Below are 57,671 nucleotides of genomic sequence, written 5' to 3' on the forward strand. Positions count from 1 at the left end.
AGAAAAGAGATAGCTTTCGCTATCTCTTAAGCCCCTCCACTATTGACACGGAGCCTTAAGACCTGCAAAAATTATTAATTATTTAAGCCTTGACCAACTTGTTGACCAACAATTGCACCATCATTGGTAGCTGTCACAACTTGGCGAAGTACTTTTTGACGAACATCACCAGCAGCATAAATACCTTTGACAGATGTTTCCATCAATTCATTTGTAATGATATAGCCACGCTCATCAGTAATTCCTAAGTCTTTAACAAAATCAGTAATTGGATCTAATCCTACAAATGGAAAGACACCCTTAACTGCTAATTCACTAACTTCACCAGTCTTACTATCTTCTAATGCAATCGCCGCAACCTTATTATCTTTTGCAATAAGATGATGAGGTTTTTTTAGAAAATGAATTTCAATTTTATCATTAGCTTGAACATGATCTTGAATTATTTTATCAGCTCTAAAAACATCCCGCCGAACAATTAAATGTACTTTTTTAGCAAATTTAGTTAAATAAATAGCTTCTTCTAATGCCGAATTACCCCCACCAACAACTGCTACTTCATCACCTTTAAAAAATGGTCCATCACAAACAGCACAATAAGAAACACCATGCCCGGTTAATTCTTCTTCCATCGGAATTCCCATTTTACGTTCCTTAGTTCCAGTAGCAATCAAGACATTTTTTGCTTCATATGACTGATCCGTTGTTATAACTTCTTTATAATCACCGTAATCAATTACTTTAGTTACTTCACCATATGCCTGTTCACCGCCAAATGATAATGCATGTTCATACATTTCATAAGCTAACTCAGGGCCAGTCTTCTTTTTTTGTCCAGGCCAGTTTTCGATTTCAGCACTGACATTCAACTTTCCTCCAGGTGCTCCAGCATCCAGCATCAACACCTCTGCCCCTGCCCTAGTTGCATATAAACATGCACTTAATCCAGCAGGACCAGCTCCAATAATAATTAAATCTTTCATCTTAACACGCTCCTTCTATATATGGAATGATTTCCTTCATCTCGTCGATCATTAAATCTGGTTCTAATTCTAATAAATGTTGATAACCTTTAGGTGACCATTTTACACCAATTGTTTTAATACCAGCATTTTTCCCAGCTTGAATATCAGTTATATTATCACCGATATATACAGCTTTTTTAACACCCAATAATTCCATTGCCTTGATTATTCCTTCTGGATCCGGCTTAGTGACCTTAACATCGTCTAATCCAATTACTACATCAAAATATTTTTTTAAATCAAAAGTGTTGAGTCCTACATCAGCAGCAACTTTTAATTTAGTCGTAACGATTCCTAAAGGATAACCTCTATTTTTTAAATATTCTAATGTTTCTACTACTGTCGGATAAACATAGACAAAATCCTCGTGATGACTATGGTTATAACTATGATAATAATTCAACAATTCATTAAACATTTCATCTGGAAAGTACTTCGAAAACGTTTCTTTTAAAGATGGTCCTAAAAAAGATAATAATTCATCTTCACTCAAAGTATACCCAGGCTGATACTTTTCAAATACTTTAATAAAAGTTCTTTTAATTAATTCATCTGTATATAAAACTGTTCCATCTAAATCAAATATTATTGCTGTATCCATAAAATCTCCTTTACACATCATAGTATATCACACGTAATTAAATGTGATAAAGATTATGCTTTATTATTTATGAATATAAGTCTATACTTATGACGAGGTGATTAAAATGAAAATTGCAATTGTATTTGATAGTCATACAGGTAATACCAAAAAAGTAGCTAATGTAATTAAAGAAGCTTGTATTAACGAAGAGGTTGTTTACTTCGGTGAACCTCAAACATTCAGTGACGCAGATCTGATTTTTATTGGAAGCTGGACCGATAAGGGTAACTGTAGTCAAAAGATTCAAAATTTTCTTACTACTCTTTCAAATGAAAAAATCGCTTTTTTTGCAACAGCTGGATTTGGTGGTTCTACTGAATACTATGATAAACTGGCAGAACGATTTGATAATGTTGTAAATACTAATAATAAGATATTAGGACACTTTTTCTGTCCCGGTAAGATGCCTTTATCAATACGTGATCGCTATGTTAAAATGATTCAAGAGCATCCTGAAGATAAACAGCTTCAAGTTAGTATTGATAACTTTGATGCAGCTCTATCACATCCAGATACAAATGATTTAGAAAATGCTAAAAAATATGCATTAGAGATGATAGCTAAGGTTTAAATATCTTAGCTATTTTATATATTAAAATAAATGAATTGGATTAATAAAATTAATTTTTTTATGTTATTATAATATAAAAGGAGTGGTAGGATGTTGAATGGAAAAGAATTATTAGATAATAATACGCATATAATTTATGAAAAAATTACTACTGATGAACTTCCGCTAAAAGTTATTGAGGTAACTTTAGCTAAAGATGATCCTAATTTAATCCCTCCAAAACATTGGCATCGTAGTTTAGAGTTTATTATTCCACTTACCGCATCAATTGAACTTTGGAGTAATGGGGAAACTTATTCAATTGCTCGTAATGGTTTAGCTATCATTAATTCACAAGCTATACATACGACTAAAATTATTGAATCAGAGGATTGTTTTAAAAGTATTGTTATTCAAATTAAGTATGATTTTCTAAAAAAATGCTATCCTGCATTTGATAATATCTATTTTTCTAATCATATAGTCCCAGAAATTGAACAAAAACTGGTCGTTCTTTTAACTAATTTGAGTTTAGAGTATCAACAAACTACTGAATTTAAATTACTTACTATTAATGGTTATTTATATTTAATTATTAGTATTTTATTAAAGTATCAAAAAAAGATTAGAAAAGTTGGTTACTTTCTTCAATCTGATCAAAAACTCCAAGAATTTATGAAAATTCTCTTTTATTTAGATGAACATTATTCTCAAGCACTAGATGTTTCCTCAATCGCGAACCAATTTAACTTCTCTTATGGTTATTTAGCAAGATTGTTCAAAAAACACTTAAATATTACGGTCAAACAATACTTAACTGCACAACGTTTAGAACACTGTACTAACGATTTGGTTCATACTAATTTAACCATTACTGAGATTGCGATGAAAAATGGCTTCTCTAGTACTAAATCTTTTAATCGTGAATTTAAACTCAAATATCATGAAACACCCCAAGTATATCGTAATAAAGTTAGAAAATGACCCTAATGTGGTCATTTTTTTCATATTTAAATTTTATAAATAAGCTTAAGATATAGGCAAGGTGAAAGGAGAAGAGAGAATGAAAAGATTATCAAAATTATTACTTGCCTTATTTATTGCTTGTAGCATTACCGGATGTTCTCAAAGCACAGAAGTTGTTGATGCAACTTATGAAATTTATATTGCCGGATATGATTGGGGATGTGGCGTCAATAAAACTATTTTGACATTAGACAAAGCTGTTGATGATGTTGACAAAAATGATTTTATGGTATCTGAAACAAAACAAGTAACTGATTGGGAAGATGAGGCACTCCCAGTTGTTGAAAAAACTTTGGAGCGTGTTGTTGATGATGCCTATTCTTGTGATAAAGATGGGCAAAAAATTGATGGAGAGTCTAAATATATTGCGATTGAGTTATATGTAAGCCCAAATGATGGTTCGCCATTATTATACTCTGCTACAACACATTATAATACATGGAGTGATCCGTATTATTTAAATATTTCATTAGCAAAAAACGGTGAAATAACGGTAGACGATAAAAAAGTTACTAAACTTGATGTTAGTACAGAATATACTAAAAAAATTACTGCTGCTGACGCTTTAGAATTAGAAAAATTTAAGGCTAGTGATGGAATTGAATTAAATTATGGTCATTTTAACCCTAAAGAACCTTCTAATACATTATTTGTGTGGTTACATGGTTCTGGTGAAGGGGGAACAGAGAATACTAATCCACAAGTAACCTCTTTATCAAATAAAGTAAGTGCTTATTTTAATGATGATTTCCAAAATGCTGTTGGCAATGCATATGTTTTAGTTCCTCAATGTCCAACTTTTTGGATGGATGCTGATGGTAATGGCGGTGAATGGAATGATGACTTATTAGTAACTCATGGTCCTTCTTATTATACTAATGCACTTATGGAATTAATTAAAGATTATCAGTCTCGATGCGGAGCTACTAAAGTCGTTCTTGCAGGATGTTCTGCAGGTGGATATATGACTATGCGTTTAATTTTAGATTATCCAGATTATTTTGCTGCAGCAATACCAATTTGTGAAGCCCTGCCTGATGATGTTATTAGTGACCAACAACTTTCTGAAATTAAAGATCTACCTCTATATTTTATTTATTCTAATGATGATCCTAGTATTATTCCAGAAAAATTTGAAATTCCTACTATTAACCGATTAAAAAATCTTGGTGCAACTAATCTACACGTTGCCACATTTGATTCGGTCATCGATACTTCTGGTAAATATAATGATTTAAATGATGGTGACCCATACCAATATAATGGTCACTGGTCATGGATCTATTTTGATAATAATGAAGCCGACTGTGATGAACATGGTGAAAAAGTTTGGCAATGGATTGGTGAACAAGTTAAATAAAATGAATATAAAAGATGTAACGGATAAATTTTTAAACGTTACATCTTTTAATTATAATTTTCAGTTAAGTTGACAATTATAGGGTTCCTCATTTAAATATTTTTATTGCTAAAAAGTCTTTCTAGTTCCCCTATTTTTTTAGTCTTTTGAAATATGAATATTAGATAAATCTAAATACTCCTGCTTATTGGAAAGAAATCCTGATTTAACTGAAACAAAACCTTTTAAAATATCATGGGCAAATTCCTCTCTGCCACTACTGATACCTGTTTTAAACATCTAATTAATATTCTAAAATCATTTTCTTATTCCAGTATTAATTAACCGATTGATGTCATTTAATTATTTAACACTTCCGCCATGGAATAAACACTCGTATACTTTAATATTATTATAGTATATTTCCTCTTTACCATTAAAAAATTCATAATCACCATCATAACTACAATGATATGTATAATTACCATTAGTATACAACGCCGGACCTCTAAAAGGAGAAATTCGATCAACTAATAATAGTGCTTCCTTCAAAAAATCACCACTAAAAGCCTCATCAAGCACTTTACCATAATAATTCATTACATAAAGTGGAATATTGTCTTTATAGACACATTCTTCACCACCAAAAAATTCACTGCCTACAAACGTATCAATATATAAATATTCATTTTCTTGATATTGATAATCATGGCTGTTAGGTCGACTGGAAACAGTTTTCCCCTCCTTTTTAGCATAGGTTGCTTTTTTTGCCTTTAACATAAAATCAATCCAGTTATAATTACTAATTTTACTTTCTATTTCCTGCTTAGCACAGTCATTATCCTTAACTAAGTTATCAATCGTTATCCCAAATATCACTGATAATCCCATGATATAATCGAGATTTGGCAGCACACTACCACTCTCCCATTTAGTTACTGTTTGGCGACTTACTTCAAGCAGATCAGCAAGCTCCTCTTGTGTTAATCCTTTACGTTTACGATATAAAATAATTTTATCTCCAATCATTTTCCATCCTCCTTTATTTTAGTATCATTTTACTATATATTTAAAAATTTTCGAGAAACTATAATTTACATTTTTAGCAACTATTATTGTCATCTTCAAAATATAAGGAAATAATAGTAATTATGTTGTACAATAAATTGGGGTGATAACATGAAAAAAATTAATATAACAGAAATTAAAGGCATTCAAATCGGCCAAGTCGAAAATCAAAAAGCTGGAACCGGCTGCACTGTAATCATCTGCAAAGATGGTGCTACAGCAGGTGTTGATGTAAGAGGTGGCGGCCCAGCAACTAGAGAAACAGACCTGCTAAATCCAATCAACATGGTCCAACAGATCAATGCTGTAATGCTAAGTGGCGGCAGTGCCTTTGGACTAGATGCGGCTAGTGGTGTAATGCAATATTTAGAAGAACATAACTGTGGTTTTGATATGAAGGTCGCCCATGTCCCTATTGTTTGTGGTGCATCTTTATTTGATTTAACAGTTGGTGATCCTAAAATTCGTCCAGATAAAGCAATGGGATATCAAGCTTGCCTTAATAGCGAAAAAAATGAACCGCTTAAAGAGGGTAACTATGGTGCCGGATGTGGTGCTAGTGTTGGTAAAATCATGGGTCCACAATATGCAATGAAAGGCGGCTTAGGTACTGCAGCCATCCAGATCGATAATCTTCAAGTTGGAGCAATTGTAGCAGTTAATGCCTGTGGAAATATTGTTGACTATAAAACTAATGAGCAGTTAGCTGGAATTTATGATTCAGAACACAATAGTATCATTCCTGCAGACGAGGTGATTTTTCAACAAATTGAAAAACTTCGCCAATTACCAAGTGGTAATACTACCATTGGTTGTATTATTACAAATGCCAAATTAGACAAAGCTCAATGTACAAAGATTGCAGGGATTGCCCACAACGGTTATGCCCGTGCTATTCAGCCTGTCCACACGATGAGTGATGGCGATACTATTTTTGTATTAAGTACTAATGAAGTTGAAGTAATGCCAGATGCCATTGGGATTCTTGCAACTGATTTAATGGCTAAAGCAGTCAATCGTGCGGTAAAAAAAGCCGACAGCGCCTACGGTTTAAAATCATACAAAGAATTACATAAATAATTATTATTACAGTTGGCAGCAATAATAAATTGTACTATAATCTTATCGTCAAACCGTATCAAGAAGATATTTTCAAGAGATCATCATGACTCTTAGAAAAATGGGAAGATATGGCGAGACACTCATAATAAACATCACATCTAAAAAGAGTGATAGTAGGAGGAAAAAATGAGATCTAAAAAAACACAGTACATGACTTTCATGGCAATGTTTCTTGCTATTGAAATCATCCTTGTCGTAACACCGCTTGGTTATATCCCAATCGGTCCTTTAAGTGCTACGACAATGCACATTCCTGTAATCATTGCTGGGATTACATTAGGAAAAAAGGCAGGAGCCCAACTTGGTTTGGTCTTTGGACTAACTAGTTTAATTCGTGCAACGATTCAGCCGGGAATTACATCATTTTGTTTTTCACCATTCGTTACAGTGGGAAACATTAGCGGGGATTGGCGAAGCGTTATAATTGCTCTTGTTCCAAGAATATTACTTGGCTATCTTGCTGGAGTAATCTTTGAATTTATAAAAAACAAGTTTAATAATGAAAATGCTGCAGCAGTGATTGGTGCTTTAATTGGAACGATTACAAATACTGTACTTGTCCTAGGCGGAATTTACTTTTTCTTTGGCACTGCTTATGCTGATGCAGTTAATATTGCCTATAGTTCATTGCTGGCAATGTTATTTGGTGTTGTGACTACTAATGGTATCGTTGAGGCACTTATTGGGGCGGTCGTTACCCTCCTGGCATATAAAGCAATTAAACCAATGGCAACAAATATAAAATAATTTAAGGTTAAGTTACCCTTTAAATTCATTACTATTAGTAAGAAGTGTGTTATTATCACTTCTTATTTTATTATAGTTTATTTATACTTTTGGTATTTATAAAAATTATTTTTACTTTTACAATTAAAATGATAGAAACTTATCTTTTCATTTAGCTAATTTCTATAATTTATAGATAAAATAGTTTCTTCTTCTCTTTGAGGAATTGTAAATATGACTATATCTTTTATAATAAAGATATAGTCATATCATATAGAAAAGAGGAAAATAAAAATGGCAGATTCAAAAATTATCTTTATTGATGTTGATGGAACTTTAGTTGATTATGAAAACAAATTGCCAGCTTCAGCAGACAAAGCAATTAAACAAGCACGTAAAAATGGACATCGTGTGTATATATGTACTGGACGAAGTAAAGCTGAGGTATACCCTTATTTATGGGATATTGGTCTTGATGGCATGATTGGTGGGAATGGCAGTTATGTAGAAGATGGGGATACGGTTGTTATGCATCAGTTAATTACTGCTGAGCAATGTAAACATATCGTAGACTGGTTAAAAAGTCGAGGACTTGAATTCTATCTTGAAAGTAATAATGGTTTATTTGCGAGTGAAAACTTTGAAACTCGGGGAGAACCAGTAATTCAAGAATATAGTAAACGTAAAGGTAAAGAACATAGTGATCAAATTAAAGTTCGAGATGTTTTTCCAGAAATGATTTTTGATGGTGAATTATATCGTGATGATTTGAATAAAGTTAGTTTTATTCTTGAAAGTTATCAAGATCATCTTGATTCAATTGAAGAATTTCCTGATTTAAAAGCTGGTACATGGGGCGGTGCAGGGGAAATTGCTCTATTTGGTGATTTAGGCGTTAAAGATATTACTAAAGCTCATGCTATTGATGCTTTATTAGAGTATCTAGGTGCAGATATTGAGGATACATATGCCTTTGGTGATGCTAAAATAGATATTCCAATGCTTGATTATTGCCATATTGGTGTTGCTATGGGAAGTGGTGGCGATGAAATCAAAGCTATGGCTGATTATATAACTGATGATGTCGACCAAGACGGTTTGTATAATGCTTTTGTTCGTTTTGGTTTAATTGAAGCAGAGTAAAAAAAAATATAATGAAAACGAAGGGAATTTTTCCTTCGTTTTCATTATATTTTTTATAATATTTCTATCAAATCATTCTATTATATAATTATTCTTAACACTAAATTTATAAGAAAATCAATAATTTATACAGCTTTATCAAACTGACTATTATAAAGCTCTGCATAGAAACCACCACGACTTAATAAATCTTCATGATTTCCACTTTCAATAATATCACCATCTTTCATTACTAGAATTAAATCTGCGTTTTTAATTGTTGAAAGACGATGCGCAATAACAAAGGAAGTTCGTCCCTCCATTAATTCATCCATGGCCTTTTGAATCTGTAACTCTGTTCTAGTATCTACTGAACTAGTAGCTTCATCAAGAATCAACATTGGTTTATCAGCAATCATCGCTCGAGCAATCGTCAACTGTTGTTTTTGTCCTTGTGATAAATTTACTTGATCATTAAGTACCGTATCATAACCATATGGAAGTGTTCTGATAAAATGATCTAAGCCTACTGCTTTACATGCTTCTTCAATTATCTGATTAGATATATTTTTAGTATTATAAACCAAATTCTCACGCACTGTTCCTTCAAAAAGCCACGTATCTTGAAGAACCATACAGAATTGTCCGTGGACATCTTCTCGACGTAAATCTTTAGTTGGAATATTATCAATTCTAATTTCGCCACGATCAACTTCGTAAAAACGCATCAATAAGTTGATTATCGTTGTTTTACCAGCTCCAGTTGGCCCAACAATAGCAATCTTTTGACCAGGTTCAGCACGAGCAGAAAAATCATTAATAATAATCTTATTGCTATCATAACCAAAATGAACATGTCTAAATTCTACTCCACCTTTGGCTTTGGACAAGCGTTTTACTTTATGACTCTCATCAGCCATTTCTTGAGCTTCTAAAAATTCAAATACACGCTCTCCTGCTGCAGCCGCTGACTGTAATGATTGAGCTGCTTGAGCTAACTGTGATAATGGCTGAGTAAAATATCTAATATACATCATAAATGCTACAATTACTCCAAATGATATATCTCCACTCATTGCTAATGCAGCGCCAATAATGCATACTGCTACGTATCCAAAGTTACCAATAAAACTCATGATTGGCATCATTAATCCAGATAAGCATTGGGCCTTAAAACCACTATTACGTAAATTATTATTCTGTCTTGTAAAAGCTTCTTTTGCCTTAACTTCACCATTATAAGCCTTAACAATCGTATGACCAGTATAAATTTCTTCAACATATCCATTGATTTCACCAAGATGTTTTTGCTGGCGAGCAAAATATTTTTGCGATTTAGACATAATTACCAGCATTAAAGCAAAACCTATAACCGTTGCTAGAACTGCAGTAAAAGTCATAATGAGATTAGTTTTTAACATCATTATAAGTGAACCAGCTAATAAAGTGACTGATGAAACTAATGTTCCAACACTCTGATTTAATGATTGTCCAATCATATCAATATCGTTGGTAACTCTCGATAATATATCACCAGTTGAAGTATGATTATAAAAACTAATTGGCAAGCGATTAATTTTACGCGAAATATCTCTTCTTAAATTTTTAGTAACCCACTGAGTTACTGTTGCCATGACAAATCCCTGAAATAAAGAAAAAAAAGCACTAGTAACATAAAATCCGACTAATGTAAGACCAATTTTACCAATCCTTGTCATATCAATTCCCGTCATTATTCCATTTGTAATTAAATCTGTTAATTCTGATAATCTGTCTGGACCTATCAAGGTTAATATTGTTCCAAATATGGCACTGATAATTGCCATAACCATTACAATCCAATACTTTCTACAATATTTTAACAATTTTAACCATGTTTCCTTAAAATCTTTAGATTTTTCTTTACTACCCATATTAACCCCAGGAGCTTTTAAATCATTTTTCTCTAAATACTTTCCTTCTGCCATTATTCTAATTCCTCCTTTGATAACTGTGAACGAGCTATTTGTTGGTAAACTTGACAATTCTTCATTAAGTCTTCATGTGTTCCCATCCCTACAATAACCCCTTCATCAAGAACAATAATTTTATCAGCATCTCGAATCGTACCAATTCGTTGAGCAACGATCAATTTGGTAGCATCGCAACAATCTTTCTTTAAAGCTTCTCGAAGTTTTTGATCTGTTTTATAGTCTAGTGCAGAAAACGAATCATCAAAAATCATAATTTCGGGTTGACGACATATTGCCCGGGCAATAGAAATCCGTTGCTTTTGCCCACCTGAGTAATTAGAACCGCCTTGGGCAACATAGCTATTATATCGGCGTGGTGAAGCCTCAACAAAATCAGAAGCTTGAGCTGTATAAATGGCATCAATGACATTGTTTTGAAGATTATTATTTCTACCATTATCACCATAGGCAACATTAGATTCAATAGTTCCACTAAAAAGAACTGCTTTTTGGGATACATAACCGATTTTGTTATGTAAGGCATATTGTGTATAAGCTTTAACATTAATCCCATCTACGAGTACTTCACCTTCTGTTACATCATAAAAACGTGGAACTAGATTAATCACTGTACTTTTACCGCATCCAGTTGAACCGATAAAAGCAACTGTTTCTCCTTGAGCAACAGTAAAAGTAATATTTTGTAAAACATAATCTTCAGCATCAGGATATTTAAAACTGACATTTTTAAATTCAATTTGTCCTTTAATACCCGGTTTAGCGACAGTTACTGTACCATCATTAATTATTGGTACTGTTTCTAATACTTCCATGATTCGCTTTGATGAAACCGATGCTCTTGGAAACATTATAAAAATCATAACAAGCATCATAAAAGCCATAACTACTTGCATTGCATATGTAGAAAATACCACCATATCTGAAAATAAGTTTAGTTTATCCATCATAGCAGCATTTTCAATCAGGATGGCTCCAATCCAATAAATGGCCAATGTCAGACCACTCATGATTCCTTGAATTCCTGGACTCATGATTGCCATAACTCGGTTTGCAAACAAGTTTGCTGAGGTTAACTCCTGATTGGCATTTTCAAATTTATTCTCTTGATAATTCTCAGCATTATAAGCCCGAACAACACTTATTCCCGTTAAATTTTCACGAGTAACCCGATTCAAATCATCTGTCAACTGTTGTAATTTTTTAAATTTTGGTAATGCAAAAATCATGCAACTTCCTACAATAACTAATAAAACGATTACAGCTACACCCGTTGAAGCTGTCCATTGCCAGCTTTTACCAGCAATCTTGAAAATTGCCCAAACAGCCATAATCGGTGCCTTAATAATAGCTTGTAATCCCATTACAACAAGTGTTTGAATTTGTGAAATATCATTAGTTGAACGTGTAATCAGACTTGCTGTTGAGAAACTACCAATTTCTTCCATTGAAAAAGCTTGTACTTTATCAAACAATCGCTCTCTTAAATTAGCAGCAAAATTTGTAGCTACCCTTGCTGCAAAGATTGCTACAACTACCGATGAAGCTAAACTTCCTAATGCACATCCTAACATCTTTACACCTGACTCAATTATTTCATCCATTGTACTTCCTGTTGTTTGGACTAGCATTGTTATTTTTGACATATAATCTGGGAGTTTAAGATCTAACCATACTTGTAAAATAATAAATGCTAGACAGATAATAATTAAGCTCCAATCTTTTTTAGTAAAGTTTTTAAATATTTTTATCATTCAAAATCTCCTTTCGCTTTATAAGTCCATCTTAAACAATAAAAATAAACCAAAACTAAACTAAAAGAACTAACTTTAATCTCGTTAGTTCTTTGCATATGTATTTGTATTACAAATTGAGAGGCAATGTTACAATAAAAGTTGTTTCATTTTTATTGCTATCAACATCGATAGTACCACTATGAAGACTAACAATTTTCTTAACGATAGCAAGCCCGATTCCTGTTCCCTCAGTAGCATGTGAAGTATCTCCTTGATAAAATTTATTATAAAGATATTTTTTCTCTTCATCAGTAATTTTAGGTCCATTATTGCTAATTAAGATTTGATAATCACTTTGATTATGAATAATTTTAATTCCTAATTTACCATCTCTTGGGGCAAACTTAATTGCATTATCAAGTAAATTAATCCATACTTGATACAATAACTCTTGATTCCCAGCTATTTGATGTTCATCAAAATCAATAATTAGATTCAAATTTTTATTAGACCATTTCTTTTCTAATAAAAGAAGACAATTACGAATTTGCTCCGATAAATTGAAACTAGTAATATTACTTAGTATTGTCTGTTTTTCAATCTTATTTAGATTTAATACATTAGTAGCCATATCTGCTAAACGACTAGATTCAGTTTCAATAATTTGTAAATATTTATCATGCGTTTTTTGATCAAGATTATCTTTTTGTAATAATTTGGCAAATCCTTTAATTGATACAATCGGTGTCTTAAATTCATGTGAAAAATCATTAATAAAATTAGTTCGTAACATTTCAGTATTTTCTAGTTCCTCAGCCATTGTATTAAAACTGTCTGTTAATTCCTGTGAAATACGGTGCTTCCCTAAATTAATGCGAATATCATATTTTCCATGAGCTAACTGATTCATTGCTTCAATTAATGTATTTAATGGTCTGAGTGGAAAGTGACTCCCAAGTGCTGCAACTATTGTCCCAATAACAATACTTGTCATTGCAAAGATAATAATTTGAAAATGAATTGGAGCCGATGCAGTTTGTGATATTCCTAATACACCGATTTGTGTTAAGAAAAATATTACACATCCAACGATTATCATAGTAACTACTAAAATTATAAATACTACAATCGTAAATATTAAAGTTAGTAATGCTCGTGGCGGTGCTTTTTTACGATTCATCATTTCTTACCGCCTTATAGCCAAGTCCTCTAACTGAGATAATTTCAAACTCTGGCCAATCTTCAAATCGTTTTCGCAATCGAGCGACATGAACCGTGACAGTTTCCCATCCAGTATCGCTATCAACACCCCATATTTCATCCATTAATTGTATTCGCGTGAAAATTTTACCCGGATATGAAAGCAGCTTATATAAAAGCATAAATTCTTTTTGGGGTAATTCCTGACAGGTATTTTTTCGCTTCACTGTTAGTGAATCATAATCTAAAATAACTTCACCAATTATAATTCGATGCTCATTTACAATCTTAGCCCGCCGTAATAATGCCTTAACACGTAAGAGTAATTCCTCTTCGTCAAACGGCTTGGTCATAAAATCATCTGTTCCAACTATAAATCCCTTATTTCGATCAGCAGGTAATTGTTTTGCTGAAACCATTAAAATAGGTAGTTCATTTTGTACTCTACGTAATATTTCAGTAAACTCATAACCATCCATTTTGGGCATCATTACATCTAAAATTACCAAATCAATATGACTTCTATCCAAAACCTTTAAAGCATCTTCGCCATCAGTTGCACCTATAACAATATAATTTTCTGTTTCTAAAACAGCCTTGATCAATTGGCGAGTATTTTTATCGTCATCAACAACAAGAATATGAAACATAGCCTATCACCTCACTACTATATAGTATATCAGTTTTATAAACTCTAACTAAACTAAATTATATTGTATAAAAAAGTAATCTTATTTTGCCATCTCTAATTACATTATTTAAAAGTAATTTGAATAAAAGAGCCAATCAACTAATTTTAGTTAACTGACTCTTTTTCTTATTGTCTAGATTTTTTTCTAAACAATGATTTCAACCCTCGCTTGATTACTTGAAAAAAACTAAGTGATCGAACTAAATTTTCTGAGGGAATATATTTATTAATAGCACGTAATAATGCTTTATTATCGCGTGATGAGAAAGTAAAATTCCCATTATTTTTGGTAACAACGGCAAAGCGAGGAATCCATTTTCCTTTAAACATAACTGAAGCCATTACACAATTAACTTCTTCCCATGGAATTTGAATATAATCTCTAATATTTTTTTCATTATAGAATTCAAATGCTTTATCGCCTACCATGACTTCTCCGTAATTAGCAAGACCAAGATAAGAAGTTGCTTTGACTGTTAAATCTACTTTAGTATTTAAAGATTGTACCATATATTTCCTCCTTTACAGCTGCCATGTATTTTCTTTATTATATTACATTATTCCACCAAGACGTGCAAGAATTCCGATAATGAATAAAGCAACGATAATAACGATTGGTGATACTTTCTTTTTCAATAGCCAACAGCATAATAATGTTAATAATAATGCTGATAAACCTGGAATAAGTTGATCTAAATTTTGTTGTAGGGTCGTAACTTTCTCAACATTTAAACCATTAGATCCTAATGATGCAAACTGTTCTAATGCTGATTTGATCCCGTCTACACCAGAAGGCAAACTATTCCAATCAATATATGCGCCCTTTGACTGCGTAACAGTTGATACAACCGGAGTAAAAGTAATACTTACCCAACGTTGTACTAATGATCCGATAATGAACATCCCAAGAATTGAAGCACCTTGAGTAATTTTACCTAATAATCCACCAGATAAGTCTTGTGCAATTGAAGTACCAACTTTATATCCAAATTCTTGTGTATACCACAAAAATGCGATACGAATGATATTCCATGCAAAGAAAAAGATTAATGGACCAATAATATTACCACTTAATGCTAGAGAAGCACCTAATGCTCCTAAAATTGGTCTAAGAGTAAACCAGAAGACAGGATCTCCAACCCCAGCTAAAGGACCCATCATCCCAACTTTTACACCTTGGATTGCAGTATCATTGATTTCTGCTCCATTAGCACGTTCCTCTTCTAATGCTAATGTAACACCCATGACTGGCGCTGATACATATGGATGAGTATTGTAAAATTCCATATGTCTTTTTAAAGCCGCTACTTTATCTTCCTTATTTGGATATAATTTTTTGATTGCTGGGATAATTGAATAACACCAACCACCATTTTGCATACGTTCATAGTTCCAAGAACCTTGAAGGAACTGATGACGCCAAGCAACAGACATACGATCTTTTTTTGATAATTTAATTTTTTCTGCCATAATTTCTTTCCTCCTTCAAGATTTTAATAGTCATTTAAGATATCGCCTAATGGATCTCCAGAACCTGTTGAACCGCCACCATTAGAGCCACTGTTTTCTTTTAATCCTAAATAGATGATTGCTAAAGCAACACCAATTGCTCCTAATGCGATCAATGTTAATTCACCGATTGCAGCAAGAACAAAACCTAATGCAAAGAATGGCCATGTTTCTTTAGTAGACATCATATTGATTACCATTGCATAACCAACTGCCGCTACCATTCCACCACCAACAGTCATTCCGCCAGATAGCCATGGTGGCATTTGATTTAATGCATCAGTTACAACTGCCGCAGGAACAACACAAAGTGCTGCAGCAGGAATTGCAATTCGAATTCCTTGTAATAAGATTGCTAAAATTTGCCACATGTCGATTGCACGCATATTTCCTTGTTCGGCTGCCCCATCCATAAAGTGAACAATTGGGATTGTAAGAGTACGACAGATCATTGTTAAGAATAAACCTGCTACTGATAAAGGGATTGCAACTGCGATTGCAGTAGAAATAGCTGTTTGCACATCAGTTGCTCCACCTTCTAAACCTAATACCATAATAATTGATGAAGCTACAGAAGCTAATGCTGCATCTGGTGCTACAGCAGCTCCTACATTGGCCCACCCTAATGCAATCATTTGAAGCGAACCACCTAGAATAATCCCTTCAGTTAAGTGACCACTTACTAAACCGATTAAAGTACATGCCACTAACGGTTGGTGAAATTGGAACTCATCCAGAATTCCTTCCATCCCCGCTAGTAAGGCAATTATAATAATTAAGATTATTGTAATTAAAGACATTATAATTCCTCCCTACATTTTATTTTTAAACATTTTTCAATTCTGCTTTTGCTTTCTTTAAAAGCGTATCAATATTTTCATTTGAATCACTTGGTACTTTACGAACATTAAAAGTAATTCCTTTAGCTTTAATTTTTTCAATTGTTTCAATATCTTCCGGCCCCATTGCAATAGCTTTATTTACTACCACTTTACCAATTGAATGAGCCATTGAACCAATATTTAATTCTTTAATATCTACACCGCCTTCGATTGCCCGTAATGCATCTTGAGGTGTTTCAAATAATAACATTGCTTTGGTATTACCAAAACGTGGATCTTTAGCCACTTGAATCATTTTATCAATTGGAACAACATTAGCCTTAACTCCTGGTGGCGCGGCTTGTTCAATCATCTGTTTCCGTAATTTATCTTTTGAAACAGCATCAGAAACAACGATGATTCGATTTGGTTGTGTTGTTTTAGTCCAAGTAGTTGCAACTTGACCATGCAATAAACGCGTGTCAATTCGTGCCAGAACATATTTAATATGTCCATCCCCTAATACAGTTCCCTCAGGAATAGCTCCTTGTGACTGTGTATTAATAGCTTGAGCCGCTACTTTCGTTTCTGGTTCTAATTCTTCAGGTTTTACTTTTACCCCTTCTCTAGCAACTTCAGTAACATGTTTAGCAATTTCATGCGCTGTTTCCATCGACATTCTAGAAGCATAAGTCTCAATCAGCATTGGTAAATTTAAACCCGTAACGATTGCCCACTTATCTTCATGACCAGCAATTAATCCATTAGCCTGATTAAATGGTGTACCACCCCATAAATCAACTAAAAATAGTACTTCGTCTTGATTTTCAAAAGTAGCTATTGCCGCTTCCATTTTTGCTTTAAGATCATCAGGTCCTTCACTTGGTTGCAAAGTAACTGCTTTTACATCGACTTGATCTCCAAAGATCATTGCCCCGGATTGTAGAATCCCGTTAGCAAACTCACCATGACTAGCAAGAATAATTCCTACCATTATAAATTCCTCCCTTTCTTTTAAATACTTTATAACGCAAAAAAACAGGCAAACTATTATTAAAAGATACAAAAATACCATCTTTGTTCTTTTTTTAAATAGTTAATGCCTGCTTTATCAGTTACACACTATAAAATATTCAATTTATGAAACAATATTATCATTGTAAGCCTTTTCTGTCAAGAAATCATTTAAAAATTATTATTTCAAAATAATATATTTTTAAATACTTGACAATATTCTTTCCAAATGTAATGCCAGATATCCTACTTCTGTCTCTGGTAATTTCTTTTTTAAAACCTTTGATAATGCTTCACACATGTTACTTGCCTGTTCATATGCAAAAGGAAACTTATCTTTAGTAAATTCACTTATATCCATCTGCAATTCTTCATTTTTATTTAATCTTAAAATTAAAAATTTAATATGATTCATTAATCGAGCATATGAAACTGATTGAATATCAATAACAATATTAAGATCATTTTCTAATTTAATAATACTTTCATGAATAATTCGTGTTGCCTCCATTGACTCAGCAACTTGATTAGAAGAAATTGCTGAATGAATATGTAGTGTAATAAAGCCAACTTCATCATCATTGATCATTCGTGATATAAACTTATTAATTACTTCCCGTCCTTCTAATGCAACCTCATATTCATCAGGAAACAGCAAACGAATATCATTGATAAATGGATTTAAAGGCATTATATTTTCATCCATTCGCTTTATTGCAAAATAGATATGATCCGCTAATGGTAATAAGATATCATTATCAATTTTTCCAAATTTCTCTATTATCAGTCTAATAATCTCTGATGCTATTTCTAAATAAACTGGATCAATATAATTGATTATATCATTTGAACCACTTTTAGCTTTATATCCCTTTTGCATAAGAAATTTTTTAGCATTCCGTGGTACTTCAAAATAATCATCCACTTTCTTTGAAAATCCAATTCCTTTATACATAATAATAACTTCTTCAGTCTCATTACAAGCTAAAATAGTATTATTATTTAATACTTTAATGATCTTATACATATTTATTTTCCCTCTCCTAGTTGCAAATCTTCATAATTGTACTCCCGCTCTTTATTTTACCATATTCTTTTTCAATCTTTAAATCATTTGATAGATTTGTAAATATTAACAAAATACTTTCATCTAAAGCATTTTCTTTAATATACTCTAAATCTGCATTCCAAATTAAATCACCTTTTTGCACTCTTTGATTTAATTTAACTAATATTTCAAAACCAGTTCCATTTAAATTAACTGTATCAGTTCCAAAATGAATCAACAATTCATATCCGTTATCTAATTTCATTCCAATTGCATGTTTTGTTGGATAGATCATTGTTATCTCACCATCACAAGGGGCAACGATCAAACCGTGAAATGGCTTGATCATAACCCCATCACCTAACAGCTTATGTGAAAAAATTTGATCTGGAGCCTGTTCAATTGGCAAAACCTCACCATCAACAATATTGCCTAATTCAAGATTAGTATGATCAGTCTCTTTTTCCAGTTGATAATCATCTAATTCATCAGGAATATTTATTAAATACTCGTCCAGCTTTGATTTGATCGATGATGCTTTAGGACCATAAATTATCTGAACTCCATTTCCTTGCATAACAACTGCCGCTGCCCCTGATTGTTTCAATAAACCTTCATTTACTAATTGATTATCACTAACTGTTGCTCGTAATCTGGTAATACAACAATCTAAGTCAGTAAAATTATCACGACCACCTAGCCCTCGAACAATCAATTGTGACTGTTTGTCAATTTCAATTCCTTTATTTAACAATTTTCGATGACTTGCTTTAGGGTTCTTAAAGATAGATAACTTCATATTATCTATCTCTCTACCTGGAGTCTTCAAATCAAATTTTTTAATTAGATATTTAAAACTAAAATAATAGAGCATGAAATAAATTATTCCAATAGGGATAAGCAATACCCAGCTAGTCTTACTATTACCTTGCAATACACCAAAAACAATAAAGTCAAATAAACCTCCAGAAAAGGTCAATCCCACGGCAATATTAAAAATATGAGCAACCATATAAGCACTTCCTGCTAAGATAACTTGTACCCCAAATAACAGTGGAGCAGCAAACAAAAAAGTAAATTCGATTGGTTCCGTTATTCCCGTTAAGATGCTTGTTAAAGCCGCTGAGAACAACAAACTTCCAATCGCTTTTTTATTTTCCGGCTTAGCAGTCTGATACATTGCCAATGCTGCTCCCGGTAAACCAAAAATCATAAAAATAAATTCACCAGTAAAATATTTTGTAGCCTCGCTACTAAAATGCACAATATTTGGATCAGCTAACTGTGCGAAGAAAATATTCTGACCACCATAAATTACCGCCCCATTGACGACCATTGAACCTCCAATTGCAGTTTGCCAAAATGGTAAATAAAATACATGATGTAAGCCAAAAGGAACCAGTAACCGTTTAATTACACCGTAAACAAAGGTTCCAAAATAGCCTGAGGTTGAGATAAGTTTACCTAATTCATATATACCATTTTGAAAGAATGGCCAAACATAAAACATTACGATTCCCACAAACAAAAAAGTTATTGTTGAAATTATCGGAATAAACCGTTCTCCTTCAAAAAAAGATAACGCTCTTGGTAATTCAATTTGATAAAAGCGATTATGTATATAACTAACGCCAAGACCGACGATTATTCCACCAAATACCCCCATTTCCAATGACATGATCCCACAAACCGCTGTAATCGTTCCATCTAAAACATCAGGATTAATTATTTGATTATCTAAAATACTTCCATTTAATGAAAGCATCCCGCTAATTGTTGTATGCATAACAAAAAAAGCAATAATTGAAGATAAAACGGCTACTTCTTTCGCCTTTTTCGCCATTCCCAACGCTACTGCAGCAGCAAAAATAAGTGGTAGATTGTTAAAAAGGCCACTCCCCACTTTAGTTAAGATTATTAAAAAGTCATGTAAAAAAGTCCCGTTTCCTAAAACTCCCTCTAAATGTAGTGAAGAAATAGTTGTTTCATTAGTCAATGAACTACCAATTCCCAGAAATAAACCCGCAATTGGCAATACTGCAATCGGCAGCATAAAACTGCGACCAATCCTTTGTAAAATCCCAAAAACTCTAGTCTTCATAATCCCTCCGTTATTCCAACATAATTTATTATAACTAAATCGTTCGATCAAAAATTCTTTTTATAATTAAGACCATGATACTTATAATAATCATGATAAAGACTATCTGTCAACAAGAATAATTACTTATTTATACGATATTTACTACTTTTTTTGTCAATTTAAAGAGAAATAATTAAAAAAATAGAATTCTATTTTAATATGCTCCGCTTAAGTAAACAAGGGACATATCATTTTGAATTCTATTTCTTTAATTAAATCAGTTTCTAACATATGCTTTTAATACTTTTATTTCATTTTTATCAAACGGTTCAATAGTAAACTCACCTACTTGAGCTGGTACAATAAAAGTTTCCGCATAATGCACTGTATATGGCTCAAACTTATTTTTAGGACTTTTAATTACTGCACTTTCCCCAGCAACTAAATTCATCATTACCACACTTTTATTAGTTTGTTGATAAATCTTTTGTTTAGTTGTAATAACTCGTGTTTCAATAAATTCTAATTCATGTAATCCGGTTTTAACTTCTGTATATTCATCACTCTTTTCAATTTCTGTAAAATTATTTACCAAATTGGATTCTACCCAAGTAGTTGTTCTTTGATAATCAATTACCTTCTTTCCATCTTCAACATGAATCGGGCGTGGTTTACCATCTAATCCTACACGATCCCAATCCCATAATTTAAAAGTAAAAATATATGGTGTAGCACTTACTTCCAAGACTACACAATTAGCCGAAGAACAATGAATTGTTCCTGCTGGAATTAAGAAATGATCATGCTTTTTTGCTGGAAAAAAATTAATATACTTATCGGCATCAAAACTTTGATTACCCTCATTAGCTCTTTCTAAATCGTTAATAAATTCGTCTGAATTAATATTCTCTTTTAAACCTAAATATACTCCACCTCCATCACAATCAAGGATATAGTAGCTTTCATCTTGCGTATAAGGCATTCCAAAATGGCTCTTGATATATTCAGTTGTTGGGTGTACTTGTAAGCTTAAATTTCCTCCACCCATTGTATCAAGAAGATCAAATCTAATTGGAAACTCTGCCCCAAAACGAGCATAATTTTTTGCTCCTAAAAGCTCTATAGCTTGATACATAACAACATTTAAAGCTGGGGTTGCAATAACAATATCGCCAAACTTCAAATTAATACTATTCTCCTCTGGAACCCCATCAAAACTCCAAGCATAATTAGATTTACTTTTATCTAAATTACAAACCTCTTTCATCCATTGTCCTCCCCAAACCCCTGGATCAAAATATGGTACTAGACGAAATGGTTGATTGCAAACACTTCTTAATGCATTTCGAAACGCAATACCAGTAATCATTTTAGGTTTATTACTGCAATTAGTGTCTAGATATAAATCAATATCTTCAAAAATCTCTCGTTTATGCTTATCGGCAATTCGCCACTCAATAAAATAACCACGCTTATTTTTTATTAGAGGATCTTCATCATAATTACTTTGTTTAAAATTAGGTAATCCAGCCCGATATCTTAATTGAATTTCCCATCGTGTTAGGTCTGCATATATTAATAAATCACCTTTAGTAATTAGACTTGCCCCAAAACCGTATACAAGAACTATTCCTTCTTTATTTTTAACAAACTTTTGTATCTTAGCCAGCTTAGCTTCATCAACATAATCTCTAATAGTTCCATAATACATTACTCCCCTGACACGATCTTCAGTTAGATTCACCTGCATCATTTCTGTCAATTTTTTACCATCATAAAAGATATCTTCACTTAAAATTACGTGTGCTGGAGTCAATTTTTTTATCAATACATTTAATAATTCATGATCATTAATTCCCAAATAACAATCTACAACAACTATCTTTTTATTTCCTAAAGATTCTTTAATTTTCTTATCAATCTGCGCATATCCAGAATATGCATCGTTGTCATAGCCATTTATTTTGATATAGGGGCTATTATCATAATTACTCATTTGCTTTTTGCCTCCTACTCAATCTTATTTATACTCAGGTTCTGTATCTTCAGCTTCAAAACATCGTGTTCTCATTAATTCTTTTACCCAATCGCCTGATTTTTTAATTCTCCGATTCCGATTATTTTCCATATCAATTTCCACAAACCCATAACGATTTCTAAATGCATTAACAGGTGAAAGATTATCTGTAAACGTCCAATTCAAAAAGCCCCGACAATCACAACCTTCGTCAATTGCTTTTAACATCCAAGCCATATGGTCACTTAAAAATTCAATTCGATAGCTGTCCTGAATTTGCCCGCTAGCATCCTTAAACTTATCTTCATCCATTACTCCCATACCATTTTCAGTAATCCAACATTCAATATTTCGATAATCATTTTGAATGATCTTCAGCATATCATAAATTCCTTTAGGATAAATTTCCCATCCTCTTGAAAAATTCATTTTAATTCCTCGTGGACTATATGTTTCATAATATGCAGTTGGAATAAATGGTTTATCTGGATTCCATGCCGTTTCTCTTTGTCGAACCCGTAACGGCTGATAATAGTTGATTCCAACAACTTCTATTTTATTATCATCAATCTTTTCAAAATCACCTTTAACATATTCAAACATACACTCATGTTTTTTTAATAATTCAAAATATGCTTCATCAAACTTTCCATTTATCAAAGGGTCAGTATATTGTTTATAATTAAACATATCACAAATTTTTGCTGCTTCAATATCTTTAGGATTATTCATACTTTTTGGATAAGATGGTGACGGATTTAAGATTATTCCTACTTTTCCCTGATAACCCATTTTTGCATGGTGCTCGACTAATAAAGAAGTTGCAAGAACACGATGATAATTCATTTGTACTGATTTTTTAGTATTCTCTTCATAAGGCCAAATATTTCCAAATAAATATGCTTCGTTAGGAACTACCGCAGGTTCATTAATAGTCCACCAATATTTAATCTTATCATGAAAAGCCGCCATTACTTTTTTACTATAACCTACAAACAATTCCATGACCTTACGATTATCCCATGTCCCATACTTATTAATAACATACTCAGGAATTTCCCAGTGTTCTAAACAAAGCATTGGCTCAATTCCATTTTCAATTAAACAATCAATTACCTTTTCATAAAATCTTAATGCATCTTGATCAACTTCATTAGTTTCATAATCTGTAATAAAGCGTGACCAATCTATTGAAGTCCGATATACTTGAATTCCTAATTCTTTCATTAATTTAATATCTTCTTCATAACGATTATAAAAGTCTGTAGACTTGATTGTTCCAACTCCATTAAACCATCTTTCTGGTTCAGCTAAATACATCATATCGACAAAATTACGTTGATGTTCTTTTTTCCCTGTCCATCCCTCTGTTTGCCAAGCGGAAGCAGAACTTCCAAATTTAAATCCTTCTGGTAATCTATATAACTTTTTCATTTTATTGCTCCTTCGTTTTAATTTCTTCTTGATGATACGTTTTGTCAATCATTTTAACAAATGGAATGAACATCAAAACTCCTATTGCTAGACAAATTATTTGTACAACTGCTCCCATGATCGAGTTAGTTGCTAAAAATCCTGATAAAACTGGTGGTGTTGTCCATGGTATTGCTACTCCCGTTGGATATGGACATAATCCAAATTTCATAAATAGCCAGGTTATCAGACCAAACACTGGTCTTGATAAAACCCATGGAATAAATAGCATTGCATTCATGACCACTGGTGCTCCAAATACTACGGGTTCTGAAATACAAAAAGTTGCTGGTAAAACTGCTACCTTTCCAACTCCTTTTAATCGGTTGCTTTTTGATACGATTAAGATTGCAATAACTAATGACATAAAAGCAATCATAACAAATAATGCTCTAAATTGATCAGTAATTATATATGGAACAGCATCACCAGCAGTATAAGCGCTCAAATTTTCCATTCCTGCTGTTTGAAGAATTGGATCCATTACGGAACCAACAATTTGATCTCCATGTAATCCAAAAAACCAAAGCAACTGAGCAAGACCTTGAGAAATCAATAACGCTGGTAATCCAGTACCAATTAATAAAAGTGGTTTTTGAATAATTTCATTGACTAGAGCATGAATATTGCCAAATGATGTTAAAGTAAAACAATAATTGATACTGCAAACTAAAACTAATGTAATAATTACAGGAATTAACGATTCAAAAGAACTTGATACCATTGGTGGTACACTATCCGGTAACTTTATTTTTAGTTTACTACTTAAAATCTTGCAATAAACTTTGGCCACCAAGTAACATAAAATCAATGCCACAAACATTCCTTGTGAACCCATATAAGTAGTTGGAATAACTCCTCCGATAACTTCTTCACCCACTGTTATTGATAATGGTGAAACAATCAAAAAAGCTACTAAAGTTGTAATTCCCGCGTATACTTCCTCACATTTTTGTTCTTCTGTTTTAGCATAGTTATACCCCATTAAAAATGCTAAAAACATTGCCACTAAACTTAAAGTTGTCCCTGATAATGGTGATAAAACATTTCCCAGCATTTCTAAAAAGCCCGCTGGTAAAACCTTATCAATAAATGGGAAATTTAATACAATTAATGTAAATGACCCGGCAATAATAAATGGTATTAACGGCATCATTGCCATTCTAATAACCTGAAGAAATCTAATGTTATTAATTTTCTGCCCAATTGGCATTAGCTTTTCTTCCAAAAACTTGCTGAACTTGTCCATTTCTCTTCCTCCTCTTCAACAAATGTTATAACTTTATACCATTATGATAATATACTTTATTATGTCAATATATTTAGCTAAAATAAAAAATGTGTCAAAATGACACATCCCTACTCACATAAATCAATAATTAATTCATATCCTTGTGAAAGATACATAGAATTAGTAAACTCAACTGGAAAGTCATGACAAAATCCTCGCCTTTGCCTATTAATCATTGCTTCATCACCTTTAATTTCAAATAGTTCTTTCTGTTTTTGATTCATTAAGCTAGCACTTATTTTTTCCTTTACATTACTAATTCCATACCCTGCACCCATAAGTTTTTCATACAGAGAACCACTATAATCTCCCTGTTCATCTAAAGGGACAATAGGATTTAAAAAAGTCTCGTGAATTGAAACAACCATATTATTAATACGGATTTCTCTAACTAATCGTAATACTTTATCTTTAGTTGTAATATTAAAAAAATCTGCAATTTCTTGACCAGCATTTACCATTTCAACATTTAAAACCCGACGATTCTTTATATCATTTTTTTCTAACACACCATTAAATGAAGATTTTAGAATAGTCTCTACTTTGTTTTCCTTTTCTAAAACAATCGTCCCTTTTCCTCTTCGTCGCTCTATATAGCCTTCATTAATCAATTTATTCATAGCTTGACGAACAGTCATTCGAGAAACATCAAATTCCTGCATTATTTCTAGATCTGTTGGCATTTTATCACCAGCATTATATTCTTTTGAAACAATTCTATCTAAAAGAATATCGAATAATTGAGCCCATAATGGTTTATCTCCAACATCATATTTTAATTTCATTTTGTTTTCCTCCCACCTATAATAAAATCTATTTAAATTACTAATTTCCCCTATATTATACTAGAGAAACAATTCAGTTTCTATAAATAGTAATAAAAACATAATATATCTATGTTATAACTAATAGAAATAGACACACTTTATTAAATTAAAAAAAAGGCAGCTCAGTGCTATTCACTTTAACTACCTAATTTAGATTACGCTTTTATCGCCGGTTTACCATATTTTTTACAATATATATATCCTGCAATTCCAACGATTACAAAAACAATGGAAACTAATTGTGCCGTCCGTAGACCCATTACATATAAGCTATCAGTACGAAGTCCTTCAATAAAGAATCTAAAGATTCCATACCAAATAAAATAACTAAAGAATTGTTCACCTTGTTTTGTTTGGATCTTCCTAATCACAAAATAGATTAATAAAAATCCTACGATATTAGCAATAGACTCATATAAAAAGGTTGGATGATAGTAATATCCATTGATATGCATTCCTTCAATAATAAAGTTTGGTAAATGCAATGATTTAAGGAAATCTAGACTAACCATTCCACCATATGCTTCCTGGTTGAAAAAGTTTCCCCACCGTCCCAGTGCCTGAGCAATTAAAACACCTGGCATAATTGCATCAGCTGCAACCATGAAATCAATTTTATGTTTCTTAAAATACCACCAGCTAAAAATCAAGCCAACAAAAATCCCACCTTGAATCGCTAAACCACCATGACGAAACATAATGATCTCAAGTGGATTTTCAGCATATAATTCGTTCCACATAAAGATTACATACCATAATCGAGCTCCTAAAACTCCAGTAATCATTAAACCAAAGAAATAGTCTGAAAGAATCTCTTTATTATAACCGATTTTTTTGAAATTATATTGTCCTAGTTTATATGCAATAAAAGCTCCGGTAATAATACAAATTGCATACCAAGCAATGGAAAAAGAACCGATTTGAACGAATGTCTTACCATCTGGAAAAAAAGTCATAACTTACCCCTTATTCTTATCGATATTCTTCAAAATACGATCAACGAATTCTTTGCTAGAATCAACACCGTATTCACGTAAACGCATATTCATTACGGCAGCTTCGATAATTACTGACATACTACGTCCACTTGATACAGGTACAACAATTTTAGGAATCTTAACACCTAAGATTTCTTCAGTTGAATCATTTTCTTCAACCCCTACTCGTGTATATTCACGAGATGGTACCCAACGATCTAATTGAATAATTAAATCAACTTTATCTTTATCGAGAATTGAGCTAATTCCAAACATCTTTGATACATCAATAACACCAATTCCACGAATTTCTAATAAATTAGTTAATACTTCTGGGGCTTTCCCCACAATACTTTGTCCTAAATGATATAATTCAACAGCATCATCGGCAACTAATAAATGTCCTCTTTTTACTAATTCTAGAGCAATCTCAGATTTACCGATACCACTATCACCTTTGATAATAACACCTTTACCGTAAATATTCAAAAAGACTCCATGAATCAGTGTTTCCGGTGCCAGTGCTTCGTCAAGAATATTTGTTAATTCAATTGAAACACGTCCTGTTGCTGATTCGGTAATAAAAATTGGAAAATCTTTTTTTCGAGCAATCTCAATTAAGATTGCTGGACATTCATTTCCTTTAGCAACAATGATACATGGTACTTCATCGTTAATTAAGAAAGGGAATATTTCACGTTGTCTTTCTTCCGACATCTCATTAATAAATGCAGACTCTTTATCTCCAAAAATTATAATTCGTCGAAAATCGCTGTGTTTAAAAAATCCTGCTAATTCAAATCCAGGTCGATTGATCTCAGCCACATAAATTGGCCGCTCTAAAGATTTCTCATCTCCAGTTACCTGAACATAATGCTCATTGTTTAATAATTCACCTACTGTAATTGACTTTGGCATCATTGTTTCCTCCCTATAACATCTTCTTTAAAAAACTTCCAGTATAACTTGCTTCACATTTAGCGACTTTTTCTGGTGTTCCAGCTACAACGATCGTACCACCACCATCGCCACCTTCAGGACCTAAATCAACAATATAATCAGCTACCTTAATAACGTCAAGATTATGTTCAATTATAATGACTGTATCCCCTTGATCAACAATTCTTTGTAATACCTCTATTAATTTAGCAACATCATTGCTATGTAGACCAGTTGTTGGTTCATCTAAAATATAAACTGTTTTCCCAGTTGCTTTTTTTTGTAATTCACTTGCTAGCTTAACCCGCTGAGCTTCCCCACCAGATAAAGTTGTTGCACTTTGACCAAGCTTAATATAGCCTAGTCCAACATCATTTAAAGTCTGTAATTTAGTTTTGATCTTTGGCAAGTTTCCAAAGAACTCCACTGCATCTTCAATAGTCATCTCTAAAACATCATAAATATTCTTATCTTTATAAGTAACTTGCAATGTTTCTTCATTATAGCGTTTACCGCCACATTGTTCACAAGGAACATAAACATCTGGTAAAAAGTGCATTGAAATACGTTTTAACCCATCACCTTGACAAGCTTCACACCGTCCACCTTTAACATTGAAACTAAAACGTCCTTTATCGTAGCCACGCATTTTAGCCTCATTTGTTTGGGCAAATAAATCACGGATATCATCAAACACTCCTGTATAAGTTACCGGATTGGAACGTGGTGTTCTCCCAATTGGATCTTGGCTCACCTCAATAACTTTATCAATATTTTCTAATCCTAAAATATCCTTATGTTTACCGGGCTTTTCTTTCGAGCGATAAATTCTTGCCATCATTGCTTTACCCATGATTTCATTTACAAGAGTACTTTTACCACTACCAGAAACCCCTGTAACCACAGACATACATCCTAATGGAAACTTAACATTGATATTCTTTAAGTTATTTGCAGCAGCACCTTTTACTTGAATAAAATTACCATTTCCTTTACGGCGTTTTTTAGGCACATCAATCTTTAAACGACCTGATAAATACTGCCCCGTAATTGACTTTTTACAATCCATTACTTCTTGTGGCGTTCCAGCTACAATTACTTCACCACCATGCACTCCTGCACCCGGTCCAATATCAACAATAAAATCACTTGCTCGCATCGTGTCTTCATCATGTTCAACAACTAGAACACTATTACCTAAATCACGAATATTTTGTAAAGTGGCAATTAACTTATCATTATCCCGCTGATGGAGTCCAATAGAGGGTTCATCTAGAACATATAAAACCCCAGTTAATCTTGAACCAATTTGTGTCGCTAAACGAATTCTTTGTGCTTCTCCACCAGATAATCCACCCGCTTTACGAGATAATGTTAAATATCCTAATCCAACATCATTTAAGAAACCTAAACGGTCTTTAATTTCTTTTAAAACAAGATTAGCAATCTTCGCTTCATATTCATTTAATTTTAATTCATCAACGAATTTTAAAGCTTTTTCAATTGACATATCGGTAAATTCACTGATATTTAAGCCACCTACTCGTACGCTTAAAACCTGATCATTTAATCTGCGTCCTCCACAAGTTGGACACGTATGTTCAGCCATAAATGAAGCATACCATTCTTTTGACCAAGAAGAAGTCGTTTCTTCAAAACGACGTTTAATCAATGTTTTAACACCTTCAATAGGACGATTAGTTTTAGAAACATTACCACTACTAGAAACAATCTCATAAGAAATTGGTTTATCTGAGCCTTCTAAGATAATTCTTAATTCTTTTTTAGTAAAGTCTTTCAATGGTTTATCTAAATCAATCTTATATGTTTTACATAGGATCAAAAAGCGCTGCCATTCAATTCGGTCAGTTCCTACTGAAGTTTTAAAATATCTAATTCCACCTTGATTTATGCTCAAATCCCAATTAGGAATCAATAAATCATCATCAACTTCATTTTTTATTCCCAAACCGCGACAATCAGGACAAGCTCCTAGTGGATTATTAAATGAGAATAATCTTGGTTCTAGTTTAGGAACACTAAAACCACACTCTGGACAAGCTAAATGCTCAGAAAATAAAGCTTCACTGCCATCACTTAAATTAGCTACAACTACTTCTCCACCTGTTAGTTTTAAACCTACTTCAAGTGAATCAATCAAACGACTACGATAACCTTCTTTTTTGATAATTCGGTCAATTACGACATCAATGTTATGTTTCTTATTTTTATCAAGTTCAATTCCTTCATCTAATAGTTTAACTTCACCATCAACTTGAACTCGAATATAACCATCTTTCAATAAATCCTCAAATAAATCCTTAAAAGTACCTTTTTGATTCTTTACTACTCGTGCTAATACTTGTAATTTACTACCATCTGGATATTTATCAATTGTATCAGCCATTTGTTTGATTGTCTGCGATTCAATCACGATTCCATGCTCTGGACAGTATGCCTTACCAATACGCGCATAAAGTAATCTTAAATAGTCAAAAATTTCAGTAACCGTCCCTACCGTTGAACGCGGATTATTTGATGTTGTTTTTTGATCAATTGCAATTGCCGGTGACAAACCTTCAATACTATCAACATCCGGTTTTTCCATGTTTCCTAAGAACTGGCGTGCATAAGCACTTAACGATTCCACATAACGCCGCTGTCCTTCGGCATAGATTGTATCAAATGCCAGCGATGTTTTTCCTGAACCAGATAATCCCGTCATAATAACTAATTTATTTTTTGGAATCTCGATATCAATATTTTTTAAGTTATTCTCTCTAGCCCCTTTAATGACTAGTTTATCATGTTCCATATTTTACCTACCTTCTACCATCTTTAAGATTGCTGCTTTACTGTGCCCCCGTAATTGAAGATCATAAGCCCAATCTAATAACTCGCTATACTTGGATGACGGTTCAATCCCTAACGCCTTTAAATCATATCCGTCAACTAATGGCAACTGAGCTTTGGTTGATAGCCGTGCCATCTTTTCTTTCATAACATAATCAAAGCGATTAATATTTTCATGTTCATCTTTGTATCTACCAAGTTTATCACATTTTGTGATTAAAATTAAGTCTTCAATCGTAACTATTCCATCAATTCCTTTAAGAATTTTAAAATAGCTATAATCCTTTGCTTCATTTCTGACCATATTCATTAAATGCATATGATAGAAAATCATTGTTTTAATATATTTTTGTAACTGTTTATCTGGGATAAATGCTTTTACTTCTTGATTAAAAATCTTTACCCCCGCTTCATTATGACCCGGAGCATGACCGTCTTTAGTTGTTACTGTAGCTTTACCAATATCATGTAATAAAGCACTCCACATAAAACCTAATGGATTACTTGTTTTATGGCAGCATAAAGCCGCTAAATCAGTTACTAATAAAGTATGCCGCCATACATCTCCTTCAGGGTGGTAATCAAGCCGTTGCATAGTTTTCGATAATACATCTAAACATGGCCACAAAGCCTTGATCTCCTTTAAAAAAGTTAACCCAATTGAAGGCTGCTGGCTTAAGAGGAGCTTACTATATTCTTGAAATACCCGCTCTTTACTTAGTTTATCCAAACTTTTATTTTGAACCATTTTTTTACACATTAATTTAGTCGCCGTCTCAATACAGAAATCAAGACGTGAAGCAAATTGTGCTGTTCTCAAGACTCTTAACGGATCTTCAATAAAAGTTGTTTCACTAACCATTCGTAATGTTCTTTTTTCAATATCTTCTTGACCATGAAAAAAATCATAGATTTTTCCTGTCTTTATTTCATACATCAACGCATTGATTGTTAGATCACGTCGTGATGCCGCAACTTTTAAATCTAAATTTTGATTTACTGTAACATCAAAATCCTGATGACTCTCACCTGTCTTTATTTCCGTTCTCGGCAAAGCAAAATCAAAATTTGGTAAAACATCTAATTTTAAAATTCCGAATGATTTACCAATACTATTGACATTGCCATAATTAGCTAATAATTCTTCCAATTCATCGACACTAAGCCCATATACCTCAACATCTACATCATGATAATCAACCCTATTGTAGATCAACATATCCCGAACGATTCCTCCAACTAGAAAAGCTCTACCATGGTGCTCGTCTATATCCTTAAAGATCTTTTTAGCAAGTGGACTGAAAGTATACCTATTTTTCACCTTGAAGCTCCATGATGATATCGCGAAGTTCCATCGCACGTTCAAAGTCAAGTACCTTCGCTGCATCTTTCATTTGTTTTTCTAATTCTTGAATCATAACTTGTTTATCTTTCTTGCTTGCTTTCTTACCTTTTTTAACTAGACTTGCAGCATCATCGATGACCTCTTGACCACGAATTGCATCACGAATTTCCTTATGAATAGTTGTTGGGGTAATATTATGTTCTTTATTATAAGCATCTTGGATCTTACGACGACGATTAGTTTCTTCAATCGCATAAGCCATTGAATCAGTAATCTTATCACCATACATGATTACTTCACCATTACTGTTACGGGCAGCCCGACCAATCGTTTGAATCAATGAACGGTTACTTCTTAAGAACCCTTCTTTATCAGCATCAAGAATACATACTAAACTTACTTCTGGTAAATCTAAACCTTCTCGTAATAAATTAATTCCGACTAAAACATCATACTTGCCAAGTCGTAGATCCCTTAGTATCTCGGTTCGTTCCAAAGTCTTTGTGTCACTATGTAGATAAGCTACCTTGATTCCAAGTTCTTTCAAATAAGCACTTAAATCCTCAGCCATTCGTTTAGTCAATGTTGTTATTAGAACTCTCTCATTACGATCTTGACGAATTTTGATTTCACTGATAATATCATCAATTTGATCCTTTGTTGGTCGTACTTCAATAACCGGATCAAGTAGTCCAGTTGGCCTAATAATTTGTTCAACTACTTTATTTTCAACATGTTCTAACTCATAATCCCCAGGTGTTGCTGATACATAAATGACTTGATTTATAATTTTTTCAAACTCTTCGAAGCGTAATGGGCGGTTATCAAGCGCGCTTGGTAATCTAAAACCATATTCAACTAATGTCTCTTTACGTGAACGATCCCCATTATACATTCCTCGAACCTGAGGCAACATAACGTGACTTTCATCGACGATCATTAAAAAATCTTTAGGAAAATAATCAATCAACGTATAAGGGCGTTGTCCTTCATCACGACCATCAATATGCCGTGAATAGTTTTCAATTCCAGGACACATCCCCACTTCCCGCAGCATCTCAACATCATGGCGCGTTCGTTGTTCCAAACGTTCATGTTCTAGTAATTTAGTTTCTGCTTTGAATGTTTCTAAACGATTCTCTAATTCTGCCGTAATCGTATCACAAGCCTTTAAAATTTGTTCTTTTTTCGTTACATATCCATAAGCTGGATAGATCGTATATGTATTGTATACGCCCAAGACATGCCCAGTCAGAGGATCCACTTCACTGATTCTTTCAACTGTATCACCAAATAATTCAATTCTAATTAACCAGCTTTCAGTATGTCCTGGAACTATTTCAATGACATCCCCACGAACTCTAAATGTTCCTTTAGTCTGTTCAATATCATTGCGTTGATATTGCCGATCAACTAAATATGTTAGTAACTCTTTACGATCAATGTCTTGATCGACCCGCAGTGAAAAGATCATTTCTTTGTACTGTTCAGGATTTCCTAATCCATAAATTGAAGCAACTGAAGCAACAACAATGACATCTTCCCGTTCTATTAACGAATTCATTGCCGCACTGCGCAGCATCTCAATTTCATAGTTTGTTTTAGCATTTTTATCAATATATAAATCTCGCCCAGGAATATAAGCTTCCGGTTGATAGAAATCGAAGTTTGAAATAAAATATTCAACTCTATTTTCAGGAAAAAATTCTTTTAATTCCGAATATAATTGTCCTGCCAATGTTTTATTGTGAGCCAAGACAAGTGTCGGTTTATTCACAGCAGCAATAACATTAGAAACAGTGAAGGTTTTCCCAGTACCGGTCCCTCCCAGTAAGACCTGTTCTTTTTTTCCTTCTTTAATTCCTGCAACTAATTGTTTAATTGCTTCCTCTTGATCTCCCATTGGAGAAAACGGAGAAACAAGCTTAAATTTTTGCATTGTAACACCTCCTATAAGTCCTTTCTATTATACCAAGAAAACAGCGAAGTTAAAAGAATTATGCCCATGATGAAAATAACTATGCCAGGCATAGTTATTTTATCAATTCCATTAATTTTTTATACTGATAATCATTATTTTCACTATTAGCATACATGATTACCGCAGCCTCTAATTTCTGCCGATCACTATTAGTATAAATACCATCAACAGTTAAATTATTAGCTTGTTCAAATTGTTTTAAGGCTTCCACTGACTGTTGTGAAAAATATCCATCATTACGTCCACAGTCATAACCTAAAATACTTAACATTTTTTGCATTGAGGCAATTGCTGTACCAACACTATCATATCCCATATCAGTTTCCAGTGCTTTGGTATAAATACCACTTGTATCCGTATTACTTACAGAATAATCAGGTGTCAATCCTTTTCCATTTATCCATGTACCACTTGGTAATAACCATTTTGCATAAGTATATTTTAAGACTGATCCGTCACTGAGCTGTTTTTGCGTCTGCGCCGTTCCCTTACCATAAGTTTGATCCCCGACTAATTTATAATTCATTTTTTCTTGTAATGCTCCTGCAACAACTTCTGATGCTGATGCAGTATTTCCATTTACAAGAATATATCCATTTATAAAATTATATTTTTGACAATCTTTAGCCTTATATTTCTCGATTGCACCGTTTTTAGTTTCCATTTGGAAAAGCAGTTTATCTTCTTTCATAAATAAACTTAATACATCAGTGGCAGCTGTAAGATATCCTCCGCCATTATCTCGCAGATCTAAGACCAAAGTATCAATTTTTTCAGCAGTAAAAGTCTGTAAAGCTGCTTCAATATCATCAGCTGTAGTACTTCCAAAAGTATTAATTTTTACATAACCAAATTTTTTACCATCATTATCTCTTATTTCACTAGTTACCGCACTATCTACATTGGCTCGCTCTACTTCAACTTCTTGTTGTTCAGTATTACGTATAATTGTCAACTTAACTTTAGTATTCGCTTCACCACGAATTAAATCAGAAATTTCATCAGCACTCTTACCAGCAACACTATTCCCGTCAACGCCTGTAATAATATCTCCAACTTGTAAACCACTTTTTTCTGCTGGCGAATTTTTATACACCTGCATTACCATTGTACCTTCACTAACAGTTCGCTGTGCTACACCAATACCTTCATAGTTCCCATCAACGCTTTGGTTATATGTCTTAGATTCTTCATATGTAAAATATGAAGAATGCATATCCCCCAGCGATTCTACTAAAGCGGTAATAGTATTCCCTTTGATGTCAACATCCTTATCATTAGGATTTAACCAAGCTTCATCTAATATTTCATAAGCTTCATCAATAATTGATTCTGCATTTTTGCTAGTACTGTTAGTCGGAACTGTTTTTTTTGCTACATAACCAGATACAAAACCAACTGCCAAACAAACAATCATACAAACAATGAATAGGGTTTCTCTAATATGTTTTGTTTTCTTTGGCTTCAACTTTGGCTCCGGATTATGATTTGGGCGAATAAAGTCTTCCATGTCTACACCTCACATTACTACATTTTAGCATAAAAAATTAATAACTTTTAGTAAAACTTAAAAAACATTATAAAATATTATGTGACAAATTTTAATCATCCCCTGCTGCTCAACAATATTATTAGCACTATCAAGCACGGAATTATTGTATAGGAAAAGCAAAATATCTAGTTCACTGCAAATGATTTGATACTGTTTAATTACATTTTGATATAAATAATCATAAGTTTTTTACATCCTTTAGAATTCTTAATAACTTTATCATACATTCTCCAATTAGTTCTATTTTAAACTATATTTTATTACTATATTAAAAAAATATTATACAAAAAAGCTGAAAGTTTCGGAACTTTCCTAATACTTTCAACTCTAGTTTTTAAAATATTCATTTATTCCTAAAACAATTCCCGTAACAATTTTATCTTGATAAGTACTGTCTCCTAATAACCTATCCTCATCTGGATTAGACATAAATCCCATTTCTACTATTGTTACAGGTACTTGACACCAGTTTATTCCACTCATCACATCAGTAATAATAACGCCACGATTTTTGCTGCCTGTTTGATTACAAATACTATTTACAACCGTTTTTGACAATCGTTGAGAAGCTGTAGCAATTTGACTACAATATGGATTAAATTCCGATGGTGCCATAGTTAAAGTTCCATGAATACTACTACTGTCATCACTATTACAGTGCAGTCGAATAAATGCTCCAGCATCATTTTTATTAGCAATCTCCGCACGCTGTTGATTAGAAATATTCACATCTTGACTTGTCCGAACCATAATTACTTGATAACCCGAATCTTCTAATTTTTTTTGTAACTTTAATGCAACTTCAAGATTAATTGCTGATTCTAAATTACCTGTACTTATTCCCGTTGCTCCTGTTGTTACTTTAGCTTTTGTTTGACTAGCTCCAGGTCCAATTGGCTCTTTGTTGCTATCGCCACGTCGTTGATGTCCTGCGTCAATCACAATTACACGACTATCACCAACGATTGGTAATTGAACTGTTCGCAAAGATTCCGGAACAAGTACTTCGCCTTCTTTTTCAACAAATGCCGTTTGTTGAGCTTCAACTGCTTCAGTTTTGATTAATTCAGAATCATTATTTTGTTTACAGCCACTAAAACATAACATAATTAGGAAAATACTGAGCAATTTCTTCATTATTTCACCCACTCTTCCTCATTATATCATAGATTAGCTATTAATAATTGCCTCTAATTCACCATCAATCATCTCTTTTAAAGTTTCACAGCTACGATCAAATTTATGTTGATCTACATTATTTAAATGCAGTGTCATGATCTTACTAATCCCTTGACGATTAATGATTGCAGGTACCCCGATATATAGCCCTTCTTGCTTATATTCACCTTGTTGATATGCAGAAACTGTTAATACGGCATTTTCATCACTTAAAATTGCTGTAATTAAACGATTTAAAGATAGACCTATACCATAATAAGTTGCATTTTTACGTTTAATTATCTCATATGCAGCTTGTTGTACTTCTTTATAAATTTTATGCATCTCGTTCATATCGATATTCATTTCCACAATATATTCCATCATACTCTTGCAGCCAATATAAGTATTCATCCATGGTACAAATGAAGAATCACCATGTTCACCTAATATATACGCATGAATATTTGTTGAGGAAATGTTCAAATATTCACTTAATAAATAACGTAATCTAGCTGTATCTAAAATAGTCCCACTACCAATTACACGGCTTGTTGGTAATCCTGATACTTTTTGGACTACATAACTCATCAAATCAACAGGATTACTTGCAACGATAATAATTCCATCAAATCCACTAGCCATAATTTGCTCAGTAATAGATTTCATAATTTTTGCATTAACACTAGCTAATTCCAATCTTGTTTGATTTGGTTTTTGAGCAGCTCCAGCAGTAATTACAACAATATCAGCATCTTTACATTCATCATAACCACCAGCTTTAACCTTTAAACTACTTTTACTATATGGTAGACCGTGGCTAATATCCATTGCCTCTCCAATTGCTTTTTCTTGATCCACATCTATTAATACAAGTTCATCAATACCACCAGTATTTAAAATAGAATATGCCATTGACATTCCTACAAAACCAGTCCCTACTAATACAACCTTTTTCAAATCATCATCTTGTCTCATTGTTAGTTCCTCCTTACAAAACCATAATAGTATTTATTACTAAAATTGTCATTTGATATGCTCTATTAATTTATTGTACTCATTTATTATAAAATTAAACCAGGATAACAATTCTTTAGTCATAAAATTTCTTACAAATTAATAAGTGGTAACGAATCTTTCTAAATCCATGATAGTATAATAAAAGGCTATAGTATTATTTAATAACATACTATAACCACTATCTTTTAAATAGATTCTTTTTCAACTATAAATAATTTATTTTGTAACCAAAAAGGGTTCTTATTAATTAAGAACCTCTTAATCTATAGCATTACTAATGAGGCTATATAACCAACCACTAAAGCAATAACATACGAAATAAATAATATTTTAAATGTGTCTTTTTTATTCTCATTATATTTTATTAAAGCTAATGTTCCTACACCGGCACTTGTCGTTAAACCTGTCAGTAATGCACCAAAACTTAAACCACCGGACACATATAATTGTGTCAGTATAACTGAACCAGCACAATTAGGGATAAAACCAATAACTCCCGCAATGATTGGCTGGAAGATCCAATTTGTTTTTAAAAGGTTGGTTACTGTTTCTTCACCAATTCCCGCAATAATTAATGTAAAGACGATATTTGTTAATAAAATAAAGATAAAAATATTGAGTGTATGTCGTAAAGCCGGTAACCAAATACCATTTTGACAACCACAATCACAAGGCTCTACTTGTAAATATTCATAATCATCATGACTTCGATGATTCAAACGATCTACTACATAACCGGTAACTGTACCTAAAACAATTTTTAAAACAATTAAAACAACTAACATTTCCCATAAATCAGGATGTACTACTAAAATAGCCAAAGCTTCATCACTTGTGGCAATAAAGATTGATAATAAAGTTCCCATTGTCAAGTAACGCATCGAATATAATCGGGCCGCAATAACTGAAAAACCACACTGAGGGATACTTCCTAAAATCGCTCCGATAAAAGGACCGACTTTTCCAAACTCCATTACCTTATTGACAACATCACGATTAGATATGTATTCTACTAATAAGCAGGCCAAAAATAATACTGGTACTGTCATCAGGGATTCTTGAATTGGTTCTAATAATATTTCCATTAAATCACTCCTATCTCAATTGTTAGACTAGCATAACTTTTATATAGACTTTGTTTAGTTTACCATATTCTTATATAATTTCAAACTTATTTCTCTATTATACGCTCAATTATACAAAAATAAAGCGCTGTTTTTGTCTTAACATAATATTTATAATCCTTATCTTGATGATTTAAGAAATATTAGCTAAAATGGAATCATTAAATAACAAAGGGATCGAGAATAATGAAAATAACAAAAAAGCAGTTAAATAAAATAAAAATGATTGTTTGTGATCTTGATGGCACACTGTTTAACCATAAAAAAGAAATATCATCAGCTACAATCACTTATTTAATTAAATTACAAGAAAATGGTTATACTCTTGTTCTTGCAACAGGTCGCTTCTTTTATGAATTAAAGCCATACATTGAACAATTACAGCTGGAAAAATATCATGGCTATGTGATTTGCTGTAATGGAATAGAGATTTATGATCTTACTCACAATAAGTGTAGATCTTTTTCTTTTTTAGAACAAATAGAAATTAACGAACTACTTCAATTAGCCCTTTATTACCGGTTAAATATACGTGCTAATTTTGATCATAAATATCAAATGATTTTAAATAATTGGCTATACTTTTTAATCCCCTTGATTCGAATATCTACTAAACGTTATCCCGACCTCACTTTTTATAAAAATACTGCTGTAGTACCTTGGAATAAACTTGGAAAAATTTGTTTACTTTCTTCACCTAGAAAATTAAAGCTTTTTGAAGCTGCTGCACAAACAAAATTTCCTGGACTATATCAATATTATTACACCAACCCTTACTGTGTTGAAGTTGTTAAAGCAGAAGTCAATAAATGTTATGCTGTAAAATATTTATGTCAGTTAAATAATTTAAATTTAGAAAATGTCTTAGCTTTTGGAGATAGTGGTAATGATGAAGAATTATTAAACAATGCCGGTATTGGGATTATTATGAAAAATGGTCTTTCCTCATTAAAGAAAAAAGCTACCTATCTTACTTTCAAAAACAATCGACATGAGGGTGTCTTAAATATGTTAGAATATTTATTTGATGATCTTATTAAAGATAAAAATTAGGCTAACAGCCTAATTTTTTATGACAACCGATTTTTAAAATCACAATAATTGAATTCTTTGATTATTTTAAGTTTTTCTTTTTGTTTTAAAACAATACTAGGTAAGTTCATCCCATTAAAAGTATTATTTTTTACCATTGAATAAATTGCCATATCTTTAAACCATAACTGTTGTCCTACCTGTAAAGGCTGGTCAAATGAATAATCACCAATAATATCTCCAGCTAAACAAGTTGGTCCTCCTAAGCGATATGTGTATGTTTTAACATTTGGTAGTGCACTATCGATAATTTCTGGTCGATACGGCATCTCTAATACATCTGGCATATGACAAGCTGCTGAAGTATCCATAATTGCGATAGCCATACCATTGTGGATAATATCTAGAACACTGGAAACTAGAAACCCAGCATTTAAAGCCACAGCTTCACCTGGCTCTAAATATACTTGTACTTGATATTTTTCTTTTATTTCATTAATAATTTTTATTAATTTTTCAAGATCATAGTCTTTACGAGTAATATGATGACCACCACCAAAATTCAACCATTTCATTTGTCCTAAATACTTACCAAATTTTTCTTCAACAGCCCTAATAGTAGTTATTAAATCATCGCTGTTTTGTTCACATAGAGTATGAAAATGCAGTCCCTCTATTCCCTCAAGCAGTTCTTCCTTAAAGTTTTCTAATGTTACCCCCATTCGTGAAAACTTTGCGCAAGGATCATAGATTTCATGACCTATTTGAGTTGAACATTCAGGATTGATTCTAATTCCACATGAAGTACTTGTTTGTTTTGCTAGATTTTGATATTTTTGCCACTGATTAAATGAATTAAAGACTACATGGTCACATATATTCATGATTTCTTCAATTTCATCATCACGATAGGCGGTACTAAAAACATGATTTTCTTTATGCATCTCTTCATAGCCAAGCTTAGCTTCATATAGTCCACTAGCAGTTGTCCCATCTAAATATTCAGCTATTAGAGGGTAAACACTGAACATTGAAAAACATTTTTGAGCCAATAGAATTTTACAACCAGTTCGTTCTTTAACCGTATAAAGTATTTTTAAATTTTTTTCTAATAATTGTTCATCAATTAAATAATATGGTGTCTTCATTAATCTACTAATACCGGATTATGATCTTCAATCCATGGCAATCCCCATTTATTTAATGCTTCCATAAATGGATCCGGGTCAAATTCTTCAACATTATAAACACCGGCTCTCTTCCATTGACCTTGTAATAACAGCATCGTTCCAATCATTGCCGGAACTCCTGTAGTATAACTAACGGCTTGAGACCCAACTTCCTTATAACATTCTTGATGGTCGCATACATTATATAAATAATATTTTTTTTCTTGACCGTCTTTTTTCCCTTGATAAATGCATCCAATATTTGTTTTGCCAACTGTTCGTGGTCCTAAGCTGGCAGGATCTGGTAGAACTGCTTTTAAAAATTGCAATGGAATAATCTGTTTACCTTCATATTCAATTGGTTCAATCGATGTCATTCCTACATTTTCTAAGCACTTTAGATGTGTTAAATAGCTTTCGCCAAAAGTCATAAAGAATCTAATTCGTTTGATTCCCGGAATATTTAAACCCAATGACTCCAGCTCTTCGTGATGCAACAAATACATATCTTTTTTACCAACTTGGGCAAAATCATATTCACGTTTAATTTCCATTGGTTTTGTCTCTACCCAATGTCCATCTTCCCAATAACTTCCGTTGGCAGATACTTCGCGAATATTAATTTCTGGATTAAAATTTGTTGCAAATGGATATCCATGATCCCCACCATTACAGTCTAAAATATCAATATAATTAATTTCATCAAATTCATGCTTTAAAGCGTAAGCACTAAATACACCAGTTACCCCAGGATCAAAACCACATCCAAGAATCGCTGTTAATCCCGCCTGTTCAAATTTTTCACGGTATGCCCATTGCCAGCTATACTCAAATTTTGCTGTATCTTCCGGCTCATAGTTAGCGGTGTCTACATAATGACAACCAGCTTCCAAACAAGCATCCATAATTTTTAAATCTTGGTATGGTAATGCAAGATTCAAAACTACCTCTGGTTGGAAATCTTTCATTAAAGCAACTAGCTCTTCAACATTATCAGCATCAACTTGTGCTGTATGAATAATTGTTTTTGTTTTCCCATCTAACTGCGCTTTTAGTTTATCACATTTACTTTTTGTTCTTGACGCAATCATAATTTCTTCAAATATCTCACTGTTTTGACAACATTTGTGAATCGCTACTGTTGCAACTCCACCACAACCAATAATTAACGTTCTTTTCATTTATTTTCTCCTTTATTCATTGCTAATAATAATTCCCTTAATACTTTGCAAGCGACTGCCGTTGATCCTCCACTTTGATCATAAACAGGTGATAATTCATTAATATCCATAGCTACTACATTTAGCTCACTTACAACAATCATCGCCTCTAATAGTTCCATAAAAGTCACGCCTCCTGCTTCGGGCGTTCCTGTTCCTGGAAATACACTGGGATCCAAGACATCTAGATCAATTGTAAAATACACCGGATACCCGCGGCATGCCTCAATTGCTTTTGATAGTCCTGTAAAATTAAATTTATTTAAATTAGTATGTTCTCTAGCAAAGCAAAACTCTTCTCGTTCACCACTACGAATTCCAAATTGATATATTTTATTATCACCAATTAAATCATATATTCGTCTAATCACAGAAGCATGGGAAAGTTTTTCACCTAAATACTCATCACGTAGATCGGTATGAGCATCGAAATGAATAACACGTATCTCTGGATATTTCTCAAATACTGCCTCAAAAGCTCCTAACGTAACAAGATGTTCGCCACCAATCATACATGGTAATTTATTTGCTTTAATAATTGTTTTTGTTGTTACTTTGATTATATCTAATGCTTTGCGGGGATTTCCAAATGGTAATTCAAGATCACCACCATCAAAAACTTTAATATCTTCTAAATCTTTATCCTGATAGGGACTGTATGTCTCTAGACCAAATGACTCTTGGCGCATTGAAGATGAAGCAAAACGAGTTCCCGGTCGATATGAGGTGGTACTATCCATTGGGGCTCCAAAGATTACACACTCAGCTTCATCAAACGATGCCTCTAGTCCAATAAACGTCTGTATATTTTTATTCCACATCTCTTAATAACTCCTCTACATAATTTGGTAATGCAAACGAACCTACATGAATGCCGGTATTATAATACTTTGTTTTCATCCCTCGAGCATTCCATTTTGTTTTTTGAAAATCTTTGATGGGATGATATTTTTTTGAAGCAAAACCAAATAACCAATGCCCTGAAGGATAGGTAGGAATATGCGCTTGATAGACTCGAGAAATCGGAAAACTTTCAACAATTCGTTTATGAGCCCGTTGCATTGCAACAGCATCTTCTTGATAAAAAGGACTTTCATGTTGATTAACCATAATTCCTGTATCATTTAATGCTTTATAACAGTTACCATAAAATTCCTTTGTAAACAGTCCTTCCCCCGGTCCAAAAGGATCTGTTGAATCAACAATGATCAAATCATATTCATTTTCTTTACCTCTAACAAACTTTAACCCATCTTGATAATAGATTTGTAATCGCGGATCATCAAAACAACATGCTGTCATCGGTAAATATTTTTTACTTACTTCAACAACTAACTCATCTATTTCAACCATATCAATCTTTTCAATCGTTTCATAACGGCATAATTCTCTAATTACACCCCCGTCTCCTGCTCCAATTACTAATACTTTTTTGACTTCAGGATGAACTGCCATAGGAACATGAACAATCATTTCATGATAAATGAACTCATCTTTTTCCGTTAGCATCATATAACCGTCTAGCGCTAAAAATCGTCCAAATTCTTTTGAGTCAAAAATATCAATTTTCTGGAATTCACTTTGACCACTAAATAACTGACAATCTACTTTAATCGAAAAATTCACACCATTTGTATGTCTCTCCGTAAACCATAATTCCATTTATTTCATCTCCCCTTTAAAACATTAAGTTTATTTATTGCCATATCTTCAGGACCAGTCATAAAGCACCCTTTTTCTTTAGCATATTGAATATAATCTAGAATTTCTTTCGTGATCCTTTCACCCGGTGCTAAAATTGGAATTCCCGGAGGATAACACATAACAAATTCACTGCAGACTCGATCAATACTTTGATAAAGCGGCAACGATTCTTTTTCTCCATAAAAAGCTGCTTGAGGAGAAATAACTACTTCAGGATTAATATATTCATGATCAAACATTCCTGTCCGATCCTTCTTAAACCGCCGGCGTATTTCCAAAAGTGCTCCGATTAAACGCTCAATATTTGCTTCACTATCACCGACTGAGATATAAGCAAGAATATTTCCAATATCACCAAATTCAATTTGAATCCCATACTCATCTCTTAATAAATCATATACTTCGATTCCAGCCAATCCGATATCAAGTGTAAATATTGATAATTTCGTTACATCAAAATCATAAACACTATCCCCATTGATCAATTCCTTACAATAAGCATAATAATCACCAATTTGATTGATTTCTGTGCGTGCGTATCCCGCAAGGCGACGAACCCTGTTAAAAATCTCATTACCATGTATAGCTAAATTTTTACGTGACATATCTAGACTTGCCATCAATAAATACGAACCGCTTGTTGTTTGTGTCAAATTAACAACCTGACGTACATAATCAGCATTTACATTTTCTCCTAACAGTAAGAAAGAGCTTTGCGTCAAGCTTCCACCTGATTTATGCATACTGACACTCGCCATGTCTGCTCCAGCCTCCATCGCTGACATCGGTAAATCATCATTGAAATAAAAGTGTGTTCCATGTGCTTCATCTACCAAAGCAAGCATATTATGCTTATGTGCCAATGCAACAATCGCTTTTAAATTTGAACATATCCCATAATACGTAGGATTATTTACTAAGATTGCTTTTGCATCGGGATTATCTTTGATTACTTGCTCTACTTGATCAAGTGACATACCTAGAGATATTCCTAATCGTTTATCAACATCAGGATTTACATAAATCGGAACCGCCCCAGTCAAGATCATCGCATTAATGGCACTACGATGGACATTACGTGGCATAATAATTTTTTCTCCTGCTTTTACACTTGCCATAATCATACTTTGAACTGCTGAAGTCGTTCCGCCTACCATAAAAAAAGCATGAGCGGCACTAAAAGCATCAGCTGCTAATTCTTCTGCTTCTTTGATTACCGAAACTGGATGACATAAATTATCCAATGGCTTCATTGAATTAACATCGATACTCATACACTTTTCACCTAAAAAATCTGTCAATTCTGGATTTCCTTTACCATGTTTATGGCCAGGAACATCAAAGGGAACTAAACGTTCTCTTTTCATTTGCTGTAAAGCTTCATAAATAGGCATTCTACTTTGATCTACTTTCATATTGCCTCCTAAAAAATATTACTTCCACTGTAAATCTCAATCATTTCTTGTCGTAAATTATTCGTTATCTCAAGTCTTACCTTTGGCGGCAATTCATAGATATCTGTTTTAAATAAGTAATTTTGTAAATCAATTTCTTTGATTAACATCTTCGTATGGTACAAATTAGCCTGATATACATTAATATCTGTAGCATCATAGTTAAGTAATGTTTTAACATCAATAAACTGTTGAATCGAAGTCATTGGGCTATCCATAAAAAGTTTCTTTCCCTTAATATCCCGAGTAAAACCGCGGACCCGATAATCCATTGTAATGATATCAGAGTCAAAGCTGCTAATTAAAAAATCTAACGTTGACAACGGTGATATTTCTCCACAAGTAGCCACATCAATATCTACCCTAAATGTCGCAATACTTGTTTCTGGATGATATTCAGGATACGTATGAACAGTAATATGACTCTTATCTAAATGCCCTAAAATAACTCGATCATCAACTTCTTCCATTTTTCCTTGACGACTTTCTAACATCTCTTCTTCCGCTAATAACATTGTTACACTGGCGCCTTGGGGATCATAATCTTGTTTTGAAACATTTAATACATGGGCTCCAATCATATTAGCTACTTCATAAAGAATATCAGTCAATCGCTTTGAATTATACTGCTCATCAATGTAAGCAATATAATCTTTTTGTTCCCTCTGACCTTTAGCATAGCAAACATCGTAAATATTAAAACTTAATGATTTAGTTAGGTTATTAAAACCATATAATTTTAATTTCTCATTCATACCAGTTTCCCCTTCTCCATAAAAAAAACTCAAGCAGGTACAATCCCACTTGAGTATCAATACGACATATTATTAGAACATCAAAAAATATCCTATATTATTAGCGTCAGAGTCTATATAGCAAGAATTACTTTTACTACTCTTATTGATTGTTTCACAAGTGTGATGTGCCTAAGCACACGGTTGTATAGTCACCAACTCAATGCTAAGGAATTTAGCATCAACTTATAAAATTCGAACTTTCGTTCTATCAATAAGGCAACAAAGTTGCCGGTCCGGCCTTTGACCTAGCTGTCCGTATGGCTTTAACTCCTAAGAGTGGTCAAAAGATTCCCGCAAAATAGATAACTCCTTTTGCAATATCTAAATTATAAATCATTAGTTTTTAAAAAGCAATCCTAATTTTATAAAATAAAATTTATTGTTTAATATACTAAATATTTTTGATAAAAATATAATTATAATAAATTTCTTTAAAAAGAATAATTAAATTAATAAAACTAGGATATTCAACATATTTATAAAAAAATCCAGGCTCTCACCTGAATCATTTTATAAACCTTTTGTATTATATTTTAAACAAAATAATATAAAATAAAATTGTTATAAGAACACTATAAAGTGTCCCAATCAGATAATATTCGGCAAAATCACTATCTTCTGCAATCTTATTATAACATGCAATCGACTTTGCTGTTAATACTAGTTCTTAGTATCCCCAATAATTACTGTATACATATTAATCACTTTCTTGATATTATTGTAACTTAATCAGTTTAATTTATCAATCAAATATAATTTATAATTAATTAAATACCGTTTATATTAAAAAGTCTAACCTAAGTCAGACTTTTATAATTATAATTCTTTAACATTTATTCTAGTAATTGCCTTTTTAAGTGCAATTTCAGCCCGCAATAAGTCAGTTTTTTCGGTTACTTCCTTAATTCTTTGTTCCGCCCGACGTTTAGCTTCTTTAGCACGGTTCAAATCAATTTCCTCTTTAGATTCAATTGAATTAGCAATTATTTTTGTTTCATCATCATTAACATATATAAATCCACCACCGATGGCAAATATATGACGTTGTTTATCAATGATATAACTCATCTCCGAGATTTCAATCCCGCTTGCTAAAGGCATATGATGAGCCAAGATTCCTACCTGTCCTGCTGTTGTGCGAAGATTTAACTGATTAACTTCCACTTCTTGGTAGATACCACTTGGTGTTACTATCTTAAGCTTAAATTTAGTCATTTGCTAATGTCTTCGCTTTTTCAATAGCTTCTTCAATTGTACCTACATTGTGGAATGCTTGCTCTGGTAAATCATCATGCTTACCTTCCAGGATTTCTTTAAATCCTTTGATTGTATCAGCAACACGGACATATTTACCATCCATACCAGTAAACTGACTAGCTACTGTAAATGGTTGTGATAAGTAGTTACGGACACGACGAGCCCGAGCTACTGTTAATTTATCTTCTTCACCTAACTCATCCATTCCTAAAATAGCAATAATATCTTGTAATTCTTGGAACCGTTGTAAGATTTGTTGAACCCCATGGGCTACCTCATAGTGTTCAGTCCCTACAACTAATGGATCAAGGGCTCTTGATGAAGAATTTAATGGATCTACGGCAGGATAAATTCCTAAAGCCGCAATTGAACGATCTAATACTACTTTAGCATCAAGATGAGCAAATGTTGTTGCTGGAGCAGGATCAGTTAAGTCATCAGCAGGTACATATACCGCTTGAACTGAAGTAATAGATCCTTTTTTAGTTGATGTAATCCGTTCTTGTAAAGCACCCATTTCGGTTGCTAAAGTTGGCTGATACCCAGCTTGTGATGGTACCCGTCCAAGTAAGGCAGATACTTCAGATCCAGCTTGAGTAAAACGGAAAATATTATCGATGAATAATAAGACATCCTGACCTTGTTCATCACGGAATTCTTCTGCCATAGTAAGACCCGTTAAAGCAACTCTTAAACGAGCTCCTGGGGGTTCATTCATCTGTCCAAATACTAGTGTTGTTTTAGATAAAACACCACTTTCCTTCATTTCATAATATAAATCATTACCTTCACGGCTACGTTCACCAACTCCAGCAAAAACTGATAAACCACCATGTTCTGTAGCAATGTTATTAATGAATTCTTGAATCAATACTGTTTTACCTACTCCGGCACCACCGAATAATCCAATCTTTCCACCTTTGATAAATGGGCAGATCAAATCAACTACTTTAATTCCCGTTTCAAGAATTTCAGTTTCTGTTCTTTGTTCGGCATATGTCGGTGCAGATCGGTGAATTGGCATTTTCTTAGTGCTATCACCTAATGCTTCTTTACCATCGATTGGTTGTCCTAAAACGTTGAACATTCTTCCTAGAGTTTCATTTCCGACAGGTACAGAAATTGGATTTCCCGTATTAAGAGCATCCATTCCTCGTTTTACCCCATCAGTTGGTCCCATTGCAACACAACGAACTACATCATCTCCGATATGTTGAGCGACTTCAACTACTAGAAGTTCATCACCATTTTGGATTTCAATCGCCGTATTTAATGCTGGTAAATTGTTATCACCATCAAATTGGATATCAATTACTGGCCCTTTGGCACTAATTATTTTACCAATATTTTGTGACATACGGCACCTCCTTATTGTGCATTAGCTCCTGCTACGATTTCACTAATTTCATTAGTAATCGCAGTTTGACGAGCTTGATTGTATTTTAATAATAATTGTTCTGTAAGTTCATCGGCATTATCATTAGCATTTTCCATTGATGTTCTTCGTGCGGCATTTTCACTTGTAGCTGATTCAATGATATAACCATAAATCACTGCTTGAAGATACATTGGAATCAAACTGTCTAATACTTCCTCTGGACTTGGTTCAAATAATGTTGATTTCTTTGAGATTTCAATATGATCAAAATCACTTGGATCAACAGGTAATAACGTAACAATTCTTGGTCTAAATGTTAAGTTATTAACAAACTCCGTATAAACAATCTTAATTTTACTAATTTCTTTTTCACGATACATTTTAGTTAATTCAGCAACTAACTTAGTTACATCTTTAAAATCAAAAGTTGTATTTAAATCATCAAACTTATGATCCGTTACCCCTTGATGATTTTTTAATAAATAACTAGTTGCCTTTGAACCAATACTATAAACATAATCACCTGGTTTGATTGCACCTTTAATTTCTTTAAAGATATTGGCATTATATCCACCACATAGTCCTAGACTTGAAGCAATAACAATAAATACTTCTTTTTCAATATCTTTATTTTCAACTAAATAGATACTATCATTATTACCCTTACAATTAGCTAAGATCTCCGCTACAGTTTGAGCAACATTAGTATAATAAGGTTTCGACTGTTCTAATTGATTTCTTGTTTTACGAAGTTTAGAAGTTGCGACTAATTCCATTGCTTTAGTAATTTTTTTAGTCGATTCAACTGATTTAATTCTCCGCTTAATTTCTTGCATTCCTCCATGCATAGTTAACTACCCCTTTGTTTGAGTTTTTTCGAATTGTGTTACAAAAGCACTCATAACATCTTTCATGCGTTTTTCTAAATCAGCAGAAATTGCTTTTTGTTCATTGATTTCATCAATAATATCTCTTTGCGTCATATTGATATGTTCAACTAACTGATCCATAAAAGCAGACACCTGTTCCACTTCTAATGTCTTAGTAAATCCATATTTTAAAGCAAATAATGTAATTACTTGCGTTGATACAGTTCGTGGTGAATATTGTGCTTGTTTTAAAACCTCACGCACTTTTGCACCATGATCTAAAGTTGCTTTCGTAGCAGCATCTAAGTCTGAACCAAATTGAGCAAATGCTTGCATTTCAGCATACTGCGCTAATTCAAGTTTTAGTGAACCTGATACTTGCTTCATTGCTTTGATTTGTGCAGCTGAACCAACCCGACTTACCGAAAGTCCAGTATCAATTGCTGGTCTAAATCCAGCATTGAATAATTCTTGTTGTAAGAAAATTTGTCCATCTGTAATTGAAATTACGTTAGTTGGAATATATGCTGAGATATCACCTGCTTGTGTTTCAATAATTGGTAAGGCTGTGATTGAACCCCCACCATTCTCTTCATTTAAGCGGCATGCTCTTTCTAATAATCTCGAATGTAAATAGAAGACATCTCCAGGATAAGCTTCACGCCCTGGTGGTCTTTTTAATAATAATGATACCGTACGATAAGCAACGGCATGCTTAGATAGATCATCATAAACAATTAAAACATCTTTACCTTGATCTAACCATTCTTCAGCAATTGCACATCCTGCATACGGTGCAATATATTGCACTGGTGCAAGTTCACTAGCAGATGCTGACACAACTGTTGTATATTCCATTGCGCCACCTTTACGTAACTTTTCAACAATTTGGGCAACAGTTGAATTCTTTTGTCCAATTGCTACGTAAACACAATAAATATCTTGATCTTTTTGATTTAAAATAGTATCGATTGCAATCGCAGTCTTTCCTGTTTGACGATCTCCAATAATCAACTCACGTTGACCCCGACCGATTGGAATAATTGCATCAATCGAAGTAATTCCTGTTTGTAACGGTTGGTCAACTGACTTTCTTGTCATAACCCCGCTGGCAACTCTTTCAATTGGGCGAGTATGTGCTGTAATGATTTCTCCATTACCATCAATTGCTTGTCCTAAAGGATTTACAACTCGACCTAACATCTCATCCCCAACTGGTATTTCCATAATCTTTCCAGTACGTTTAACTTCGTCTCCTTCTTTAATCGTACTTTCAGATCCAAGTAGTACGGCTCCGACGCAATCTTCATCTAAGTTCATTACCATTCCATAAACATCATTAGGGAAGGCAAGTAATTCACCTAGCATGGCATTATCTAAACCATGAATTAAACTAACACCATCGCCAACAGTCATGACTGTTCCAACGTCTTTAAGTTCGATTACATCATCAAAGTGCTTAATTTGTTCTTTAATTAAAGCACTAATTTCATCTGGTCTAAGCCCCACTATTTTCACCTACTTTCTTAATAGTTCTTTTTTCAATAATGCAACTTTGTTTTTGATAGAGCCATCAAAAACACGGTTATTTATTTCGACTTTAATTCCACCAATCAGTGATGGATCATTAACTACTCTTAAACGAATCGTTTTATTTTCCTTTTTACTTAAAGCATCTTCCACTTCTTTAACTTCTTGTACACTGATATCATAGTTAGCATATAAAATACCTTCTAAGATTCCAAAATGCTCATTCGTTAACGCTTTAAATGCTTCAATTATTTCCATAACGTAACGCATTCTTCTTTTTCTAACTAAAAGTTTTAGAAAATTAACGACATAATCATTAACCTGTCCTTTAAAACTCTTATCTAATAATGCACATTTAGCTTCATCTTCTATTAAAACATGACTAAAGAACGGAACAAAACTTGGATCACTTTCAAAAACAGTTCTAATTAAATCAATATCTTTAGAATATGCTTCAACTTGATTCATCTCTTTAGCTAAATCAAATAGTGATTCTGCATATCTTACTGCTACTGCATCCATTAGTTAACCACTTCTTCAACAAAGTCTTCAACCAAAGCTTTGTTAGTCTTTGTATCCATTTCTTTGTTCATAACTTTAGTCGCTACATCAATCGCAACCTCAACAATTTCTTGTTTCATCGCTGCTTTTGCCTGCGCTTTTTCAGCCTCAATCTCACGACGTGCTTGATCTAGTTTAGCTTTATATTCCTGATTAGCTTGTTCTTGAATCGTTGCCTTTGTTTTTAAAGCATCTTCTTTAGCTAAATTAACAATTTCACGATATTGAACTGCCGCTTGGCGTGCTTGTTCTTCACTTTCTTCCATCAGTGCTCTAGCTTTTTCATTCATATCTTTAGCTTCGTTTACAGTTCCTTCAATAAATTCTGCCCGTTTAGCAAAATAATTTTGAACGGGAACCCATAAATACTTTTTAAAGACAAGAAGTAAAACTCCTGTTGAAAGTAATTGAATAATAATTGTAGTTACATTAGGGAATAATTTCGATGCTATATCTGGCATACGTATTCCTCCTTAGCTAATATTAGTATACAAATAATAAAATTAATGAAATTAATAAACCATAGATAGCTGCAGTTTCAGTTAATGCAATCCCTAGAATCATTAACGTTCTAATTTTACCTTCCATTTCAGGATTTCTACCTAAAGCTTCTACCGCCTTACTCGCACAAATTCCTTCTCCGATACCTGTTCCTAAACCAGCACATACTGCAATACCTGCACCAATTGCAATTAAACCTACATCTGTCATAATTTAAATTTCCTCCAATATTTTCTATATATTTTTTTGTAATTTATATCTAACTAGGATACCTAGATTAGAGCTTACTCGTCGTCTTCGTTTTCCATCATAATTAAGATTGATGATAAAGTTACGAAAACTAATGTTTGGATACACCCTGCAAAAATATCAAAATAACAATGGAATACAGGGGCAATAATTGGACCTAAAAAGTTAAAGTTGATTACATGGAATGAAATCCATGCTGTAAATTGATAAATCAACGTCATTAAAATAGATCCACTCAAAATATTTCCAAATAAACGCATTGAAATTGAAATTAATGGTGATAAGACACTTAAAATATTAGTTGGGGGCCACACAATATCCCACACATATTTAAAAAATCCCTTTTTCTTCAATGCATTATATTGAATCAATATAAAAGTAATAAATGTCATCGCAAAGGTAATAGAGTAGTTTGAGGTTGGTGATTCAAACCCAATCAAACTTGATAAGTTACTGACCAATATGTAACAAAATACCATTGCAAAATATGGATAATAGTTCTTGGCAAATTTCTTAGGCATGATTGATTTCATATAATCATCAATAGCTTTAACTCCCGTTTCAACAACCAATACAATTCCTTTTGGTTTGACAGTTGGATCCGCCAATGCTACTTTTTTTCCAGCATAGACAAAGAACACGCCTAAACAAACCATAATGACTAGTGAATAAATTAATTCTACTTGAATTGTCACTCATTTCACCTCCTTAAAATATTTAGCGTTTTATATATCCTAAAATATTGATCGTAATCTTGGTCACAAAATATCCAAAGAAAACACTGATCAAATTAAAGATATCATTAAATTTGATTGCTAGCATGAAACCTGCAATATACAATAACATCTTAGCTATAAACATCATTACAACAAATCGAATCGCCTGACCCATTTTTAAGATCACATCACTCATTACAATGATAATATAGAATGATAAAACGCTGACCGCATATCCTAAGATAAATCCTAGTGGAAAACTAATTTGTTTTAGGACAAATCCTACGATAGAAAAGATAATTAATCCGCCAATAAATACTTTTACGGATTGTTTTAAAACATCTTTTTCGTTCATTCTTTACCTGCTCCTAAAAGTATTTTAATAACGTAGCCAAAGGCTAAAAACAATAAAATTAGTAGAATCGTGGGATGGGTATTAAAATACTTATCTAAGCGCAGCCCAACAATTACAGCTAATAGAAATGCTCCAATTACCTGAAAACCCAATTGTAGGCAAAAGAATAAATCTTTTAACATTTTCTTCTTATCTTGATCCATAATCCCTCTTGTATTCTACTATAGTCTTTTGGTTATGTAAACTTCTTATAAAAATTTGTAATAATTATTTAACACTATGATAATTTATTTATAGAACAAGTATTTCAGTACTAAACACTATAATTAATTTCATAATTAGACGTTTTAACCACTTTTGAAGTATCTCAAATATTAATCAGTACCAAATAAACGATCACCGGCATCACCTAAACCAGGCACAATATAGCCTTTTTCATTAAGTTTTTCATCAAGCGTCGCTAAAATCAATTCAACATCAGGATGATCTTCTTCAATTACTTTAACACCTTCAGGGGCACCTACTAAACAGACTAAACGAATATCTTTAGCACCACGGGCTTTAATATTTGTAATCGCTGCACTAGCACTACCACCAGTTGCTAACATCGGATCAACAATGATTACGATAGAATCTTCTAAACCACTAGGAAATTTAGCATAATACTCTTCGGGAATTAAAGTTTCCTCGTTCCGAGCCATTCCTATATGACCAATCTTAGCAGTCGGTATAATTCTTCTAAAACCATCGACTAAACCAATCCCCGCTCTTAAGATTGGAACAAGAATAATTTGTTTTTTCAATTCTTTTCCAATCATTGGACAAATTGGTGTGACGATTTCCTTATCAACTAATGGTAATTCTTTAGTTACCTCATAAGCCATTAACATTGCAATTTCGTCTAGGTTATCTTTAAATACGATTGTTTTCGTATCTTTATCACGCATAATTGTTAATTTATGATCAATTAATGCATGATTGAGGATGGTCGTTGCCATATAAATTCACTCCTTAAATGTATTTTATATCATGATACATTTCTACTTTATCAGTTAATGCTCTAACTCTCTTTAAGCATTCTTCTTTGATTTCATCAGTTTCTTCATTTTTTAAGCGATAAGCAATAATCTTACCTACTTCTCTAAAATCTTCTTCTGTAAATCCTTTAGTAGTCATTGCAGGGGTCCCAACCCGAATACCACTTGCTTTAAATGGTTTTTCTGTATCAAATGGGATAGCATTTTTATTTGCAGTAATATTAATTTCATCTAATAAACGTTCTGCTTTTTTACCTGAAATACCGCAACTTGCTTTTACATCAATTAAAATCAGATGATTATCAGTTCCGTCAGCAACTAATCTGAATCCCTCTTCTTTTAATGCTGTTTCTAATGCTTTAGCATTTTTAATTACTTGAGCTGCATATTCTTTAAATTCTGGTTGCATTGCTTCATAAAAACAAGCGGCTTTAGCAGCAATAATATGCATCAATGGACCACCTTGCATTCCCGGGAACACCGCACGATCAATATCAGCTGCATATTTTTCCTTACACATAATTACCCCACCACGAGGTCCACGTAAAGTTTTGTGAGTCGTTGTTGTTACAATATCAGCATGAGGAAATGGTGATGGATGCAGTCCCGCTGCCACTAACCCTGCGATATGTGCCATATCAACCATAAACATCGCCCCAACTTCATGCGCGCATTTTGCCATGTATTCAAAATCAATCGTTCTAGAATATGCACTAGCACCAGCTACTACTAATTTTGGTTTGACCTCTTGGCATTTTTTCTTAAAATCTTCATAATCAATAGTTTCAGTTTCTTTAGTTACCCCGTAACTGTGGAATTCATAATTGATTCCTGAATAATTTAATGGATGTCCATGTGTTAAATGTCCACCATCAGCAAGAGACATTCCTAATACCTTATCACCATGATTTAATAACGCCATATATACCGCTGTGTTTGCTTGCGCTCCACTATGAGGCTGAACATTAGCATACTCAGCACCATAAATCTTACATAGTCTTTCTTTAGCTAGTGTTTCCACTTCATCAACAAATTTACATCCACCATAATATCTTTTTCCTGGATAACCTTCTGCATATTTATTAGTTAATACAGTTCCTGCCAATTCTAAGATTTCTGGTGAAACAAAGTTTTCAGAAGCAATTAACTCAATATTGTTTCTTTGACGATTTAATTCTCTCTCTACACTTTCGAATACTGCGATGTCTTTCATTTTACTCTTCCCCCTCGTAAGCCATCATTTTTGCAATCCGCTGGTCATGTCGACCACCTTCATATTCGCCTTCTAACCAGGCTGTTAAAATTTCTAAAGCTAAACCTTCACCAATAACTCGTTGCCCCATAGCAATCATGTTAGTATCATTATGTGCTCGAGTTGCTTTGGCGCTAAATACATCGTGGCATAACGCACAGCGAATTCCTTTCACTTTATTAGCAGTAATACTTACACCGATACCAGTTCCACATACGACAACCCCTCTATCGCACGATCCACTAGCAACCGCTTTAGCTGCTTTTCCTGCATAATCAGGATAATCACAACTATCTTCGCTGTATGTTCCGAAATCTTCTACTATGTAACCATTAGCTTCTAAATAATCTTTTAAAACATTTTTTAGTCTTAAGCCACCATGGTCACAAGCCATTGCAATTTTCATTCAATTACCTCCGCTATTTGTTCCTTAGAAATATCACCTAATCTTAATATTTCCACTTTACCCTTACTTAAGTCAACAATTGTACTTGCCTTCTTACTGATGCTTTCACCTTTAACAATTAAAGGAATCTTTCCATGAAATACTTTCATTACTGCTTTGTCGTCAACAAGACTATTTTCTCCAGAAAGATTGGCGCTAGTTACTAACATTGGTCCTGTTTTATCTAATAATGATAAAACAAATGGATCATCTGGTATCCTGATTCCAATAGTATCTAGTGAAGCCGTAAAATAATCATCAATATGTGGGCGTTTCTTTAAAATGATAGTGATCATTCCCGGCATAAAAGCCGCAATAAGTTTTTTTGCAGTTTCATCAACATAAGCATATTTTTCAATATCCTCTGCCTTACTAATCATCATAGAAATTGCTTTTCCTTTATCGCGGTGCTTTAATTCATATAGTGCATCCAATGCCTGATGTGAGCCAAACTTAACTCCTAACCCAAAAACAGTCTCAGTTGGAAAAGCCACAACTCGACTATCGCTAACTAACTTAGCGACTTCTTCAATGGCATTTTTTTCGACTGAAACTGTATTCATGGAATCACCTCATTTGCCCCATTATACAATAAATAATTGAAAATTTGTAGATATTTCGTAGATATTTTCACGACAAAAAAAGTTTTTTAAAAAAAACATCTTTACATTATCTTAACATTGCTAATTTCCTTCATTTTTATAGTTTGATAAGGCAATTTCTTACAAAAAAACAATTAGATTTAATCTAACTGCCATTTACATTTTTTCATATCAACATTGCCATTATCTTTAAAACATACATCTTCTTCTAAAAGTAAATCACGTTGTTCGTACCATTCAGGTACAAGTCTTCCTGCGCTATTTACAACTCGATGACATGGATAATCTCCATA

Annotated in this window: 55 protein-coding genes (1 of these 55 running past the window's edge); 7 read left to right on the forward strand and 48 right to left on the reverse strand. The window is 33.0% G+C overall.

The features are described from left to right. Positions 1 to 74 precede the first annotated feature (74 nt). Both trxB and ppaX read right to left on the reverse strand, forming a co-directional pair. Positions 75 to 983, reverse strand: a complete 909-nt coding sequence (trxB, locus tag KSU54_RS05880; RefSeq protein WP_003535221.1) for a thioredoxin-disulfide reductase — start codon at positions 981 to 983, stop codon at positions 75 to 77. Between the two features lies 1 nt (position 984). After that, positions 985 to 1,626, reverse strand: coding sequence for a pyrophosphatase PpaX (gene ppaX / locus KSU54_RS05885; protein WP_008792452.1), 642 nt, complete (start codon positions 1,624 to 1,626; stop codon positions 985 to 987). Positions 1,627 to 1,732: 106 nt separating this feature from the next. Between ppaX and bilS the strand changes: the two genes are divergently transcribed. The 3 genes from bilS (at position 1,733) to KSU54_RS05900 (ending at position 4,604) form a co-directional block, all read left to right on the forward strand. Continuing rightward, on the forward strand, positions 1,733 to 2,239 hold the full coding sequence (gene bilS / locus KSU54_RS05890; protein WP_003535225.1) for a flavodoxin family protein BilS: 507 nt from the start codon (positions 1,733 to 1,735) through the stop codon (positions 2,237 to 2,239). Positions 2,240 to 2,329: 90 nt separating this feature from the next. Then, positions 2,330 to 3,202, forward strand: coding sequence for an AraC family transcriptional regulator (locus KSU54_RS05895; protein ID WP_003535226.1), 873 nt, complete (start codon positions 2,330 to 2,332; stop codon positions 3,200 to 3,202). Positions 3,203 to 3,281: 79 nt separating this feature from the next. Then, positions 3,282 to 4,604, forward strand: a complete 1,323-nt coding sequence (locus KSU54_RS05900) for a hypothetical protein (RefSeq protein WP_117792055.1) — start codon at positions 3,282 to 3,284, stop codon at positions 4,602 to 4,604. Positions 4,605 to 4,742: 138 nt separating this feature from the next. Here the strand turns inward: KSU54_RS05900 and KSU54_RS05905 are convergent, their stop codons facing one another. Then, entirely contained in the window at positions 4,743 to 4,883 is a 141-nt protein-coding gene (locus tag KSU54_RS05905) for a hypothetical protein (RefSeq protein WP_003535231.1), read from the reverse strand. 63 nt (positions 4,884 to 4,946) lie between these two features. Then, positions 4,947 to 5,612, reverse strand: a complete 666-nt coding sequence (locus tag KSU54_RS05910; protein WP_008792455.1) for a DUF5680 domain-containing protein — start codon at positions 5,610 to 5,612, stop codon at positions 4,947 to 4,949. A 150-nt stretch (positions 5,613 to 5,762) separates the two neighbouring features. Here KSU54_RS05910 and KSU54_RS05915 point away from each other — a divergent pair, with 150 nt between their 5' ends. From KSU54_RS05915 to KSU54_RS05925, 3 genes are all read left to right on the forward strand, one after another. After that, entirely contained in the window at positions 5,763 to 6,731 is a 969-nt protein-coding gene (locus KSU54_RS05915; protein ID WP_003535233.1) for a P1 family peptidase, read from the forward strand. 168 nt (positions 6,732 to 6,899) lie between these two features. Further along, complete coding sequence (locus KSU54_RS05920; protein ID WP_003535234.1) at positions 6,900 to 7,520, forward strand: ECF transporter S component; 621 nt, start codon at positions 6,900 to 6,902, stop codon at positions 7,518 to 7,520. Between the two features lie 273 nt (positions 7,521 to 7,793). Then, a complete protein-coding gene (locus KSU54_RS05925; RefSeq protein WP_003535235.1) occupies positions 7,794 to 8,642 on the forward strand; it encodes a Cof-type HAD-IIB family hydrolase in 849 nt (282 codons plus the stop codon). Positions 8,643 to 8,767: 125 nt separating this feature from the next. Here the strand turns inward: KSU54_RS05925 and KSU54_RS05930 are convergent, their stop codons facing one another. The 23 genes from KSU54_RS05930 to KSU54_RS06040 form a co-directional block, all read right to left on the reverse strand. Continuing rightward, positions 8,768 to 10,588 (reverse strand): ABC transporter ATP-binding protein, encoded by a 1,821-nt coding sequence (locus KSU54_RS05930; protein ID WP_008792457.1) that lies wholly within the window; start codon positions 10,586 to 10,588, stop codon positions 8,768 to 8,770. After that, on the reverse strand, positions 10,588 to 12,345 hold the full coding sequence (locus tag KSU54_RS05935) for an ABC transporter ATP-binding protein (protein WP_003535237.1): 1,758 nt from the start codon (positions 12,343 to 12,345) through the stop codon (positions 10,588 to 10,590). Before KSU54_RS05935 ends, KSU54_RS05930 begins: the two co-directional genes overlap by 1 nt. A 109-nt stretch (positions 12,346 to 12,454) precedes the next feature. After that, a complete protein-coding gene (locus KSU54_RS05940) occupies positions 12,455 to 13,510 on the reverse strand; it encodes a sensor histidine kinase (protein ID WP_003535238.1) in 1,056 nt (351 codons plus the stop codon). After that, positions 13,497 to 14,177 (reverse strand): response regulator transcription factor, encoded by a 681-nt coding sequence (locus KSU54_RS05945; RefSeq protein ID WP_003535239.1) that lies wholly within the window; start codon positions 14,175 to 14,177, stop codon positions 13,497 to 13,499. Before KSU54_RS05945 ends, KSU54_RS05940 begins: the two co-directional genes overlap by 14 nt. 167 nt (positions 14,178 to 14,344) lie before the next feature. After that, on the reverse strand, positions 14,345 to 14,728 hold the full coding sequence (locus KSU54_RS05950) for a DUF956 family protein (protein ID WP_003535240.1): 384 nt from the start codon (positions 14,726 to 14,728) through the stop codon (positions 14,345 to 14,347). A 42-nt stretch (positions 14,729 to 14,770) separates the two neighbouring features. Next, positions 14,771 to 15,688, reverse strand: a complete 918-nt coding sequence (locus tag KSU54_RS05955; RefSeq protein WP_003535241.1) for a PTS system mannose/fructose/sorbose family transporter subunit IID — start codon at positions 15,686 to 15,688, stop codon at positions 14,771 to 14,773. A 23-nt stretch (positions 15,689 to 15,711) separates the two neighbouring features. Next, positions 15,712 to 16,527 (reverse strand): PTS mannose/fructose/sorbose transporter subunit IIC, encoded by an 816-nt coding sequence (locus KSU54_RS05960; RefSeq protein WP_003535242.1) that lies wholly within the window; start codon positions 16,525 to 16,527, stop codon positions 15,712 to 15,714. A 25-nt stretch (positions 16,528 to 16,552) separates the two neighbouring features. Then, positions 16,553 to 17,542, reverse strand: a complete 990-nt coding sequence (locus KSU54_RS05965; protein WP_008792459.1) for a mannose/fructose/sorbose PTS transporter subunit IIA — start codon at positions 17,540 to 17,542, stop codon at positions 16,553 to 16,555. Positions 17,543 to 17,764: 222 nt separating this feature from the next. Then, a complete protein-coding gene (locus tag KSU54_RS05970) occupies positions 17,765 to 18,589 on the reverse strand; it encodes a PRD domain-containing protein (protein WP_003535245.1) in 825 nt (274 codons plus the stop codon). A gap of 16 nt (positions 18,590 to 18,605) precedes the next feature. Then, positions 18,606 to 20,711 (reverse strand): PTS transporter subunit IIABC, encoded by a 2,106-nt coding sequence (locus tag KSU54_RS05975; RefSeq protein WP_003535247.1) that lies wholly within the window; start codon positions 20,709 to 20,711, stop codon positions 18,606 to 18,608. A gap of 259 nt (positions 20,712 to 20,970) precedes the next feature. Beyond that, positions 20,971 to 22,689 (reverse strand): class I mannose-6-phosphate isomerase, encoded by a 1,719-nt coding sequence (locus tag KSU54_RS05980; RefSeq protein WP_117792054.1) that lies wholly within the window; start codon positions 22,687 to 22,689, stop codon positions 20,971 to 20,973. Between the two features lie 24 nt (positions 22,690 to 22,713). After that, entirely contained in the window at positions 22,714 to 24,144 is a 1,431-nt protein-coding gene (locus KSU54_RS05985) for a glycoside hydrolase family 1 protein (RefSeq protein WP_003535252.1), read from the reverse strand. A gap of 1 nt (position 24,145) precedes the next feature. Beyond that, complete coding sequence (locus KSU54_RS05990) at positions 24,146 to 25,432, reverse strand: PTS sugar transporter subunit IIC (RefSeq protein WP_009008479.1); 1,287 nt, start codon at positions 25,430 to 25,432, stop codon at positions 24,146 to 24,148. 110 nt (positions 25,433 to 25,542) lie between these two features. Next, a complete protein-coding gene (locus KSU54_RS05995; RefSeq protein ID WP_003535256.1) occupies positions 25,543 to 26,259 on the reverse strand; it encodes a GntR family transcriptional regulator in 717 nt (238 codons plus the stop codon). 197 nt (positions 26,260 to 26,456) lie between these two features. Next, complete coding sequence (lgt, locus tag KSU54_RS06000) at positions 26,457 to 27,257, reverse strand: prolipoprotein diacylglyceryl transferase (RefSeq protein WP_003535258.1); 801 nt, start codon at positions 27,255 to 27,257, stop codon at positions 26,457 to 26,459. Positions 27,258 to 27,260: 3 nt separating this feature from the next. Further along, on the reverse strand, positions 27,261 to 28,196 hold the full coding sequence (gene hprK, locus KSU54_RS06005) for an HPr(Ser) kinase/phosphatase (RefSeq protein WP_008792461.1): 936 nt from the start codon (positions 28,194 to 28,196) through the stop codon (positions 27,261 to 27,263). A gap of 13 nt (positions 28,197 to 28,209) precedes the next feature. Next, entirely contained in the window at positions 28,210 to 31,032 is a 2,823-nt protein-coding gene (gene uvrA / locus KSU54_RS06010; protein ID WP_003535262.1) for an excinuclease ABC subunit UvrA, read from the reverse strand. Between the two features lie 3 nt (positions 31,033 to 31,035). Continuing rightward, positions 31,036 to 32,391 (reverse strand): CCA tRNA nucleotidyltransferase, encoded by a 1,356-nt coding sequence (locus KSU54_RS06015; protein ID WP_003535263.1) that lies wholly within the window; start codon positions 32,389 to 32,391, stop codon positions 31,036 to 31,038. After that, on the reverse strand, positions 32,381 to 34,354 hold the full coding sequence (uvrB, locus tag KSU54_RS06020) for an excinuclease ABC subunit UvrB (protein ID WP_003535266.1): 1,974 nt from the start codon (positions 34,352 to 34,354) through the stop codon (positions 32,381 to 32,383). The genes KSU54_RS06015 and uvrB overlap by 11 nt, the downstream gene beginning before the upstream one ends. Positions 34,355 to 34,448: 94 nt before the next feature. Next, a complete protein-coding gene (locus KSU54_RS06025; protein ID WP_003535268.1) occupies positions 34,449 to 35,906 on the reverse strand; it encodes a S41 family peptidase in 1,458 nt (485 codons plus the stop codon). A 369-nt stretch (positions 35,907 to 36,275) separates the two neighbouring features. After that, entirely contained in the window at positions 36,276 to 37,085 is an 810-nt protein-coding gene (locus KSU54_RS06030) for an N-acetylmuramoyl-L-alanine amidase family protein (protein ID WP_117792053.1), read from the reverse strand. Positions 37,086 to 37,118: 33 nt separating this feature from the next. Continuing rightward, positions 37,119 to 38,084, reverse strand: a complete 966-nt coding sequence (locus tag KSU54_RS06035) for an L-lactate dehydrogenase (protein WP_003535272.1) — start codon at positions 38,082 to 38,084, stop codon at positions 37,119 to 37,121. Positions 38,085 to 38,389: 305 nt separating this feature from the next. Further along, the gene (locus KSU54_RS06040) at positions 38,390 to 39,211 is read right to left on the reverse strand and encodes a putative manganese transporter (RefSeq protein ID WP_003535275.1); all 822 of its coding nucleotides are present in this window, start codon (positions 39,209 to 39,211) and stop codon (positions 38,390 to 38,392) included. A gap of 225 nt (positions 39,212 to 39,436) precedes the next feature. On the opposite strand from KSU54_RS06040, the gene KSU54_RS06045 reads away from it, so the two are divergent. After that, positions 39,437 to 40,303, forward strand: a complete 867-nt coding sequence (locus KSU54_RS06045) for a Cof-type HAD-IIB family hydrolase (RefSeq protein ID WP_117792052.1) — start codon at positions 39,437 to 39,439, stop codon at positions 40,301 to 40,303. Between the two features lie 17 nt (positions 40,304 to 40,320). On the opposite strand, the gene nspC is transcribed toward KSU54_RS06045, so the two are convergent. From nspC to KSU54_RS06150, 21 genes are all read right to left on the reverse strand, one after another. After that, complete coding sequence (gene nspC / locus KSU54_RS06050) at positions 40,321 to 41,430, reverse strand: carboxynorspermidine decarboxylase (RefSeq protein ID WP_003535279.1); 1,110 nt, start codon at positions 41,428 to 41,430, stop codon at positions 40,321 to 40,323. After that, on the reverse strand, positions 41,430 to 42,632 hold the full coding sequence (locus tag KSU54_RS06055) for a saccharopine dehydrogenase family protein (RefSeq protein ID WP_003535281.1): 1,203 nt from the start codon (positions 42,630 to 42,632) through the stop codon (positions 41,430 to 41,432). The genes nspC and KSU54_RS06055 overlap by 1 nt, the downstream gene beginning before the upstream one ends. Further along, complete coding sequence (gene speB, locus KSU54_RS06060; RefSeq protein ID WP_003535283.1) at positions 42,629 to 43,492, reverse strand: agmatinase; 864 nt, start codon at positions 43,490 to 43,492, stop codon at positions 42,629 to 42,631. Before speB ends, KSU54_RS06055 begins: the two co-directional genes overlap by 4 nt. Beyond that, a complete protein-coding gene (speE, locus tag KSU54_RS06065) occupies positions 43,482 to 44,333 on the reverse strand; it encodes a polyamine aminopropyltransferase (protein WP_003535286.1) in 852 nt (283 codons plus the stop codon). Before speE ends, speB begins: the two co-directional genes overlap by 11 nt. 5 nt (positions 44,334 to 44,338) lie before the next feature. Continuing rightward, complete coding sequence (locus KSU54_RS06070; RefSeq protein ID WP_003535288.1) at positions 44,339 to 45,790, reverse strand: aminotransferase class I/II-fold pyridoxal phosphate-dependent enzyme; 1,452 nt, start codon at positions 45,788 to 45,790, stop codon at positions 44,339 to 44,341. A gap of 8 nt (positions 45,791 to 45,798) precedes the next feature. After that, complete coding sequence (gene speD, locus KSU54_RS06075) at positions 45,799 to 46,584, reverse strand: adenosylmethionine decarboxylase (protein WP_008792466.1); 786 nt, start codon at positions 46,582 to 46,584, stop codon at positions 45,799 to 45,801. Positions 46,585 to 47,442: 858 nt separating this feature from the next. After that, on the reverse strand, positions 47,443 to 47,841 hold the full coding sequence (atpC, locus tag KSU54_RS06080; RefSeq protein WP_003535290.1) for an ATP synthase F1 subunit epsilon: 399 nt from the start codon (positions 47,839 to 47,841) through the stop codon (positions 47,443 to 47,445). Then, positions 47,834 to 49,240, reverse strand: coding sequence for a F0F1 ATP synthase subunit beta (gene atpD, locus KSU54_RS06085; RefSeq protein WP_003535291.1), 1,407 nt, complete (start codon positions 49,238 to 49,240; stop codon positions 47,834 to 47,836). The genes atpC and atpD overlap by 8 nt, the downstream gene beginning before the upstream one ends. Before the next feature lie 11 nt (positions 49,241 to 49,251). Further along, entirely contained in the window at positions 49,252 to 50,109 is an 858-nt protein-coding gene (gene atpG / locus KSU54_RS06090; protein ID WP_117792051.1) for an ATP synthase F1 subunit gamma, read from the reverse strand. 6 nt (positions 50,110 to 50,115) lie between these two features. After that, entirely contained in the window at positions 50,116 to 51,639 is a 1,524-nt protein-coding gene (atpA, locus tag KSU54_RS06095) for a F0F1 ATP synthase subunit alpha (protein WP_008792468.1), read from the reverse strand. A gap of 9 nt (positions 51,640 to 51,648) precedes the next feature. Continuing rightward, on the reverse strand, positions 51,649 to 52,182 hold the full coding sequence (locus tag KSU54_RS06100; RefSeq protein WP_003535294.1) for a F0F1 ATP synthase subunit delta: 534 nt from the start codon (positions 52,180 to 52,182) through the stop codon (positions 51,649 to 51,651). After that, positions 52,182 to 52,682, reverse strand: coding sequence for a F0F1 ATP synthase subunit B (gene atpF / locus KSU54_RS06105; RefSeq protein WP_008792469.1), 501 nt, complete (start codon positions 52,680 to 52,682; stop codon positions 52,182 to 52,184). The genes KSU54_RS06100 and atpF overlap by 1 nt, the downstream gene beginning before the upstream one ends. A gap of 22 nt (positions 52,683 to 52,704) precedes the next feature. Further along, entirely contained in the window at positions 52,705 to 52,932 is a 228-nt protein-coding gene (gene atpE / locus KSU54_RS06110) for an ATP synthase F0 subunit C (protein WP_003535296.1), read from the reverse strand. Between the two features lie 74 nt (positions 52,933 to 53,006). Beyond that, positions 53,007 to 53,666, reverse strand: a complete 660-nt coding sequence (locus KSU54_RS06115) for a F0F1 ATP synthase subunit A (protein WP_117792050.1) — start codon at positions 53,664 to 53,666, stop codon at positions 53,007 to 53,009. Between the two features lie 22 nt (positions 53,667 to 53,688). Further along, complete coding sequence (locus tag KSU54_RS06120) at positions 53,689 to 54,042, reverse strand: ATP synthase subunit I (protein WP_117792049.1); 354 nt, start codon at positions 54,040 to 54,042, stop codon at positions 53,689 to 53,691. Continuing rightward, complete coding sequence (locus KSU54_RS06125; RefSeq protein WP_003535299.1) at positions 54,039 to 54,245, reverse strand: AtpZ/AtpI family protein; 207 nt, start codon at positions 54,243 to 54,245, stop codon at positions 54,039 to 54,041. Before KSU54_RS06125 ends, KSU54_RS06120 begins: the two co-directional genes overlap by 4 nt. Before the next feature lie 171 nt (positions 54,246 to 54,416). Beyond that, a complete protein-coding gene (upp, locus tag KSU54_RS06130) occupies positions 54,417 to 55,040 on the reverse strand; it encodes a uracil phosphoribosyltransferase (protein ID WP_003535302.1) in 624 nt (207 codons plus the stop codon). Positions 55,041 to 55,053: 13 nt separating this feature from the next. Next, positions 55,054 to 56,292 (reverse strand): serine hydroxymethyltransferase, encoded by a 1,239-nt coding sequence (glyA, locus tag KSU54_RS06135; protein WP_003535304.1) that lies wholly within the window; start codon positions 56,290 to 56,292, stop codon positions 55,054 to 55,056. A gap of 1 nt (position 56,293) precedes the next feature. Continuing rightward, positions 56,294 to 56,737: a ribose 5-phosphate isomerase B gene (gene rpiB, locus KSU54_RS06140; RefSeq protein WP_008792472.1), complete on the reverse strand. Its 444-nt coding sequence runs from the start codon at positions 56,735 to 56,737 to the stop codon at positions 56,294 to 56,296. After that, complete coding sequence (locus KSU54_RS06145; protein ID WP_008792473.1) at positions 56,734 to 57,339, reverse strand: L-threonylcarbamoyladenylate synthase; 606 nt, start codon at positions 57,337 to 57,339, stop codon at positions 56,734 to 56,736. Before KSU54_RS06145 ends, rpiB begins: the two co-directional genes overlap by 4 nt. Positions 57,340 to 57,518: 179 nt before the next feature. Beyond that, positions 57,519 to 57,671, reverse strand: partial view of an MGMT family protein gene (locus tag KSU54_RS06150; protein WP_003535310.1) — the 3' portion only. 147 nt of this gene lie beyond the right edge of the window; only the last 153 of its 300 coding nucleotides appear in the window; its start codon lies off the right edge, out of view; the stop codon is at positions 57,519 to 57,521.

It is taken from the genome of Erysipelatoclostridium sp. MSK.23.31 (genome assembly GCF_019125875.1).
In the GTDB taxonomy this organism is placed as follows: domain Bacteria; phylum Bacillota_I; class Bacilli_A; order Erysipelotrichales; family Coprobacillaceae; genus Thomasclavelia; species Thomasclavelia ramosa.

Coding starts and splice junctions, on each gene's coding strand:
- trxB (WP_003535221.1), bottom strand. CDS start 983: ATGAAAGATTTAATTATTATTGGAGCTGGTCCTGCTGGATTAAGTGCA.
- ppaX (WP_008792452.1), bottom strand. CDS start 1,626: ATGGATACAGCAATAATATTTGATTTAGATGGAACAGTTTTATATACA.
- bilS (WP_003535225.1), top strand. CDS start 1,733: ATGAAAATTGCAATTGTATTTGATAGTCATACAGGTAATACCAAAAAA.
- KSU54_RS05895 (WP_003535226.1), top strand. CDS start 2,330: ATGTTGAATGGAAAAGAATTATTAGATAATAATACGCATATAATTTAT.
- KSU54_RS05900 (WP_117792055.1), top strand. CDS start 3,282: ATGAAAAGATTATCAAAATTATTACTTGCCTTATTTATTGCTTGTAGC.
- KSU54_RS05905 (WP_003535231.1), bottom strand. CDS start 4,883: ATGTTTAAAACAGGTATCAGTAGTGGCAGAGAGGAATTTGCCCATGAT.
- KSU54_RS05910 (WP_008792455.1), bottom strand. CDS start 5,612: ATGATTGGAGATAAAATTATTTTATATCGTAAACGTAAAGGATTAACA.
- KSU54_RS05915 (WP_003535233.1), top strand. CDS start 5,763: ATGAAAAAAATTAATATAACAGAAATTAAAGGCATTCAAATCGGCCAA.
- KSU54_RS05920 (WP_003535234.1), top strand. CDS start 6,900: ATGAGATCTAAAAAAACACAGTACATGACTTTCATGGCAATGTTTCTT.
- KSU54_RS05925 (WP_003535235.1), top strand. CDS start 7,794: ATGGCAGATTCAAAAATTATCTTTATTGATGTTGATGGAACTTTAGTT.
- KSU54_RS05930 (WP_008792457.1), bottom strand. CDS start 10,588: ATGGCAGAAGGAAAGTATTTAGAGAAAAATGATTTAAAAGCTCCTGGG.
- KSU54_RS05935 (WP_003535237.1), bottom strand. CDS start 12,345: ATGATAAAAATATTTAAAAACTTTACTAAAAAAGATTGGAGCTTAATT.
- KSU54_RS05940 (WP_003535238.1), bottom strand. CDS start 13,510: ATGATGAATCGTAAAAAAGCACCGCCACGAGCATTACTAACTTTAATA.
- KSU54_RS05945 (WP_003535239.1), bottom strand. CDS start 14,177: ATGTTTCATATTCTTGTTGTTGATGACGATAAAAATACTCGCCAATTG.
- KSU54_RS05950 (WP_003535240.1), bottom strand. CDS start 14,728: ATGGTACAATCTTTAAATACTAAAGTAGATTTAACAGTCAAAGCAACT.
- KSU54_RS05955 (WP_003535241.1), bottom strand. CDS start 15,688: ATGGCAGAAAAAATTAAATTATCAAAAAAAGATCGTATGTCTGTTGCT.
- KSU54_RS05960 (WP_003535242.1), bottom strand. CDS start 16,527: ATGTCTTTAATTACAATAATCTTAATTATTATAATTGCCTTACTAGCG.
- KSU54_RS05965 (WP_008792459.1), bottom strand. CDS start 17,542: ATGGTAGGAATTATTCTTGCTAGTCATGGTGAGTTTGCTAACGGGATT.
- KSU54_RS05970 (WP_003535245.1), bottom strand. CDS start 18,589: ATGTATAAGATCATTAAAGTATTAAATAATAATACTATTTTAGCTTGT.
- KSU54_RS05975 (WP_003535247.1), bottom strand. CDS start 20,711: ATGAAGACTAGAGTTTTTGGGATTTTACAAAGGATTGGTCGCAGTTTT.
- KSU54_RS05980 (WP_117792054.1), bottom strand. CDS start 22,689: ATGAGTAATTATGATAATAGCCCCTATATCAAAATAAATGGCTATGAC.
- KSU54_RS05985 (WP_003535252.1), bottom strand. CDS start 24,144: ATGAAAAAGTTATATAGATTACCAGAAGGATTTAAATTTGGAAGTTCT.
- KSU54_RS05990 (WP_009008479.1), bottom strand. CDS start 25,432: ATGGACAAGTTCAGCAAGTTTTTGGAAGAAAAGCTAATGCCAATTGGG.
- KSU54_RS05995 (WP_003535256.1), bottom strand. CDS start 26,259: ATGAAATTAAAATATGATGTTGGAGATAAACCATTATGGGCTCAATTA.
- lgt (WP_003535258.1), bottom strand. CDS start 27,257: ATGACTTTTTTTCCAGATGGTAAGACATTCGTTCAAATCGGTTCTTTT.
- hprK (WP_008792461.1), bottom strand. CDS start 28,196: ATGCCAAAGTCAATTACAGTAGGTGAATTATTAAACAATGAGCATTAT.
- uvrA (WP_003535262.1), bottom strand. CDS start 31,032: ATGGAACATGATAAACTAGTCATTAAAGGGGCTAGAGAGAATAACTTA.
- uvrB (WP_003535266.1), bottom strand. CDS start 34,354: ATGCAAAAATTTAAGCTTGTTTCTCCGTTTTCTCCAATGGGAGATCAA.
- KSU54_RS06025 (WP_003535268.1), bottom strand. CDS start 35,906: ATGGAAGACTTTATTCGCCCAAATCATAATCCGGAGCCAAAGTTGAAG.
- KSU54_RS06030 (WP_117792053.1), bottom strand. CDS start 37,085: ATGAAGAAATTGCTCAGTATTTTCCTAATTATGTTATGTTTTAGTGGC.
- KSU54_RS06035 (WP_003535272.1), bottom strand. CDS start 38,084: ATGAGACAAGATGATGATTTGAAAAAGGTTGTATTAGTAGGGACTGGT.
- KSU54_RS06040 (WP_003535275.1), bottom strand. CDS start 39,211: ATGGAAATATTATTAGAACCAATTCAAGAATCCCTGATGACAGTACCA.
- KSU54_RS06045 (WP_117792052.1), top strand. CDS start 39,437: ATGAAAATAACAAAAAAGCAGTTAAATAAAATAAAAATGATTGTTTGT.
- nspC (WP_003535279.1), bottom strand. CDS start 41,430: ATGAAGACACCATATTATTTAATTGATGAACAATTATTAGAAAAAAAT.
- KSU54_RS06055 (WP_003535281.1), bottom strand. CDS start 42,632: ATGAAAAGAACGTTAATTATTGGTTGTGGTGGAGTTGCAACAGTAGCG.
- speB (WP_003535283.1), bottom strand. CDS start 43,492: ATGTGGAATAAAAATATACAGACGTTTATTGGACTAGAGGCATCGTTT.
- speE (WP_003535286.1), bottom strand. CDS start 44,333: ATGGAATTATGGTTTACGGAGAGACATACAAATGGTGTGAATTTTTCG.
- KSU54_RS06070 (WP_003535288.1), bottom strand. CDS start 45,790: ATGAAAGTAGATCAAAGTAGAATGCCTATTTATGAAGCTTTACAGCAA.
- speD (WP_008792466.1), bottom strand. CDS start 46,584: ATGAATGAGAAATTAAAATTATATGGTTTTAATAACCTAACTAAATCA.
- atpC (WP_003535290.1), bottom strand. CDS start 47,841: ATGACTAAATTTAAGCTTAAGATAGTAACACCAAGTGGTATCTACCAA.
- atpD (WP_003535291.1), bottom strand. CDS start 49,240: ATGTCACAAAATATTGGTAAAATAATTAGTGCCAAAGGGCCAGTAATT.
- atpG (WP_117792051.1), bottom strand. CDS start 50,109: ATGCATGGAGGAATGCAAGAAATTAAGCGGAGAATTAAATCAGTTGAA.
- KSU54_RS06100 (WP_003535294.1), bottom strand. CDS start 52,182: ATGGATGCAGTAGCAGTAAGATATGCAGAATCACTATTTGATTTAGCT.
- atpF (WP_008792469.1), bottom strand. CDS start 52,682: ATGCCAGATATAGCATCGAAATTATTCCCTAATGTAACTACAATTATT.
- atpE (WP_003535296.1), bottom strand. CDS start 52,932: ATGACAGATGTAGGTTTAATTGCAATTGGTGCAGGTATTGCAGTATGT.
- KSU54_RS06120 (WP_117792049.1), bottom strand. CDS start 54,042: ATGAACGAAAAAGATGTTTTAAAACAATCCGTAAAAGTATTTATTGGC.
- KSU54_RS06125 (WP_003535299.1), bottom strand. CDS start 54,245: ATGGATCAAGATAAGAAGAAAATGTTAAAAGATTTATTCTTTTGCCTA.
- upp (WP_003535302.1), bottom strand. CDS start 55,040: ATGGCAACGACCATCCTCAATCATGCATTAATTGATCATAAATTAACA.
- glyA (WP_003535304.1), bottom strand. CDS start 56,292: ATGAAAGACATCGCAGTATTCGAAAGTGTAGAGAGAGAATTAAATCGT.
- rpiB (WP_008792472.1), bottom strand. CDS start 56,737: ATGAAAATTGCAATGGCTTGTGACCATGGTGGCTTAAGACTAAAAAAT.
- KSU54_RS06145 (WP_008792473.1), bottom strand. CDS start 57,339: ATGAATACAGTTTCAGTCGAAAAAAATGCCATTGAAGAAGTCGCTAAG.